This window comes from Desulfuromonas thiophila (genome assembly GCF_900101955.1).
Lineage (GTDB): Bacteria > Desulfobacterota > Desulfuromonadia > Desulfuromonadales > Desulfuromonadaceae > Pseudodesulfuromonas > Pseudodesulfuromonas thiophila.
The window spans coordinates 1-57671 of record NZ_FNAQ01000013.1 but is presented as its reverse complement, the minus strand read 5'-3'; the positions used below and the strand labels follow the sequence as shown (position 1 = coordinate 57671).

General features: G+C 60.9%; 49 protein-coding genes and 3 pseudogenes (1 of these 52 running past the window's edge). 14 read left to right on the top strand and 38 right to left on the bottom strand.

Going from position 1 to position 57671, the window contains the following annotated elements:
• The 7 genes from BLR80_RS10005 to BLR80_RS09975 all read right to left on the bottom strand — a co-directional run.
• On the bottom strand, positions 1-437 hold the 5' portion of the coding sequence (locus BLR80_RS10005; protein WP_092079476.1) for an NADH-quinone oxidoreductase subunit J family protein. The gene continues 88 nt to the left of window position 1, outside the view; 437 of the gene's 525 nt are visible here — the first part of the coding sequence; it begins with the start codon at positions 435-437; its stop codon lies beyond the left edge, outside the window.
• The gene (locus tag BLR80_RS10000) at positions 434-874 is read right to left on the bottom strand and encodes a NuoI/complex I 23 kDa subunit family protein (protein ID WP_092079473.1); all 441 of its coding nucleotides are present in this window, start codon (positions 872-874) and stop codon (positions 434-436) included. Before BLR80_RS10000 ends, BLR80_RS10005 begins: the two co-directional genes overlap by 4 nt.
• Positions 871-1851: an NADH-quinone oxidoreductase subunit NuoH gene (nuoH, locus tag BLR80_RS09995; RefSeq protein WP_092079470.1), complete on the bottom strand. Its 981-nt coding sequence runs from the start codon at positions 1849-1851 to the stop codon at positions 871-873. Before nuoH ends, BLR80_RS10000 begins: the two co-directional genes overlap by 4 nt.
• 5 nt (positions 1852-1856) lie before the next feature.
• Complete coding sequence (locus tag BLR80_RS09990; RefSeq protein ID WP_092079467.1) at positions 1857-2978, bottom strand: NADH-quinone oxidoreductase subunit D; 1122 nt, start codon at positions 2976-2978, stop codon at positions 1857-1859.
• 21 nt (positions 2979-2999) lie between these two features.
• Entirely contained in the window at positions 3000-3518 is a 519-nt protein-coding gene (locus BLR80_RS09985) for an NADH-quinone oxidoreductase subunit C (RefSeq protein WP_092079464.1), read from the bottom strand.
• Positions 3519-3523: 5 nt separating this feature from the next.
• On the bottom strand, positions 3524-4027 hold the full coding sequence (locus BLR80_RS09980; RefSeq protein ID WP_092079520.1) for an NADH-quinone oxidoreductase subunit NuoB: 504 nt from the start codon (positions 4025-4027) through the stop codon (positions 3524-3526).
• 62 nt (positions 4028-4089) lie between these two features.
• Positions 4090-4482, bottom strand: a complete 393-nt coding sequence (locus BLR80_RS09975; protein WP_092079461.1) for an NADH-quinone oxidoreductase subunit A — start codon at positions 4480-4482, stop codon at positions 4090-4092.
• A 665-nt stretch (positions 4483-5147) separates the two neighbouring features.
• Between BLR80_RS09975 and BLR80_RS09970 the strand changes: the two genes are divergently transcribed.
• Positions 5148-6452, top strand: coding sequence for a pyridoxal phosphate-dependent aminotransferase (locus BLR80_RS09970; protein ID WP_092079458.1), 1305 nt, complete (start codon positions 5148-5150; stop codon positions 6450-6452).
• A 166-nt stretch (positions 6453-6618) separates the two neighbouring features.
• Positions 6619-8616: a transketolase gene (gene tkt, locus BLR80_RS09965; protein WP_092079455.1), complete on the top strand. Its 1998-nt coding sequence runs from the start codon at positions 6619-6621 to the stop codon at positions 8614-8616.
• Positions 8617-8712: 96 nt separating this feature from the next.
• Here tkt and BLR80_RS09960 read toward each other — a convergent pair whose 3' ends face one another.
• From BLR80_RS09960 to BLR80_RS09945, 4 genes are all read right to left on the bottom strand, one after another.
• Entirely contained in the window at positions 8713-10143 is a 1431-nt protein-coding gene (locus tag BLR80_RS09960; RefSeq protein ID WP_092079452.1) for a hypothetical protein, read from the bottom strand.
• A gap of 124 nt (positions 10144-10267) precedes the next feature.
• Positions 10268-11131 (bottom strand): hypothetical protein, encoded by an 864-nt coding sequence (locus BLR80_RS09955; protein WP_092079449.1) that lies wholly within the window; start codon positions 11129-11131, stop codon positions 10268-10270.
• A 135-nt stretch (positions 11132-11266) separates the two neighbouring features.
• Entirely contained in the window at positions 11267-11665 is a 399-nt protein-coding gene (locus BLR80_RS09950) for a hypothetical protein (RefSeq protein ID WP_092079446.1), read from the bottom strand.
• A gap of 153 nt (positions 11666-11818) precedes the next feature.
• Positions 11819-12040 carry a hypothetical protein gene (locus BLR80_RS09945; RefSeq protein WP_092079443.1) on the bottom strand — a complete coding sequence of 74 codons (222 nt, stop codon included), beginning with the start codon at positions 12038-12040 and terminating at the stop codon, positions 11819-11821.
• On the opposite strand from BLR80_RS09945, the gene BLR80_RS09940 reads away from it, so the two are divergent.
• The 7 genes from BLR80_RS09940 to BLR80_RS09910 all read left to right on the top strand — a co-directional run bounded on the left by BLR80_RS09940 (position 12039) and on the right by BLR80_RS09910 (position 19802).
• Positions 12039-12938, top strand: a complete 900-nt coding sequence (locus tag BLR80_RS09940) for an Mrp/NBP35 family ATP-binding protein (RefSeq protein ID WP_092079440.1) — start codon at positions 12039-12041, stop codon at positions 12936-12938. The two genes, BLR80_RS09945 and BLR80_RS09940, sit on opposite strands and share 2 nt — an antisense overlap.
• A 246-nt stretch (positions 12939-13184) precedes the next feature.
• The gene (locus BLR80_RS09935) at positions 13185-14789 is read left to right on the top strand and encodes a phosphoenolpyruvate carboxykinase (protein ID WP_092079437.1); all 1605 of its coding nucleotides are present in this window, start codon (positions 13185-13187) and stop codon (positions 14787-14789) included.
• A gap of 272 nt (positions 14790-15061) precedes the next feature.
• Positions 15062-16084 carry a thiamine-phosphate kinase gene (gene thiL / locus BLR80_RS09930; protein WP_092079434.1) on the top strand — a complete coding sequence of 341 codons (1023 nt, stop codon included), beginning with the start codon at positions 15062-15064 and terminating at the stop codon, positions 16082-16084.
• A 70-nt stretch (positions 16085-16154) separates the two neighbouring features.
• Positions 16155-16940, top strand: a complete 786-nt coding sequence (locus tag BLR80_RS09925) for a LolA family protein (RefSeq protein ID WP_092079431.1) — start codon at positions 16155-16157, stop codon at positions 16938-16940.
• A gap of 79 nt (positions 16941-17019) precedes the next feature.
• Positions 17020-17505 (top strand): YajQ family cyclic di-GMP-binding protein, encoded by a 486-nt coding sequence (locus tag BLR80_RS09920; protein WP_092079428.1) that lies wholly within the window; start codon positions 17020-17022, stop codon positions 17503-17505.
• A gap of 181 nt (positions 17506-17686) precedes the next feature.
• The gene (gene rimO / locus BLR80_RS09915) at positions 17687-19042 is read left to right on the top strand and encodes a 30S ribosomal protein S12 methylthiotransferase RimO (protein WP_092079425.1); all 1356 of its coding nucleotides are present in this window, start codon (positions 17687-17689) and stop codon (positions 19040-19042) included.
• 193 nt (positions 19043-19235) lie between these two features.
• Positions 19236-19802 (top strand): elongation factor P, encoded by a 567-nt coding sequence (locus BLR80_RS09910; RefSeq protein ID WP_092079422.1) that lies wholly within the window; start codon positions 19236-19238, stop codon positions 19800-19802.
• Between the two features lie 297 nt (positions 19803-20099).
• On the opposite strand, the pseudogene BLR80_RS13255 reads toward BLR80_RS09910, so the two are convergent.
• The 3 genes and pseudogenes from BLR80_RS13255 to BLR80_RS09895 all read right to left on the bottom strand — a co-directional run bounded on the left by BLR80_RS13255 (position 20100) and on the right by BLR80_RS09895 (position 21414).
• A pseudogene (locus BLR80_RS13255) lies at positions 20100-20389 on the bottom strand (type II toxin-antitoxin system RelE/ParE family toxin).
• Complete coding sequence (locus BLR80_RS09900; protein WP_092079419.1) at positions 20389-20652, bottom strand: type II toxin-antitoxin system ParD family antitoxin; 264 nt, start codon at positions 20650-20652, stop codon at positions 20389-20391. Before BLR80_RS09900 ends, BLR80_RS13255 begins: the two are co-directional and overlap by 1 nt.
• A 105-nt stretch (positions 20653-20757) precedes the next feature.
• Entirely contained in the window at positions 20758-21414 is a 657-nt protein-coding gene (locus BLR80_RS09895; protein ID WP_092079416.1) for a transposase, read from the bottom strand.
• 40 nt (positions 21415-21454) lie between these two features.
• Here BLR80_RS09895 and BLR80_RS13460 point away from each other — a divergent pair, with 40 nt between their 5' ends.
• Positions 21455-21748 carry a M3 family metallopeptidase gene (locus BLR80_RS13460; RefSeq protein ID WP_092079413.1) on the top strand — a complete coding sequence of 98 codons (294 nt, stop codon included), beginning with the start codon at positions 21455-21457 and terminating at the stop codon, positions 21746-21748.
• Positions 21749-22036: 288 nt separating this feature from the next.
• Positions 22037-23473 (top strand): alpha/beta fold hydrolase, encoded by a 1437-nt coding sequence (locus tag BLR80_RS09880; protein ID WP_092079407.1) that lies wholly within the window; start codon positions 22037-22039, stop codon positions 23471-23473.
• A gap of 62 nt (positions 23474-23535) precedes the next feature.
• Here BLR80_RS09880 and BLR80_RS13400 read toward each other — a convergent pair.
• From BLR80_RS13400 to nhaD, 16 genes and pseudogenes are all read right to left on the bottom strand, one after another.
• Positions 23536-23670: pseudogene (locus tag BLR80_RS13400) on the bottom strand (transposase); the annotation flags it as partial.
• 292 nt (positions 23671-23962) lie between these two features.
• The gene (locus tag BLR80_RS09870) at positions 23963-25039 is read right to left on the bottom strand and encodes a serine/threonine-protein kinase (RefSeq protein ID WP_092079404.1); all 1077 of its coding nucleotides are present in this window, start codon (positions 25037-25039) and stop codon (positions 23963-23965) included.
• Positions 25036-26091, bottom strand: a complete 1056-nt coding sequence (locus tag BLR80_RS09865; protein WP_092079402.1) for a serine/threonine-protein kinase — start codon at positions 26089-26091, stop codon at positions 25036-25038. Before BLR80_RS09865 ends, BLR80_RS09870 begins: the two co-directional genes overlap by 4 nt.
• Complete coding sequence (locus tag BLR80_RS09860; RefSeq protein ID WP_092079399.1) at positions 26088-27143, bottom strand: PP2C family protein-serine/threonine phosphatase; 1056 nt, start codon at positions 27141-27143, stop codon at positions 26088-26090. Before BLR80_RS09860 ends, BLR80_RS09865 begins: the two co-directional genes overlap by 4 nt.
• An 87-nt stretch (positions 27144-27230) precedes the next feature.
• Entirely contained in the window at positions 27231-28640 is a 1410-nt protein-coding gene (locus BLR80_RS09855; RefSeq protein WP_092079396.1) for an esterase/lipase family protein, read from the bottom strand.
• A 354-nt stretch (positions 28641-28994) separates the two neighbouring features.
• The gene (clpB, locus tag BLR80_RS09850) at positions 28995-31646 is read right to left on the bottom strand and encodes an ATP-dependent chaperone ClpB (protein ID WP_092079393.1); all 2652 of its coding nucleotides are present in this window, start codon (positions 31644-31646) and stop codon (positions 28995-28997) included.
• Positions 31647-31870: 224 nt separating this feature from the next.
• Complete coding sequence (locus tag BLR80_RS09845) at positions 31871-34489, bottom strand: sensor domain-containing protein (protein WP_092079390.1); 2619 nt, start codon at positions 34487-34489, stop codon at positions 31871-31873.
• A gap of 23 nt (positions 34490-34512) precedes the next feature.
• Entirely contained in the window at positions 34513-34749 is a 237-nt protein-coding gene (locus BLR80_RS09840) for a sulfurtransferase TusA family protein (protein WP_092079387.1), read from the bottom strand.
• Positions 34736-35917 (bottom strand): YeeE/YedE thiosulfate transporter family protein, encoded by a 1182-nt coding sequence (locus tag BLR80_RS09835; protein WP_092079384.1) that lies wholly within the window; start codon positions 35915-35917, stop codon positions 34736-34738. The genes BLR80_RS09840 and BLR80_RS09835 overlap by 14 nt, the downstream gene beginning before the upstream one ends.
• Positions 35914-37836 (bottom strand): penicillin-binding protein activator, encoded by a 1923-nt coding sequence (locus tag BLR80_RS09830; RefSeq protein ID WP_092079381.1) that lies wholly within the window; start codon positions 37834-37836, stop codon positions 35914-35916. The genes BLR80_RS09835 and BLR80_RS09830 overlap by 4 nt, the downstream gene beginning before the upstream one ends.
• Before the next feature lie 171 nt (positions 37837-38007).
• A complete protein-coding gene (gene dnaJ / locus BLR80_RS09825; RefSeq protein ID WP_092079378.1) occupies positions 38008-39126 on the bottom strand; it encodes a molecular chaperone DnaJ in 1119 nt (372 codons plus the stop codon).
• 145 nt (positions 39127-39271) lie between these two features.
• A complete protein-coding gene (gene dnaK / locus BLR80_RS09820; protein WP_092079375.1) occupies positions 39272-41185 on the bottom strand; it encodes a molecular chaperone DnaK in 1914 nt (637 codons plus the stop codon).
• Positions 41186-41228: 43 nt separating this feature from the next.
• On the bottom strand, positions 41229-41843 hold the full coding sequence (gene grpE, locus BLR80_RS09815; RefSeq protein WP_245691466.1) for a nucleotide exchange factor GrpE: 615 nt from the start codon (positions 41841-41843) through the stop codon (positions 41229-41231).
• A gap of 136 nt (positions 41844-41979) precedes the next feature.
• Positions 41980-43029 carry a heat-inducible transcriptional repressor HrcA gene (hrcA, locus tag BLR80_RS09810; RefSeq protein WP_245691471.1) on the bottom strand — a complete coding sequence of 350 codons (1050 nt, stop codon included), beginning with the start codon at positions 43027-43029 and terminating at the stop codon, positions 41980-41982.
• A gap of 139 nt (positions 43030-43168) precedes the next feature.
• Complete coding sequence (hemW, locus tag BLR80_RS09805; protein ID WP_171906411.1) at positions 43169-44302, bottom strand: radical SAM family heme chaperone HemW; 1134 nt, start codon at positions 44300-44302, stop codon at positions 43169-43171.
• A 98-nt stretch (positions 44303-44400) separates the two neighbouring features.
• Positions 44401-45813 (bottom strand): sodium:proton antiporter NhaD, encoded by a 1413-nt coding sequence (nhaD, locus tag BLR80_RS09800; protein ID WP_092079364.1) that lies wholly within the window; start codon positions 45811-45813, stop codon positions 44401-44403.
• A gap of 420 nt (positions 45814-46233) precedes the next feature.
• On the opposite strand from nhaD, the gene BLR80_RS09795 reads away from it, so the two are divergent.
• Complete coding sequence (locus BLR80_RS09795; RefSeq protein WP_171906409.1) at positions 46234-47037, top strand: carbon-nitrogen family hydrolase; 804 nt, start codon at positions 46234-46236, stop codon at positions 47035-47037.
• On the opposite strand, the gene BLR80_RS09790 is transcribed toward BLR80_RS09795, so the two are convergent.
• Together BLR80_RS09790 and BLR80_RS09785 are read right to left on the bottom strand one after the other, a co-directional pair.
• On the bottom strand, positions 47029-47526 hold the full coding sequence (locus BLR80_RS09790; protein ID WP_092079362.1) for a hypothetical protein: 498 nt from the start codon (positions 47524-47526) through the stop codon (positions 47029-47031). The genes BLR80_RS09795 and BLR80_RS09790 overlap by 9 nt on opposite strands.
• Positions 47516-49057 (bottom strand): YifB family Mg chelatase-like AAA ATPase, encoded by a 1542-nt coding sequence (locus BLR80_RS09785; RefSeq protein WP_092079360.1) that lies wholly within the window; start codon positions 49055-49057, stop codon positions 47516-47518. The genes BLR80_RS09790 and BLR80_RS09785 overlap by 11 nt, the downstream gene beginning before the upstream one ends.
• Positions 49058-49354: 297 nt before the next feature.
• Between BLR80_RS09785 and BLR80_RS09780 the strand changes: the two genes are divergently transcribed.
• Complete coding sequence (locus BLR80_RS09780; RefSeq protein WP_171906408.1) at positions 49355-50152, top strand: sulfite exporter TauE/SafE family protein; 798 nt, start codon at positions 49355-49357, stop codon at positions 50150-50152.
• A 42-nt stretch (positions 50153-50194) separates the two neighbouring features.
• Here BLR80_RS09780 and BLR80_RS09775 read toward each other — a convergent pair whose 3' ends face one another.
• The 6 genes from BLR80_RS09775 to BLR80_RS09750 all read right to left on the bottom strand — a co-directional run bounded on the left by BLR80_RS09775 (position 50195) and on the right by BLR80_RS09750 (position 57349).
• Complete coding sequence (locus BLR80_RS09775; RefSeq protein ID WP_171906407.1) at positions 50195-51886, bottom strand: cation:proton antiporter domain-containing protein; 1692 nt, start codon at positions 51884-51886, stop codon at positions 50195-50197.
• 525 nt (positions 51887-52411) lie between these two features.
• A complete protein-coding gene (locus tag BLR80_RS09770; protein ID WP_092079358.1) occupies positions 52412-53161 on the bottom strand; it encodes a putative metalloprotease CJM1_0395 family protein in 750 nt (249 codons plus the stop codon).
• A gap of 115 nt (positions 53162-53276) precedes the next feature.
• On the bottom strand, positions 53277-53792 hold the full coding sequence (locus BLR80_RS09765) for a DUF2062 domain-containing protein (RefSeq protein WP_092079355.1): 516 nt from the start codon (positions 53790-53792) through the stop codon (positions 53277-53279).
• Complete coding sequence (locus BLR80_RS09760; RefSeq protein WP_092079352.1) at positions 53779-54822, bottom strand: prolipoprotein diacylglyceryl transferase family protein; 1044 nt, start codon at positions 54820-54822, stop codon at positions 53779-53781. The genes BLR80_RS09765 and BLR80_RS09760 overlap by 14 nt, the downstream gene beginning before the upstream one ends.
• Before the next feature lie 141 nt (positions 54823-54963).
• Positions 54964-55977 carry a phosphatidylserine decarboxylase gene (locus BLR80_RS09755; protein WP_092079349.1) on the bottom strand — a complete coding sequence of 338 codons (1014 nt, stop codon included), beginning with the start codon at positions 55975-55977 and terminating at the stop codon, positions 54964-54966.
• A complete protein-coding gene (locus BLR80_RS09750; RefSeq protein ID WP_092079346.1) occupies positions 55943-57349 on the bottom strand; it encodes a hypothetical protein in 1407 nt (468 codons plus the stop codon). Before BLR80_RS09750 ends, BLR80_RS09755 begins: the two co-directional genes overlap by 35 nt.
• A gap of 73 nt (positions 57350-57422) precedes the next feature.
• Between BLR80_RS09750 and BLR80_RS09745 the strand changes: the two are divergent.
• Positions 57423-57671 (top strand): annotated as a pseudogene (locus BLR80_RS09745) (hypothetical protein); the annotation flags it as partial.

Below are 57671 nucleotides of genomic sequence, written 5' to 3'. Positions count from 1 at the left end.
GCCAGGCAGTACTGGAACAGCAGGCTCTGGCCGACAAAGCGGATCGACATGTCTCCGATCTGCTCGGCCGCCGGCGCGAAACCGGTGACGCTAAGGGTGGCAAACAGGGTCAGGAAGGCGGCCGCGCAGGCGCCAACCGCCAAGACCATATTGCGACCCTTGAGATTCATCTTGGCCAGCTGATCCGGCGTATTGCCCAGCATCACGCCGAGGACGATGATGATGCAGACAGCACCGACATAGATCAGTATCTGCATCATGGTCAGAAACGGGCTGCCCAGGTGGAAGTACAACCCGGCAACACCCAGCAATGAAACCGCCAGACCCAGTACAGCGTGCATCAGATCACGGGAACGCACTGCCATAAAGCCGCCCATGAATGTCAGAATCATGAAGGCGTAAAACAGGGTTTCGGCAATGTACCGATAGACAATCATTCCCGTTCCTCCACGCGCTTGAGCAGATCATAATAGAAATCTTCGCGGGCCGAACCGGCGAGTTCGTATTCCTGCGAATAATCGAGGGCCTGGGTGGGGCAGACCTCAACGCAAGCACCACACAAACTGCATTTGGTGAAGTCAAGCGTGAACACCGTCAATGCCTTGCCCTTGACGCCCTCGCGTTTCTCGCCATCAACCACAATGCAGCCTGACGGACATTCCCGCATACAGGAACCGCAGGTAATGCAGCGATGGCTGCCGGTTTCAGCATCCTTGACCAGGTCGATATGGCCACGATAGTTGGGCGTGACCTCGTTCTTCACACGCGGATACTGGACCGTCACCACAGGCGAAATCAGCGCCTTGAAGGTTACCTTCAGTCCGACGATCAGGCTCCACGCCCCCGTAAACAGATCGGTAAAATAGGCTTTCATAGCTTTACAACCACCACAGTGATAAGGAGGTTAATCAGCGAGAAGGGAATCAGGTACTTCCAGCACAGATTCATCAGCTGATCGAAGCGGGTGCGCGGATAGGTCCAGCGAATCCACACCAGGAAAAACATCAGCAGGTACACCTTGGCAAAAAACCACAGCGCGCCGGTGTATTCGAAATAGGGCAACGGAATACCGGAGGTACCGCCCAGGAAAAAGACTGTGGCGATACTGCAGACGATAAACATGTTGGTGTATTCGGCGATCATAAACAGACTGAAGCCCATGCCGCTGTATTCGGTATGGAAGCCAGCTGTCAGTTCACTTTCGGCCTCCGGCAGGTCAAACGGAGCGCGGTTGGTCTCCGCCACCATGGCGACCAGATAGATCAGGAAGGCCACCGGTTGCAGAAAAACAAACCAGACATTCTGGGCTTCAACAATGCCGCGCAGGCTGAAGGTGTTGGTCATGAAGACAACAGCCAGCAATGCAATCAGCATCGGAATTTCATAGGCCACATTCTGCGCAACCGAACGGAAGGCACCAAACAGGGAGTACTTGTTGTTTGAACCCCAGCCGCCGACCAGAATGGCCAGCACGTTGATCGAGGCGATGGCGAGAATGAACAGAAGACCGACATCCAGGTCAAAGCCCTGCAGTTTGTCGGAGAAAGGAATCACCAGCAAAGGCAGAAATACCGGTGCGAACGAGAGCATGGGGGCCAGCATGAACAGCTTCTTGTCGGCCTGAGCCGGAACCACCAGCTGCTTCCCCATCAGCTTCACGCCATCGACGATGAGCTGGAGGATGCCATGAAAGCCGACCTCCATCGGGCCTGTCCGGCACTGAAAGTGCCCGGCCAGCTTGCGCTCAAGATAGCCCATGACCAGAGCGTTGCCAAAAACCACCACCACGATACCGATGATCGCCAGCAGGAGGCGCCAGAGTTCCGGTGTCAAACTATTCAGGGTTTCCATATGCACTACCTGTCAATCTCGGGGATAACGAGGTCGAGCGCTCCCATGGACGTCACCACGTCGGCAATCAACATGCCCTGGCACATCTCGGGAACGACACTGAGGTTGGAATACGAAGGGGTGCGCACCTTGAGTCGATAGGGCACGTCACTGCCATCGGACACCAGGTAATAGGACAGTTCGCCGCGCGGTGCCTCGACAGATGAGTTGTAGTCACCGGCCGGCAGTTTGAGCTTTTTGGGCACCTTGGCCGCCAGAAACTCACCTTCCGGCAGCTTATCGAGGGCCTGCTCGATAATGCGCAGGCTCTGCTCGATTTCGCGGTAGCGCACATTGTATGACGCCCAGGAATCTCCACGGGTTTCCGTCGGAATCTCGAAATCGAACTCGGGATAGATCGAATACGGCTCGGCCCGGCGCAGGTCATAGGCAACACCGGTACCCCGCAACAGAGGGCCGGTGACGCCGTAGCGGGCGCAGAGTTCCGGTGTGTAATCACCGACCTCTTTCAGACGCTTCTGCAGGATGATATTGCCATTGACGAGTTCTTCATAAATCGGGTAGCGGCTACGCAGCCGATCGATAAAGGCGCGGGTACGGCTGACAAACTTGTCATCAATATCTTTACACACCCCACCGACCCGCATGTAACAGTAGGTCAGACGCGAACCGGTAATATCCTCGAGAATATCGAGGATCTGCTCGCGATCATCGAAGCTGTACATGATCGGGGTAAAGGCACCAAGGTCGAGCAGATAGGCGCCCAACCACAGCAGGTGACTCTGTACCCGGTTGAGTTCGCTGACAATGACGCGAATGAACTCCGCCCGCCGCGGCACCTCAATACCGGCCGCGCGCTCAAGCAACTGCGCGTAGCCGTGGTTGTAGATCAGCGCGCCAAGGTAGTCCATCCGCGCTGTATTGGGCATGAACGATTTTGCCGGCTTGTACTCAGCAATCTTCTCATGGCAACGATGCCCATACCCCAGCACCGGCTCAAGTTCGGTGACATATTCACCTTCCATCTCCAGCAGCACACGCAACACCCCGTGAGTACTCGGATGCTGCGGCCCCATGTTCAGAATGAACCGGTGATGTCTTTCGTCTTGCAAAACGTCAGTATTCATGGCAATCAGCTCAGCTCCGGACTAGTTCGCGGCTTCAGGTTCAGCGGCTTTAGGGGCTGCCGCCGGGGCCTCGGGCGGTTGGCGCCGGATGGCGGCGACATCCTTGAGGATCTTCTCGTCCTTGAGCAGCGGCTTGAGGTCGACATCCTCCTCGGGCAGGATCAGCGGCTGCAGATTGGGATGACCACTGAACACAACGCCATGAAAGTCTCGTGTCTCACGTTCATGCCAGTTGGCCCCATGGAAAATATCGCAGATTGTCGGCAGGGCGCCATCGGCGGCGACAAAGGCGCGCGCCAGCACGCGACAGCGCTGCCCCCCGGTGTGGGCAAACTGGTAGACCACCTCAACGGCCGGCTTGACATGAACCGCCATCAGATCGACCAGATAGAAACCCTCGCGCAGCATCAGCTCAGCAAAGGCCCGCAGGTTCTCACCGCTCAGACCAACACTGAAATCATAACCGCTGACGGCATAGTCAACCGGCTCCACGGTGGCGCCGAGAGCCTGCCATTTCTGTTGCATCTGTTTGCTGTCCATGGCGATCAGGCTCCCTTCGGCATGCGGTTCTGCGGGAACGGATGACGCACACCGGTTATCTTCTCCTGCAACTGGAAGATGCCCTCGATCAGGGCTTCGGGGCGCGGCGGACAACCGGGCACATAGATATCGACGGGTATCAGCTGATCGACCCCAAGGACCACGTCATAATTGGCCTCAACGGCAAACGGGCCACCGGAAATGGCACAGTTGCCCAGCGCGATGACATAGCGCGGCGCCGGCATCTGCTCATAAAGCGTCACCACCGCCGGAGCCATCTTGCGATTGACCGTGCCGGCGACAATCATCAGGTCGGACTGACGCGGCGACGGCCGAAACACCTCGGCGCCGTAGCGGGAGATGTCAAAGCGCGCCATGCCGGAGCACATCATCTCAATGGCGCAACAGGCCAGACCGAAGGTCATCGGCCACAATGAGTTGGCCCGACACAGATTGAGAATCTTGTCTGCCAGCTCCAACTGGATCAAAGCCCCGGGATCAGCCACCAGCGTGCTGTCACCCGCCCCCTTGACGTAACGCTCCTGACACTCCTTGGTGTAGGAGTGAACCCTTAGCAGACTTTTCTTTTGTTCGGCCACGTGAAAACTCCCTTGACCCAGGCATAGACGATCGCCAGAGACAAAATACCCACAAAAATCACCAGTTCCGAAATACCCCGCACAGCCGACACCGTGTCGAAGGCCGTCGCCACCGGAAACAGGTAGAGAACATCGACATCGAAAGCGAGGAAGATCAACGCATAGAGATAATAGGAAATATCAAAGCGGATATTCCACGCCGACCCATAGGGATCCATACCGCACTCGTACGGATCAAGGGTCTTGCGATACAGGATGCGCGGCGCCAACAGCCGCGAGATCACCAGCGGCCCCAGGCCGCAGGCAATGCCGACGGCCAGAAAGACCGCCACATAGGTGTAGTTGACCAGATACTGTTCGGCCATGCCTCTCTTTGCCTCCCTCAGGGGAATTTCGCCGCCACGCCCGACAACTGTGCAATCGCACGCTCACGGCCCGTCGAATCTGTCATTTTTTCGCGTCCTTGTGAACAGTACGCAAAAAATCTTGTATTTTCTATCGGAATGCCCAAACCTTGTCAAGATTTTATTCGGAAACCCTCTCGACAATCCCCACCACTCTAGTCAACATGTCGAAATCGTTAGCCTTTATTCCAGTAAACACTTTTTTAAAATTTTCTCCGGACTGAATACTGTATACAATCGACATACGTTCCTTGCCGCCAGGCCGGTCTTGCTGACAGCGTCTCCGATTTGACGTTTGACATTTCCTGGCAGCCATGCTAACCACCATCGCTGACTGTCGCGTTCCAGACCAAGACCCGGCAGGCCCCACACCTTGGGAGACCCGGCTTTATGTACAGCTTTTCCGGTACGGCCACAGCATCTGGATATCCTGGCGCCGCAGCGCGAGCGCGGCGCGGCGGATCTGCTGTGCCCTGCGGTCTCTCCCGACCGGACTGAACTTCGACCTACTCAGTGCACAGCAGGGCCACGGCGGACACCGTGGCTCTTTTTGTTTTCCATCGTTGCCTGGCCGTTTCCATTCCGGCGGCACCGCTTTCCCCCTTCTGTCCCAAGGAATCGACACCATGAGAAACAACATCGTTCACATCGGCGCCGGCGAGCTGACCTACGAAATCCGCGCCATCGTTGAAATCGCCGAGAAGCTTAATCAACTCGGCATCAAGACCAACATGGAGAACATCGGCGACCCCATCGCCAAGGGGGAACGGATTCCCCAGTGGATGAAAAAAATCGTTGCCGATCTGGCCATGAAGGACTGCTCCTACGGTTACTGCGCCACCAAGGGCGTGCTGGAAACACGCCAGTTCTTGGCCGAGCGCACCAACCGCCGCGGCAAGGCCCAGATCACGCCGGAAGATATCATTTTCTTCAACGGCCTGGGCGACGCCATCCAGAAGGTCTACGGCTTTCTCAAGCGTGAAGCCCGCGTCATCGGCCCCTCGCCGACCTATTCTACCCATTCCTCCGGCGAAGCGGCGCACGCCGGTCAGGCGCCGGTATCCTATCGGCTCGACCCGGACAATCACTGGTACCCCGACCTGGACGATCTGCGCCTGTCGGTCAAGTACAATCCGGCCATCTGCGGCCTGCTAATCATCAACCCCGACAACCCGACCGGCGCGGTCTATCCCGAGCGCGTTCTGGTGGAGATGATCAAGATCGCCAAGGAGTACGACCTGTTCATCATCTGTGACGAGATCTATCACAACATTATCTATAATGGTGAATCGACCAAACCCATCTCCGACCTGATCGGCGACGTGCCGGCCATCGCCATGAAGGGCATCAGCAAGGATCTGCCCTGGCCCGGCTCGCGGTGTGGCTGGATCGAGGTGTATAACCGCGACAAAGACCCCATGTTCAAGCGTTACATCCAGTCGATTTTCGACGCCAAGATGGTCGAGGTCTGCTCCACCACCCTGCCGCAGAAGGCCATTCCGCTGATCCTCAGCCACGAGCAGTATCCGGTCTACCTGAAGGAACGCACGGCACGCTACGAGCGCTGCTCGAACATCGCTTACGACATCCTCAAGCAGGTCCCGGGCATCAAGGTCAACCGCACCAATGGCGCCTTTTACATGAGCGTGGCCTTCGACCGCAACCTGCTCAATGACAAGCAAAGCCTGCCTATCGCCAATCCCGAGGTGCGCGCCCTGGTGGAAAGCCTGGTGGCGGCTCCCGGCACCTTGCTGGACAAGCGCTTCGTCTACTACCTGCTGGGTGCCACCGGCATCTGCGTGGTACCACTGAGCTCCTTCTCCACGGCGGAGCGCGGTTTCCGTATCACCCTGCTGGAACGCGACGAGCAGGAATTTACCCAGATCTTCCACACCATCGCCGAAAGTATCCAGGCGTACCTGGCTTCCTGAGCCTGCCGGTTCCTCTGCCCGCGCGAGGCCGCGGCCCCCTGACGGGCCGTGGCCTCGCGCCCATCGGGGCGGCCGCCGCAGACGACAAACGGTTGCAAAAAACGGTCATTCCTGCTTGAATTGGCCGCGCTTTTACATCCGCCCGTCCCGCAAAGGAGCCCCATACATGTCCGTTACCAGCCCCATCGATCCCGTCCTCGCCCGCCAAGCCATCGATACCATCCGCCTGCTGTCCGCCGATGCCGTGGAGCAGGCCAACTCCGGCCATCCGGGCACCCCCATGGAAGGCGCGCCGCTGGCCTACCTGCTTTACAGCCGCCACCTGCGCCACAATCCGGCCAATCCCGACTGGCCGGGCCGTGACCGCTTCATCCTGTCCTGTGGCCATGCCTCCATGCTGCTCTACAGCACCCTGCATCTGTGCGGCTACGACCTGAGCCTGGAGGATCTGAAAAATTTCCGCCAGCTTGGCAGCAGAACCCCCGGGCATCCCGAATTCGGCCACACACCGGGTGTGGAAACCACCACCGGCCCCCTGGGGCAGGGCATTGCCGTCGGCACCGGCATGGCCATGGGTGCCCGCTATCTGGCCGACAGCCTCGACCAGGAATTGTTCGCTTACCGCATCTACGCCCTCTGCTCCGATGGCGACATCATGGAAGGCGTAGCCTCGGAGGCCGCCTCCCTGGCCGGCCACCTGCGGTTGGGCAATCTGATCTACCTCTATCTCGACAACAAGATCAGTATCGAAGGCGATACCAGCCTGGCCTTCAGCGAAGAGGTGGCCACGCGCTACCTGGCCTACGGCTGGCATGTCGAGCGGGTGATCGGCGAGGATCTGGCCGAGGTGGACGCCGCCATTGAACGCGCCAAGCGCGACCCGCGGCCTTCACTCATCATTACCCGCACCTATATCGGTCAGGGTTCGCCCAACAAACAGGGCAGCGAGGCCGCCCACGGCGCGCCGCTGGGTTCGGAGGAACTGGCCCTGACCAAGCAGGCCCTGGGTTTTGATCCGCAGCAGAGCTTTGTGGTACCGCAAGCCGTCTACCAGCACCTGGCCGCCATCAAGCAGCGCGGCGTTGAGCTGGAACAGCAATGGCAGGCCGACTGTGCCGCCAAAGCGGCCAGCAACAGCGCCCTGCAGGCCTGGTGTCAGGACCGGCTGCCCACCGCCGCCGAGATCGATGCCTTGCTGCCGACCTTCGCCGCCGGCGGCAGCAGCGCCACCCGCTCCGCCAGCGGTCAGGTGCTCAACGCCCTGGCCCAGGGCCTGCCGCTGCTGCTGGGAGGCAGTGCCGATCTGGCGCCATCCAACAACACCCACCTCAAGGGTCAAACCGAATTCAGCAGCGACGAGGCGGGCCGCAACATCCACTTCGGCATTCGTGAGCACGCCATGGGCTCGATCCTCAACGGCCTGTGTCACACGAGGGGACTGCTGCCGTTCGGCGCCACCTTCCTGATCTTTTCGGATTACATGCGCCCGCCCATGCGCATGGCGGCGCTGATGGGGATCGCACCGATCTACGTCTTCACCCACGACTCCATCGGTGTCGGCGAAGACGGCCCGACCCACCAGCCCATTGAGCAGATTGCCGGTCTGCGCAGCGTGCCCAACCTCACCGTCATTCGCCCGTGCGACGCCAACGAAACCGCCCAGGCCTGGAAAGCGGCCCTGCTCAACCGCCGCGGCCCCACCGCACTGGTGTTGACCCGCCAGAACCTGCCAACTCTTGATCGGCAGCACTACGCGCCCGCTGAAGGCCTGCAACGCGGTGGTTACGTCCTCGCCCGCGAGGACGGCACCCTGCAGCTGATCCTGCTGGCCAGCGGCTCCGAGGTGCAACATGCCCTGGCTGTCCGTGAGCAGCTGCAGCAAGAGGGCATTGGCGTCCGTGTCGTCTCCCTGCCGTCATGGGAGCTGTTCGAGCAGCAGGATGTGGCCTACCGGCAAGAGGTTCTGCCGCCGGCCTGCCGCAAGCGGCTGGCCATCGAAGCGGCGGCCACCTTCGGCTGGGAACGCTACGTCGGCCTTGATGGCGCGGTTGTCGGCATGACCGGCTTCGGCGCCAGCGCTCCCGGCAACCTGCTGATGCAGCAATTCGGCTTTACCGCCGACAATCTGCTGGAGCAGGCACGCCGGCTACTGGCCAACGGCTAAAATCCGCCGGGTTGAGCGACACCCGGCCACGAAAAAAGGGTCAGCAGCTGCTGACCCTTTTTTCGTGGCAGACATTTCAATCACTGGCAACGCGCGTCAACGCTGTCGCTGCAATGCCAGATAGGCGCTGCCCCGACCGCCTTCCTTTTCGTTCAGCAGCAACACCGCCTGCAAGCCGGAAGCCGTCGGCAATAATGCAAAATCCAGAATAAAGGCATCAACCGGGGCGAAAGGCTCATCGGCCTGCAGCTGCTCGCCCATGCTGCGAATGCGCACCAACCGATCCTGTCCGGCGGTGCTGCCGATCAGCGGCAGGCCACTGCTGCGCCCCCGAATCAGGCTATAGAGAGCCCCATCCATGGGCAGCAGCCGCCGCGGCAGCAGGTAACGCCGATCCAGCACCTGGTCATCCCGCGAAAAACCGCTCCGATATTCAGGAGTTTCCAGCGCGACAAATACCGCCGCACCCTGATGGAGACCAAAATCGAGCAGCAATGGGCGCGGCGCGCTCCCCTGCTGCCGTACCTCCAGGCGGCCGGTTGCGTTCCAGACAACCTGCTGCCCCTGCGCCGGCCCATCACAACGGGCGTACAGCCAGTCTGTCAGGGGGCGCTGGCCGACACTTCGAACCCCGTCGGCAGTCCGTTCCAGCACCTCCACCACGGGTTCGAACAATTGGTAATCGCTCCGCTGCTGACGCAACCAGGACGTGCCGTCAAAGGCCAGATAACCGGCCAGATCGTCGCTCAGCGCCACCAGCTCGCCCTTGCGGGGCTGCAGCAGCCAGGCGTGTACCTGCGAATTGGTTCCCTGATAAACCCCCCGCACGTCCTCCAGCCAGACAGCCGCCAGTTCGGGCACGCCATCGCCGTCGCTGTCACCAATGGCCAGCGACAGGGCGCGACTGACCTTCAACGGCGCCGGATAAAAAGCCACTTCGGACAATTGCCGGCCATCGCAGTACCACTGCCGCAGACCGGCATCTTCCAGCAAAAACAGGGCAACCCCCCCTTCAGCGGCCGGCCAGACAGCCAGGCCACGGGGCTGGCCGGCCAGCGGCAGCAGCACGCTGGTCGGATCGATCAGTGGTGTCGGCTGCAGCAGGTTGCGGGTTGGCAACACGCTGGCCGCAGCCGGCTCAGCGGCAACAGGCGGCAGAACGGATGCGGTGGTAACGGGCGTGGCGGCGGTCAGGGTCGGCGGCGACAGCGGCTGACGAGCCAGCAGCGCGCCATCGCGAGCCCGCCGCAGCAACAGCAATTCCTCCCCGGCCAGCGTCTGCTGTTCCAACACCAGGCCCCCTTCACTGGTCTGGCCCGGCGGCAGCAGGGCAAAGCCCCGCTCCAGCAACAGATCAACCAGAGAACTCAGCCGCGCATCGCCAAACAGATCCAGCTCACCGGCGATGGCCAGATCCATCTCGCCATCCCACAGATTCAGCCGCCGTTCCAGGCGCGACCAATCCGCGGCCAGGGCCAGTGACGCCACCAGCACAAAAAAGAACAAAAACATCAGGATCTTTCGCATACCGTTCTCTCCTCGGCAGCCCATCGACAAAGGCCCCGCCATGACCGTTGCCGGACCGTAGCGGGGCCTTTCAGCCATTAGCCAATTTTCTAAAGATCTAAAGGAACAGATCCCAAGCAGTTGATCAGTAGGTCCAGGCCAGGCTCACACAGTTGGTCAGAGCCGGATCGTCACCAAACTGATCCTCGATGCCACTACCCGGCTGGAAGATGCCAAAAATATAGCCAATGGTGAAATGCTCATCCAGTGCGTAGCTCAGCTGCAGATCAAAGGTGGTACCGGCATAATCATCGACCTTCTTGGCCGGATTCTTTTTGTTGTTGAGGTTGTCGGTTTCGTCGTACCAGATGAAGAACACCTGGGTTTTATAGCTGAGCTTGTCGACAAAATCCGACAGGTCACCACGGGCGCCGACCGCCACGATGCGCTGGCCGGGGTTGTTGCCGCGACCGCCATTGCTGATGCCGCCGTAGTTGTCCGTCGGCAAACCAGCCCGCAGCGGTGACCGCTCCGGCGCATAGGAATAAAGGGTGGCGCCATAGCTCTGGCCGATATCCTCGCTGAGGATGCCGCCATCCATGCCCATCAGCGGCGTGAAGCGGCCGATATCGGTAATGCCAACCCAGCCCTCGACATCGTTGTCGCTGGCATCGTCATCACCCTGGGTGTAACGCAGCGCCACATAGGGATTGAAAACCTTGCTCAGTTCCAGCTCCAGGCCGGCGAAGGCCGCCATGGAAGAAATGTCCTTGCCGCTGTCGAAATCACCGTCGGCCAGCACGATCTCAAACGACGGCTTGACGATGCCGACCTTGCCGTAGGCTTCCACGCCATAGTAATGCACGGTGGTCTCACGGTTGTCGTTATCACTGTAGGCATAGAACGGGCTCAGCTCGAAGGCACCGATCTTCTGGTTGAGCTTGAGGCTGTAGACGCGCCAGTCGTTGATCTCGTCACTGTCAAAGGGATCGCCGGTGATGCCACTCATGTTCTGGATCGGCAGGTAGAGCAGTTCGTAACGGGTGTTCTGTGCCAGTTGGCCACGGAAACCGATGAAGGGATGGTCGTCGCCATACAGCAGACCACCGGTCTTGATATCGAGCGCGCGGATATCCCAGCCGGTCTACAGTTCCGCCAGCGGACTGAAGGCATACAGCAATTCGACACGCTCAATACCGAATTCGCCGCCGGTGTTGGGGTTGACGCCCTTGTCGGAACCGGCATAGAACGAGCGATCGGCCGTGTCCTTCTGCATAATGACGTCGGCTTCGGTAATCATCTTCACCGACCACTTGTCACCCTTGGCCTGCCAGCCCAGGCGCAACTCGGCGCGCAGATGCTCGCCCTTGGCCAGACCGCCCTCGTTGACCACGAACATGTCGCTGGCATCGTCATTGAAATCGAAATTCTTGTAATAGGTCGGCAGTACCCGGGCGGTACCGAAGAAATCGATGGCCGCCAGGGCCGGGCTGCTCAGACCGACGACCAGCAGCAGTGTTATCAGTATTCTGCCTGCATTCATGCCTTGTTCCTCCTGTTGCGTTCTTCCCTGTTGATGGATTGAAACCGTGACGGGCCGACAGACCCAGCTGCGCGACCGGTGGCAGCAATCGCGCATTGAATGACGGAAACTAGCAACTGTGCCGGCTCTGGTCAAGAAAACAAAACAGGGTTATCAGATCAGCTGAGGCTGTTTTTTCGTCAGGTCAAACCCAGGGTAAACTCCTGAAAAACTGGCGCCGGCGATCGGCTGGCGCCAGCGCTGGTTTGACAAGTTGCCCCCAAGGGGATTAGTCTGCCGCGCGAAAATGATCATCAGCCTTCCGGCAGATTTTTGCCGCAAGCCGCGGCCCAGTGGCCAGGAACCGTTGTTATCCCTGCGAAGGAGAAAAACCATGAGCTCAAATCCCTGTAACGGCTGTGCCAAAAGCGGCAGCTGCTCGGATACGGAAAAGCAGCGCTGCGAAAAGGATCAGCAGCAACAGCAATTGCAACAGCGCCTTGCTGGCATCAGGCAGCGCATTCTGGTGATGTCGGGCAAGGGCGGCGTTGGCAAGAGCACCACGGCCGTCAACCTGGCGCTGGCGCTGGCCCGCCAGGGCAAACGCGTCGGCCTGCTCGATATCGACCTGCATGGCCCCAGCGTGCCAACCCTGCTGGGACTGGAAGGCCGGCGACCGGCGGTGGAAGACGGCTGCATGGTGCCCATCGACACCCAGGGCCTGAAAGTCATCTCCATCGGCTTTCTGACCCAGACGGCCGACGATGCCCTGATCTGGCGCGGTCCGATGAAAACGGGTGTCATTCAGCAATTCCTGCGCGACGTGCAGTGGGGCGAGCTCGACTATCTGGTGGTGGACTGTCCTCCCGGCACCGGCGACGAACCGCTGTCCATCGTCCAGCTGCTGGGCACGACCAGCAGCGGCGCCGTGCTGGTCACCACCCCGCAGAAGGTGGCACTGGTGGATGTACGCAAATCCGTCACCTTCTGCCGCCAGCTCAAGCTGCCGGTTTACGGCATCGTCGAAAACATGAGCGGCTTTGTCTGCCCCAAATGCAATGAGGTCATCGACATCTTCAAAAAAGGCGGCGGCCGTCAGATGGCCGCCGACATGCAGGTGCCATTCCTTGGTGCCGTGCCCGTCGATCCGCGCATGGTTGAAGCCGGCGATGCCGGTACGCCGCTGGTAACCGTGGAGGATTCACCGACGGCGGCCGCCCTGCGCGATATCGCCCAGGAACTGCAGCTGCGCTGCAGCAACCCCGCCGCCGGCACCGCCAGTCTGGAAGACTGATTCCTTTCGCCGCATTTTCACCAGCACTGTAAAAGCTTCCGATCGTCCCGGAGGCCTCCTGTTGTGTCTCGTTAAGCCCGTTGCCGGCAAAAGCTGCCGGCAACGGGCTTTTTTGCCTCTGCCCACCACCACCCGGTTTCGCTTGACTCCGCCGGCAGCAGCGGCTATGTAAGAAGCTTTCACTGGCATTAAAAATTTTCCGACGCCCTTCCCGATTCACCTCCATCCGGCAGGAGACCCGACACCATGAACGTACCCGGCAGCGGCTGCAGCGACCTGAATCTGTCCAGCTACGGCATCACCAACATTCCCTGTATCCGGCGCAATCTGTCGACCCCGGCGCTGTACGAAGAAATCATCCGCCGCAACGAAGGCCACCTGTCCCATCAGGGCCCTATTGTCGTCTACAATGTCGACTACACCGGCCGTTCGCCCAACGACCGCTTTATTGTCCAGCAGGGCGAAAGCGCCACCGACATCTGGTGGGGCAATGTCAACCGCCCCTTCGCGCCGGAAAAATTCGACCTGCTCTACAACCGCATGATGGCCTATCTGCAGAATCGCCCGCTTTATGTGCAGGACTGCTTCGCCGGTGCCGATCCGGCCTACCGCCTGCCGGTGCGCGTCATCACCTCACTGGCGTGGCAAAGCCTGTTCGCCCGCAACATGCTGATCCTGCCGACAGCCGAGGAACTGGCCAGCTTCGTGCCGGGCTTCACCGTCATTGCCGCGCCGGATTTCAAGGCGGTACCGGAAATCGACGGCACCCGCAGCGAGGCCGGCATCATCATCAATTTTGAGCGCCGCATCGTGCTGATCGCCGCCGCCGCCTACAGCGGCGAAATCAAGAAGAGCATCTTCTCGGTACTCAACTATCTGCTGCCGCACCAGGGTGTGCTGCCGATGCACTGCAGCGCCAACGTCGGCCCGCAAGGCGATACCGCCATTTTCTTCGGTCTGTCGGGCACCGGCAAGACCACCCTGTCGGCCGACCCGCGCCGCCGTCTGATTGGCGACGATGAGCACGGCTGGACTGACAATGGCGTGTTCAACTTTGAAGGCGGCTGCTACGCCAAGGTCATCAACCTCAGCCCTGAAGCCGAACCGGAGATCTTCAAGTGCACCCGCCGCTTCGGCACCATTCTGGAGAACGTCGGCCTGGACGAATCCAGCCGTCACATCGATCTGGATGACGCCAGCATCACCGAGAATACCCGCGCGGCCTACCCGATCACCCACATACCGAACATCGTGCCGGAATTGCGCGCCGGCCATCCACGCAACATTGTCATGCTCACCGCCGATGCCTTTGGCGTGATGCCGCCGATCTCGCGCCTGACACCGGAACAGGCCATGTACCATTTCATCTCCGGCTACACCGCCAAACTGGCCGGTACGGAAAAAGGCGTCACCGAACCCCAGACCACCTTCTCGGCCTGCTTCGGCGCACCCTTCATGCCCATGCACCCGTCGGTCTACGGCAACCTGCTGAAGGACAAGATCCGCCGCCACGAGGTCGCCTGCTGGCTGGTCAACACCGGCTGGAGCGGCGGCCCCTACGGCATCGGCTCCCGCATGAAGATCCAGCACACCCGCGCCATGCTCAACGCCGCCCTGGAAGGCCGTCTCGACGGTGTCAGCTTCGAGCAAGACCCCATCTTCGGTCTGCACATCCCGACCCAGTGTCCCGACGTGCCGCAGGAGGTGCTCAATCCGCGCAACACCTGGCAGGACAAGCAGGCCTATGACACCAAGGCCACCGAACTGGCGCGAGCCTTCCACGCCAATTTCGAAAAATTCGCCGATGGCGTCGACGAGCAGGTGCGCCAGGCCGGACCACTGGCCCGCTGATACCCGCCACAACCAAACAGCCGTAACCTGGGGCGGCCCTGACGGGCCGCCCTTTTTTTGTCATCCCGCCGCCGGCAGGCGGTAAAATCCACCAGCACACCACCTGTGCCGGCCCATCCAAAAACCTCGGACACTGATAGTTTTTGAACAATCAAGTAAAAACAATTGATTACCTGTCAAAAGAAAGAAGCTGCATCCCGCCGCCAGACTGGGCCGCTGGCGCACGGGCCGCTGGACTTTTGGCGCATCTTTGCCTACTCTAGCGGGCTATGATGACAACCACGACCCACAACCTCGCCAGTCTCGGTGAGTTCGGCTTCATCGCGCGGCTGCGCCAGAAACTGCGTGATCAGGCCGGTCGCACCGATGTGGTGCTGGGCATCGGCGACGACTGCAGTGCCTGCACCCTGCCGGCCGGCGAACTGCTGCTGACCAGCACCGATCTGCTGATCGAGAACATTCATTTTCGTCGCGACTGGACCAGCCTGTACGCCCTGGGACGCAAAAGTGCCGCTGTCAATCTCAGCGACATCGCCGCCATGGGTGGCACCCCTCGCTATCTGCATCTGGGGCTGGGGCTGCCACAGGATCTGGCCTTGGACGAACTGGACGCTTTTTGCGACGGCTTTCTCGACGAATGTCGCGCCGCCGGGGCGCTGCTGTGCGGTGGCGACACCTGCCGCAGCCAGACCGGAATGTTCATCAGCGTCAGCGTACAGGGCACGGTCCCTGCCGATCAGCTGGTGCGTCGCAGCGGCGGCCAGCCCGGCGACCGGCTCTACGTTTCCGGCACCCTGGGCGATAGTGCCCTGGCCCTGCATCTGCTGCGACAGGGCCAGGCACCGCCGCCAACCCTGGCGCGGCGCCATCACCAGCCAACTCCTCGGCTGGCCCTTGGCCGGGCAGTGGCCGTCGCCGGCCTGGCTCACGCCATGATCGATCTGTCCGATGGCTTGCTGGCCGATCTGGGACACATCCTGCAGCAATCACAGCTGGCGGCCTGCCTCGATCCGGCCGCGCTGCCGTTGTCGGCCGATGTTCGCCGCCACCTGAACCACCAGCCGGAGGATCTCGATGTGGTGCTGCGCGGCGGCGAGGATTACGAACTGCTGTTCAGCGCCCCGCCGGAGGCCGCGCCACGTCTGGAGCAGCTGGCCGTGCGGCTGGCCCTGCCACTGACCGCCATCGGCAGCCTGCAGCCCGGCGAAGGCTTGTGGCTGTGCCGTCCCGACGGCAGCCGCCAACCCGTCGAGGCGCGCGGCTTCAACCATTTCCAGTCCGGCCAGCCGGCCTGACCCGGCGGTTTCACACCGGCGCCCTGTTGCCCCTGTTACCTCGTTTTTTCGATCCCTTGCGGAGTCTCTCATGTCACCTGTCAAACGTTCCGCCCCGCCTTACCGTCTGTTCGCCGGCCCATTGCTGCTGCTGGGCCTGTTTCTGAGTCTGCTGCTGCCCCAACCGGCGGCTGCCGATGTCCGCCTGCAGCACCTGCTTGACCAGCTGCAACAACGCTTTGCCGCCGGCGCCAACCCGGCCCGCATCGCCAGCTTCAGCGCCGAATTCAGCCAGCAAGCCCACATTCAAAGCCTCAATCGCAGCCAGCAGGGCGCCGGTCGGGTCATGGCCCGCTTCAACCAGCCCCTCGGCGACAGCCTGATCACCCAGTTTCGCTGGGACTACCGTGCGCCGGAGCAACAGCAGATTCTGTGCGATGGCGAAACCCTGTGGGTCTATCTGCCGGAGGACCAGCGTGTGATGATCTCGCCGGTACAGCCCGACATGCAGCGCGACGATGACCCCTTGCTGTTCCTGCGCAGTCTCGACCGGCTGCAGCAGCATTTCACCATCGACTGGGCCGAGGAGCCGCTTGAGGGCAGTGACAGTCTGCTGCTGTGGCTTAAGCCCCTCAAGCCGTCGAGCTATATTGATCATCTGCTGCTGCGGGTACCGGCCTGGCTGGAAGACCAGCCCCAGACCGCTGCCCTGCCGCTGCTGCAGCTGGTCACCGTCGATCCCAACGGCAACCGCACCGAGATCAGCTTCCAGCAGGCCCAGCTCAACCCGCCCCTTGATGGCGAACAGTTCCGCTTCATCGTACCGCCCGGTGTCGATGTGGTGCATCCGCCGGCCAGCCCGGAAACCGCGCAATAACAGGCTGTTGAAAAACAGTCCGATCATCGCCCGTCGGACCGCTTCTCGCCAGCGGCCCCAGCCTTGAAGGAGAACCGCCATGCCCAGTTTTGATGTCGTTTCCAAGATCGACCTGCAGGAGGTCGACAATGCCGTGAATCAGACCAGCAAGGAAATTGCCCAGCGTTTCGACTTCAAGGGCACCCACAATGAAATCGAACTGACCAAGGACGCCATCAGCATCCTCGCCGCCGACGATTACAAGTTGCAGGCGGTGGTCGACATCCTCAAAGGCAAACTCACCCGCCGCGGCGTCTCGACCAAATGCCTTGATTTTCAGAAGGCCGAAGCCGCCTCGGGAGGTGCCGTGCGCCAGAAGGTGGCGCTGATTCAGGGAATTTCCAAGGAAAAAGGCAAGGACATCATCAAGGCCATCAAGGATTCCAAACTGAAGGTGCAGCCGCAGATTATGGAGGACGAGGTGCGGGTGACAGGCAAGAAGATCGACGATCTGCAGGAGGTCATTCAACTGCTCAAGGGCAAGGATTTCGGCCTCGAACTGCAATTCGTCAACATGCGTTCATAGCCTCAGCAGGCTGTTAAAAAACAGCCTGCTGGAGCCCACGGACGGGCGACCAAAATCAATCATTACTTCGTAATGGATTGATTTTGTAAGCAAGACGGAAATCGCATTTTCGGCTTGCATCGTTGAAAAAACCCCGGATGGGACTTTTTCAACATCCTATCAGAGCACGAAGGAACCCTGCGTGAACAAACAGAAGGTCTGTCTGGTCAGCCTCGGCTGTCCGAAAAATCTGGTCGATGCCGAGGTCATGCTCGGCCATCTGCCACCGGATCGCTTTACCATCACCAACGAGGAACTCGAAGCCGACATCCTCATCATCAACACCTGCGCCTTCATTCAGGATGCGCAGGAAGAATCCATTGATACCATCCTGGAGGCAACTCGCTTCAAGGAACACGGCCGCTGCCGCCTGCTGATCGTCACCGGCTGCCTGCCGCAGCGCTATCAGCAGCAACTGGCCGAGCAGCTGCCCGAGGTCGATCTGTTTCTCGGCACCGGCGACGCCGCCCGCATTGTCGAACAGATCGACGCCTGGCAGCAGGCCGGTCGCCAGCGTTGCTGCATCGGCGCGCCCGACAGCCTCTACGATCACGACACTCCGCGCCTGCAGGCCTCGCCGTTCTACAGCGCCTATGTCAAGATTGCCGAAGGCTGCAGCAACCATTGCTCCTACTGCATCATCCCGCAACTGCGCGGCGCCCTGCGCTCGCGCAGTTGCGCCTCCATCGTCACCGAGGTGCGCCAGCGCGTCGCCGCCGGCGTACGCGAGGTCAACCTGATCGCCCAGGACATCACCGCCTACGGCCGCGACCGCACTGACGGCGCCCGTCTGGAGGATCTGCTACGCGAACTGGTCCAGATTGACGAGCTGCGCTGGCTGCGGCTGCTCTATGCCTATCCCGACGGCATCAGCGACGAGCTGATCGAGCTGATGGCGACGCACGACAAAATCTGTCCCTACCTCGATCTGCCGCTGCAACATGTCGCTGACGACCTGCTGCGGGCCATGAACCGCCGCATCGACCGTGCCGGCATCGACCGGCTGGTCAAGCGCCTGCGCGACCGCGTCCCGCAGCTGACCCTGCGCACCTCCTTCATCGTCGGCTTTCCCGGCGAAACCGCCGAGCATTTCCAGCAACTGCTGGCGTTTGTCGAACAGGGCCAGTTCGACCGGGTCGGCGTGTTCCGCTACTCGCGCGAGGAAGGGACCGCCGCCGCCCTGCTGGACAATCAGATTCCCGAACGGGAAAAAAAGAAACGGCAGAACAAGCTGATGAAGGCACAAAGCCGGGTTTCATTCCGCAAGCATCAGGCCCTGCGCGGGCAGCAGATCGCTGTGCTGGTCGAAGGCTACAGCGAGGAAACCGACCTGCTGCTGCAGGGCCGCGCCATCAGCCAGGCACCCGATATCGACGGGCTGGTCTACATCACCGCCGGCCAGGCCAACGTCGGCGATATTGTCCCGCTGCAGATCAGCGACACCACCGAATACGACCTGATCGGAGAAATCGTTGAAGCCGAAGCCGACCAGCCATAACAGGCTGTTGAAAAACAGCCTGCTGGAGCCCATGGACGGGCGACCAAAATCAATCATTACTTCGTAATCGATTGATTTTGTGAGCAAGACGGAAATCGCATTTTCGGCTTGCGTCGTTGAAAAAGCCCCGGATGGGACTTTTTCAACATCCTGGCCAATCCAACAGACAACCCCTAGCCCAACGAGACCCGACATGATCCTCGCCTCCGACCTCAAACGTGGCCTGATCTTCCAGCTCGACGGCGCCCCCTGCCTCGTCCTCGACATCAGCCTGCAATCGCCCACCGCCCGCGGCGGCAACACCCTGGTCAAGACCAAATACCGCAATCTGCTCACCGGCCAGGTACTGAGCAAAGCCTTCAAATCCGGCGACAAGCTCGACGAAGCCGACTTCGCTCGCAACAAGGGCCAGTACCTCTACGCCGCCAGCGCCAGCGAAGGCGTGTTCATGAACCTGGAAACCTACGACCAGTTCGAGATCAGCGGCGATCTGTTCGACGACATCAAGGGTTATCTGACCGATGGCCTGGAGGTGACTCTCGGCATCTTCAACGAGCAGGTGGTTTCCATCGAACTGCCCCTGACCGTGGAGCTGACCGTGACCGAAACCGCCCCCTCCATCAAGAACGCCACCGCCACGGCCCAGACCAAGGAAGCCATCCTGGAAACCGGCCTGAGCCTGCAGGTGCCGGGCTACCTGGAAAGCGGCGAGCGCATCAAGGTCGATACCCGCGAAGGGCGCTTTATTTCCCGCTGCTGAAACCACCCTTGAAATGGCGCCGGCAAAACAGGCCGCGCGCCGGCGGGCTACGCTGCCAACCCCAAGCGTTCCCAATACTGCCCCAAACGAGCGAGGGCGCGCCCATTTTACGGCGCGCCCTCGCTCGTTCTGCAGGAAATACGGGTCAGACAAAATCACGTTTATTCTGCGCCGCTTCTCGCGGCAAAGCGGTCATGGCCGAGAACGAAATTTCCGTTGGTGGCCTTGCGTCTCTTCTCGATCGCAGCCGGTTTCAACGCGTGCTGAAACATCTTCCGATCGTCTGCGAAACGCTAATCAGCTGTCCAGATAGGCAGCGGCATCCATCGCCCCATGCAGGATACGAATAATTGTGACGGTGTCGCTACAGGCTGTAAAGTAGATCACATACCGCCCATGTGCGGCACTGCGGACTCCTGCTGCGATGTCAAATCGTAAGCGATAGGCCAGAGGGTTTGCCCTATTCGGTGACAGAGATTGCGCAGCTGCCGGATAAAGGTAACGGCGCGGTCAGGATTATCTGCGGCAATGTAGGCACCTATTCCTTCCAGGTCATGCACCGCCTGCGGCTGAAACTTCAGCCGCATCATTTTGTTTTATCAGCCATCGCAAGGTACTTTGTCTCCAGGCGAGCAAACACCTCATCAGCCGGAATACCTGGCCCGCTCGCCATCCCTACGGCTATGGCCTCGCGTAAGGCCTGCTGCTTGGCCGCTTGTTCGGCTTCAGCATCTTCAAGCATTCGCAATCCGGCACGAACCACCTCGCTGACATTATTGTAGCGACCGGTCTCGACCTGACGGCGAACAAACTCTTCAAAGTGGGAACTCAAGGCTACGCTTGTCGGCATGGCTTCCTCCTATCAGTTATTAACTGATAATAGGAGAGGTGCTGGATTGTGTCAACTAGAGGACCAAGGAATTCCGGAATTCCGGGGACACCACATCTAACCTGCCTAACTTTTCTTCCTGGGGCCAGGTTTCTGCGGCTGCAATACCCGCCCCAGTGCTTGTTCCAATTTCTCGACAAAGCCACTGTCGCCCATCGGTCGACCGGTACGCTCGTGGCGGTACAGCAGATCAAGCTCTTCGCTGGTGGACAATTTCAGAAACTGCCGCCAATCAGGCACCAACTCCAGAAGCGGCGCGACATTGACCAGCTCATCGTCTTTGCCGGCAAGATGGGCTCTGGCACTGCTCCAGCGGTAGTCTTCGGGCTGCGCCGCCAGACCGGCAGCAACCGGATTCATTTCGATATAGCGTGCTGTGGCGAGAAGGTACTGTTCATCCATGGGAAACGAGGCAAAGCGCCCCTGCCACAGGTGCCCGCGCCAGTTTTCCCGAAAATTGATATGCCGGGTATAACGGCGATGGGCTTCTCCAACGGCGCGGGGCAGCCCCTCCGCAGCCTGCGGAACGGCAATCAGATGAACATGGTTCGGCATCAGACACCAGGCCCAGACGGCAACGTTGTAGTGCCGGCACCACTGGGCCATCAAATCGAGATAGACAAGGTAATCTTCGTCACAGAAGAACGTCTGCTGCCGCCGGTTCCCCCGTTGGGTGACATGGTGTGGCAAGCCGGGTGCGATGATGCGAGCGATTCGAGCCATGGGCAAACTGTAGCAGGTGAAATTCGAACGTCAAAGATAGATATGGTGTCCCCGGAACAGGCCGCGGTTCGAGCATCTTGCCGGCGGGTACGAGGCGGGCTATTATTCCTACCTGTGGTCACTGGCCATTGTACACGATTTAATCACCCGCTTCGAGCAGAGTCGCGAAGGGCTGCTGGATGCAGAAACCGGTGCGGAGATTAAACACCACATCTGTGAGCCTGATTTGACCCGGTACGAAAACAAATCGATTGCAGATTTCCTCGGCCGGAAATGGTCGGTGGACGCCTATCTGGAGTTTCTTGGGCAGTACCCCATGGCCCCTGTGCCATGATATGGAGGGGCCCATCATTTTCATGGGCAAAGGGGATGTCACAGAGCACTCCAGACCTCCTCGTGGGCAAAATCTCCTGCAGAGGCGCGACATCTTGATCACTCAAAGGCAAAGCGGGCAGATTCATCTGCCGATGGACAGCAAAGTTACTGAGACAATCTCTCCATCAATACAGCCCGTGATCAATCCTCTGGTTGTCCTCTCTTCGCTTGCGATTTTCATCGCCGCTGGCCAAAGCTGATTCTTGGACTGACCTTTTTTATTTTCCAACTCCGAGGAGGTCAAAGAATGTCACGTCAATCTCACAATGTCCCGACAGCCCCCTTCGTGTTGCGATGCGTAACGCTTTTACTGGTTCTGCTATTCACCGGATGCAGCTCCGATCATCACAAAGACCCGCAAGAGACACAACGCTGGGGTGTCTACCGGACGATGGAAGACAACACTGTGGATACTAATGACACGGCATGGCAATTTTCCTCCTGCAATGCCGGGTACCGTTCCGTCGCGACTTCGGTCAGCTTAAGTCTGTGGGAGCTGCATATCCAGTCACGGCATGTTGAAGCAAGAGACACCGTGAAGAATGAAGTGGTCGCAAACGGCCAGTTGAAAGGAGATCAATTAAGCCTGACGACCACAGATGAGGGGATGACACTCCAGGGAACATTCCGCAGGGATCAGCGCTGTTTTGATCTCTCGAGCGCAACCGGCTATCACTGGCATGGAATCCGACTTCCGGACGACGATGCTCCGGAAACAATAGACTCCGCCACCACAGACTACGCGACATGGCGTGATGACTGGCTGAAGGAACTCTCCGCGCAGAGTCAGGTCATCGAAACCGCTGTCGGCCCCATCCAATACGCCTTAAGCGCTGGAAGTGGCCCTGTCCTCGCATTTAACCACGGGGGCCCCGGAAGCTTTTACAGCACACCGGCCTACTTCAGCGATCTGTACAATCAGGGGTTCCGTATTCTGTGCTGGTCGCGTCCCGGCAATTTGGGAACCCCGCTCCATACAGGGCTCAGTGTGGAAGATCAGGCCGATGCCCTGGCTGCCCTGCTGGACAGCCTGAGCATTGATCAAATCGCTGTCATCGGTGCGTCCGCGGGTGGGCCGCCCAGCTATCAGTTTGCAATCCGTCATCCACAGCGCACCTGGGCGCTGGTGGCGGTTGATGCTATCAGCCAGGCCTATGGCACCGACGAAGGGGCCTCTGAAAGTCTGGAAGTCTGGATGGCGCTGCTCAGCCTCAAGGGAGGAATGTGGCTTTACAATGCGCTCTACGAATACGCCCCGCTGGCAGCGGCCCATCATTTCATCGGCATGATCAGCACCATGGATGACGAAGCGAATCTGGAACTGGCCCGCAGCGTTATAGCCGATGACTCAAAGGGAGAAATGCTCGGGAGAATCTTTTTAAGCATGGCGCCCAGCGAAGATCTGGTGAACGGCACCTTTACCGACCTTGGCAATTACTCGGAGATGCCCCCCATGGCGCTGGATAAAATCAGTGCGCCGACATTGATCGTGCATGGCACTGCTGATGGAGATGTTCCCACTGAAGACGCCCTGCACGCCGCCGACGAAATCATCGACTCTGAGCTGTATTGGGTGGATGAAGGAACACACGTGTTCTCCTTGTCGCCCAATTCACAGTCAACCCTGAATCACATCCTTGAATTTCTTCGCGAGCATGCCCCGATGACCGAGGGAGGGGAGTAAACTCTTTCCATCGCTTCAGGATCCCCACCTGCGCGGGAGGAGGGTTAAAGGAATTTGTAGTGCCGGCACCACTGGGCCATCAAATCGAGATAGACAAGGTAATCTTCGTCACAGAAGAACGTCTGCTGCCGCCGGTTCCCCCGTTGGGTGACATGGTGTGGCAAGCCGGGTGCGATGATGCGAGCGATTCGAGCCATGGGCAAACTGTGGCAGATCAAATTCAAATGTCAGAGATAGATATGGTGTCCCCGGAACTCGGGGACTGCGCAAGCTTGGCTGTGCGCCATCATATACTGTTTCAAGGCTGGCGGGTTGGCCCAAACTCAATCTTCCGAGACGGGAGCATCGTTTCCCTGAGACGGCACATGGATGTCTGGTCGCCTGACAGGCGGACCACAAGAACAAGATCAAAAAGATCGAAACGAATTCGTGAGGCTGCAACAAACCAGGCTTTAAGATTTACGATGTACTAGCTTCTATCTCAGGCAATCAGCCCTTAAGAACCACAACGGGGTGTGCTCTAAAACGGGGCCTGCCGGGAAAACTAGAATAGCAAACGTGCCTATGTTGATCGGTATCGGGCTTAACAGTCCCATATACACTTTCCATGGAGAAAAAGACCGTTTCATCTTGTCCATCTATGAAGCCACTGTATCTGTTTTGTATCAAATTGCTCACAGTTCCTTCTTTCCTTTCAACCGACAAGTAGCACAGATCTTGACATTTTTCCGCAAGCTCTTGGGCTGTAGGCCGGTTTTCGGGATCATATTCCAAACAACTATCAACCAATGCCTGTAACTCTTGAGCCAGCGGAGTAAATTGAGTTTTCTGGGTCATAAAGCTCGGCCAAGATTTTCTATCTCTATTCTTAACATTTACCGCAGCTTCAAGGTATACACCGAATGGGTATTCCCCGGTCAGCAACTTGAACATCATTGCTCCAACAGACCAAATATCGACTGTCCTCCCTGGATCCTCCCCGGGTTGTCTAAACATCATTTCAGGAGCCATAAAAGGCAGAGCGCCTCTGATGGTTCCTGAGGTCGAACGAGTAATGTCCCCACCTTTAGCGGCATCATCAAAAACTTCCTGAGTCAGAGTCGCTATCCCAAAGTCGGTTATTTTCAAGTGCTGGAGATTGACCCCTCCGGTCACCATAACGTTACTGGGCTTCAAATCCCTGTGAACAACACCAACACGATGCGAGGCAGAAACTCCTTTTGCCAAGTGGTGCAATACTCGTGCGCCGAGATGGGGATCGAGGCAGCCGAATCGATCCAATTTGTCCTCTAAGGTTTCACCAGGGACAAATTCCTCGACCAAATACTCGACACCTGCGTCAGTAAAGTAATCTAGTGTTTTTGCGACATTGTGATGGTTAACCCTTGCTGCGATTCTTGCGCTGTTTTTGAAACGCTTTCCCGCTTGACCAGCTTGGGGAGTCTTTAAAGCAACATCCATTTCCAATAACTGGTCTCTGGCAAGAAAGACTTCCTGCATCCCGCCTCTACCAATATGATCAACCAATTGATATCGACCACTTACGATATCGCCAATTTGAATCACGGCATTACCTCCGGGTTCGAAACATCAAACGTAACAAATCGTCTGGGTCGATTAGGGGGACCAAATGTCAAGACACAGCAATTTGGCAGTTCATCGCCGACATTTATCCCTGAATTATTCACATAAACACTGCCGGAAAGCGCGGTTACGATAAATTGCAGACCATTGTAATTAACCTCTATAGATCCGACATCTTCACTTTTCACCCGGATGTTTGGTGAAGCTGCGCTTAACTCATGGGTCGCGTTTTGGAGAACCACAAGCGCACGATGCCTGTTAAAAAGAAGGTGCCGTCTCAGTACAGCCTCCACATGTTCCATTGTGGGCCGTTCTTGGGGATTTGTATTCACACAGCTCTCAAGAGCTGATACGACATCAGCTGGCAAATCAGGCAATAACGTGGAAAATGATCCTGGAGGCACTGCCCCAGGTGGCAAAGCTAGCAACTCAGCAGGGACATTATTATCAACTAGGGTGAGCGACATTACACCAAATGCAAACACATCAATTGCTTGATCAAAGCTAATATCTTTGCTTCTGAACAACTCCGGAGCCATATACCCCGGAGTGCCTATAATGCTAGATGTTTGAGCATCTGTACCGGTATTTCTTGATAGGCCGAAATCCAGGATTTTAATCACGTCATCGGTATCATACCTGATATTGTTGGGCTTGATATCTCTATGGATTACCCCTTGTCTATGAATATCTAATAGCCCACAAGCAATTTGCCAAAGGGTAAAAAGATGTGCTTTCCCACGCTCAACAGATCCGACCCCGAGGTCCCGTCCCTCGATATGCTCTAGGACTAGCGCAGTCTTTTCCTGGCCTCCGTCTTGAACGGTAATAACGTCGTATAACTGGACTACATGCTTGGAACGCAACTGGATAAGAACTTTTTGCTCATCTATTAAACGTCGACTTTCCTCGCCATCCTTTAACATTTTCAGTACAACAGGTCGCTCCAAGTGCACATCAGTACACTCAATGATATCTCCCATACCGCCACCACTAGAAACCCCGGTCGGGGCATACCGTTTTGGAAGAATCATTTTTCGCTGTCCTCCTCCTTCGGGTTGACTTTCGAATCAATCTCAAAAGTCAGTTGTGGCGCTTCCTCTTTAGGAGTTTCCTTCTTTTTCCCTCTTGGTTTTCTAGGCTTTTTCACCGGTTTTTCTTCAGGGGCCTTTTTTTCTTCCACTATTTCCAGCTTTTCAGCTTTTTCCCACCCGCCCTCAGCTGGAGGCAAAGCTGCCTGGTCCGGCTTTAACCACATTACGTGCAGGGCGCTAAAAGAATCCCATACTTCAACACCGGTATCCTGAGAGCCAGAAAGAGATTGTATAAGTTCTGGTAGTTGTGTTACTGCAAGCGAGGCATTATCCGGTGCTCCCCCCCACTTTGCTAAGGTAACCAAATTACTCGCGATCTCTGGAAGAGTTTTGGCATTGATCAGGACATCTGAAAGCGATTCTTGTCTAATGAAGTGAACACCGTCAGAGGTAACAAGAAGCCGTTTAGCATTATCCGGGACAGAGTCAATATGAGCTTTTAATCCCTTACCCATTCCGATGAATTGCAAAAGCTCCTTACCTTGCCCTCCCACCGCTTCCTCTAAAGAATCATCGACCGTCAGCCTACTCACCTTGATCTCGTTATTATCTGCAACGGTTGCATATATCCTGCTATCTCCAACATTCAGAGTCATCGCTGGATGGTCACATCCCACGAGAAGCGTTGACAGTGTAGCGCCTCCTGCGCCTTTGGAATATTCATAAACGGCTTCGTTTGCTTTATGTGCAGCCGCTTCAAGACGCTTAGCCGGAGCCAGTTGACGATAGCGAATGATAGAGTACAGAAAAGCGGACATGGCACGAACAGCACATTCCGATCCGTTTCTCATCCCCCCCATTCCATCCACAAGAGCTAAAACAACAAACGGCTTTGAAACAGCATGCACTCGCATCATTGCAACTCGGTCCTGATTTTCCTCTCGAACCAAGCCGACATCCGTGGTTAAAAATACGGGCATTTCAGCAACGAGATTCCCCCCGCTTTCGGCTGTAGGGCGGGAGAACCATCGTATCAAACGATCATTCAACATGTGTTGGCTCCATAGGGGACGATTAGGATGCTAATTTTGAGAAGAATTCCCTTAACCGCGCTAGAGTATCTCAGGCATTAGCGACCGTCAAGAATTGATCTCCCCCCCATCAGCCTTCACCCCTTTAAAACTCCCCCGCTTCTCATCCCCACGCGCAAAACGGAACACATTCTTATCCACGCACCGCTTGAGGGTGATATCCACATAGGTGGTCTGATTGGGCGCGACAATATCGGTCAGTGATACGCCATCGGAACGGAACTCGGCGCACTGGTAATAGGAAAAGCCCTGTTGCGGGCGGGCGATGACACGGATGCCGAACAGGCCATCCTTGATTTCGTGGAAGCGGTCGACATCGATGTAAAACACCAGGTTGCTGGTCTTGGCGTTCATCTGGCGATCCTGCAGGAAGCTTTTCGGCATCCCCTTGGGCTGATAGCTTTTGCCGCCGAGGAGCAGGATGTCGTAATCATCCTTGCTGAAGCTGTTGCCCTGATCGTCCTGCACCCGGAACACCAGCATGGCGTAGCGTTCGCAGGTTTTGTCCTGGCGGGCTTTGGCCTGGGCTTCTGCGGTCAGGGCTGCCAGTTCAGCGGCGCGTTGCTGGTAGGCGCTGTATGATTCGACCTGCAGGCATTTGAGAATGTCCGCGACCACCGGTTGTGCCGCGCCTTTTTCTTTGTTGATGCTGCGCATGATGCCCATGGTGGTGCCGGAATGGCTGTACTGGTTGTAGACCCTCAGCGCCACGCTGGGCGAAGTGCGCACCGGGTGCTTTTCGTCATACACCAGCCGGGTGGTATAGGGCTTTTTGCGCACCACTTCGTCGCTCTGGCACACGGAAAAGAAACGGTAATTCATATTGGCCCCGGATACACGGACGACGCCATCGCTGCCGGGTTCGGTCAGGTAGTTGTTGATGAAGTCGTAAAATTTGCGGTCAATGCCCTGGCCGCTGAGGACGAAGGGATAGACGTTGTACGCGGCATAGTCGTAATGCAGGCCGCTTTCGTTGAGGCGGCGCTGCCCTTCACTGCCGAGGCACAGCCAGTCAAGCACCCGCTGCCCCGGCTCGACGCCGTTGAACCAGGCCTGAATGCGGCCGACGCGCTGCTTGCCGAGGATGGCCAGGGACGAACCGTGGTTGGCCGGGGCCAGCATCACCAGATGGCGCAGCGGTGTGGCACTGAGATTTTCCGGGCCATAAAATCGATTAAGCCAGTAGCGCACCACCGGGCCGCCGGTGGAATGAGTGATACAGGAGAAGGGTTGAATCTGATCCGCATTGCCGGGCAGATCGTGCAGGGCTTTGTGCAGGCCGCGGGCAATATCGTCAAGAGTGACTTCGTCGTGAAAGCTGACGTATTTGCCGAGATGGATGTGGTGCAGATCAAGTTGCAGGTCGTAATCAGATGAGGCGGCTTGCAGCGCCTCGGGCAGTTGGCCGTAGGTGTCAGTATTGGTGACGCTCCAGCCGTGGACAAAAATCAGACGCATGATGATGACTCCCCCGAGCAGTGTGTGGCAATCCATTCATAATATTTTGCGCGAAATTCCGGGGACACCATACCTAACCTGCCTAACTTTTGGCTCCTCGCTATTCCGTGTGGGTAATAATATGAGGAGGTGCCTTTCCCCAACCGACCTTCCCGCAGGAGCGCTGTCACACACTGCGCCCTGCACTGAAAATCGAAGATAAACAACACCCTCTTTCCTTGCAAGGTTTCTAATGCTTCACATCGCCGGTTGATTTATGCCCTTGCCATCGCACAGACGGCGCTACCGGCGAAAAAAAAGGGCACACCCAAAGGATGTGCCCCGTCACTCTGTTCGGTCGGGCAGTGCCGCCGGTCATTGGTCGGCTGCGGCCTGTATTGGCGCGGGGTTTTCATCGTGCCACGCGATCTTCAGCGTCAGCTGCCCGTTTTCGGCAACCACCTGTACGCAGCTGCCATCGCGGATTTCTCCAGCGATGATTGCCCGTCCCAGGCGGGTTTCCAGCTCGTGCTGGAGGAAGCGTTTGACCGGCCGCGCGCCGAAATGCGGATCGTAGGCGCGGGCGCAGATCAGATCGCGGGCGCTGTCGTCCAGTTGAATGCGGATGCGCCGCTCGCTCAGGCGCTGCTGCACGTCGGCCACCTGCAGGTCGATGATCTGGCGCAACTCGCCACGGGTGAGGGGCGTGAACAGGATGGTATCGTCAATGCGGTTGAGAAATTCCGGCCGGAAGGCCTGTTGCAGGCGCTGTTCGACCGCCTGACGGGCCGCCGGGCTGATCTGCCCTTCCGTGCCGCTGTCCTGCAGCAGAAACTCAGCCCCCAGGTTTGAGGTCATGATGATGACGGTGTTCTTGAAATCGATGGTGCGACCCTGACTGTCGGTCACGCGGCCATCGTCGAGCACCTGCAACAGCACATTGAACACCTCGGGATGGGCTTTTTCGACCTCGTCGAACAGCACCACGGCATAGGGCCGCCGCCGCACCGCCTCGCTGAGCTGGCCGCCTTCTTCGTAGCCGACATAGCCCGGCGGCGCGCCGAGCAAGCGACTGACGCTGAATTTTTCCATGTATTCCGACATGTCGATGCGCACCATCTGCTCCTCGCTGTCGAACAGGGCCTCGGCCAGGGCGCGGGCCAGTTCGGTCTTGCCAACACCGGTGGGGCCGAGAAACAGGAAGGAACCCATGGGCCGACGCGGGTCTTTGATGCCGGCGCGAGCGCGAATGACGGCGTCGCTAACGCGCTGAACGGCTTCATCCTGGCCGATGACACGGGCATGCAGCTGCTGGTCGAGATGCAGCAGCTTGTCGCGCTCCGACTCCAGCAAGCGCGTGAGCGGAATGCCGGTCCAGCGGGCGACAATGCCGGCGATTTCATCGGGACCAACACATTCATGCAAGAGCCGCTGGCCGTCGGGCCGCTCGCGGTTTTCCTCTTCCAGCGCCTGCAGCTTCTTTTCCAGTTCCGGCAGACGGCCGTGGCGCAGTTCGGCGGCGCGGTTGAGATCATAATGGCGCTCGGCCTCGGCCAGTTCGCGCCCCAGCCGTTCGATGTCCTCGCGCAGCTGCTGAATCTGGCGCTGCGACTGCTTCTCGATCTCCCACTGGGCCTTGAAGGTATCGACAATGTGTTTCTGTTCGGCCAGTTCGGCCTGAATGGCAGCCAAGCGCTCCTTGCTGGCGGCGTCCTTTTCCTTGCGCAGGGCCGCCGCTTCGATCTCCAGCTGCATCACCCGCCGCGCCGCCGTGTCCATGGCCGCCGGCATGGAATCCATTTCGGTGCGGATCAGGGCGCAGGCTTCGTCAACCAGGTCGATGGCCTTGTCCGGCAGGAAGCGGTCGCTGATGTAGCGCTGGCTCAGGGTGGCCGCCGCCACCAGCGCCTGATCCTGAATCTGCACGCCGTGATGTACCTCGAAGCGTTCCTTCAGGCCGCGCAGGATGCTGATGCTGTCCTCGACGCTGGGGGCTTCGACCATCACCGGCTGGAAGCGGCGCTCCAGCGCGGCATCCTTTTCGATGTACTGGCGATACTCGTCCAGCGTGGTGGCGCCGATACAGTGCAGTTCACCACGGGCCAGCATGGGCTTGAGCATGTTGCCGGCGTCCATGGCACCCTCGGTCTTGCCGGCGCCGACAATGGTGTGCAACTCGTCGATGAACAGGATGATGCGGCCCTCGCTGTTGCGGATTTCGCTCAGCACCGCCTTGAGCCGCTCCTCGAATTCGCCACGGTATTTGGCGCCGGCCACCAGGGAACCCATATCAAGGGCAAAGAGGGTCTTGTCGCGCATGCCATCGGGCACATCACCGCGCACGATGCGCTGGGCCAGGCCCTCGACAATGGCGGTCTTGCCGACGCCGGGCTCGCCGATAAGCACCGGGTTGTTCTTGGTTTTGCGCGACAGAATGCGGATAACACGGCGGATCTCCTCGTCGCGACCGATCACCGGATCGAGCTTGCCGTCGCGTACCGCCGCCACCAGATCACGGCCATATTTCTCCAGCGCCTCGTAGGTGCCCTCGGGCTGATCGCTGGTGACGCGCTGGTGCCCCCGCACCTGCTGCAGGGCCTGCAACAGCGCCGCATGGTCGAGCCCCGCGCGCTGAATCAGCTGACCGAAGGCACTGTCCTTCGGCTCCGTCGCCGCCGCCAGCAGCAGATGCTCGACACTCAGATATTCATCCTTGAGCCGGCCCGCTTCCTGTTCGGCCCGCTCCAGCAGCCGCTGCAGTCGCACCGAGGCATACAGGTGGCTTTCCTCGACACCCCGGCCCTGCACCTGGGGGCGGTGAGCCAGGGCCTGTTCCAACGCGGCCAACAAGCCGGCCGGCTTGAGTCCGGCACGCTCAAGCAGGCGCGGCGCCAGACCCTGGGTATCCTGCACCAACGCCAGCAGCAGGTGCTCACAGTCAATTTCGGCATGCTGGCGCTGGCGGGCCAGCTGCTGGGCCTGTTGCAGGGCCTGCTGGGTGTTACGGGTCAGTTTTTCCATGTTCATCGCTTCGGTCTCCTTTTCTGCGGTCCATCCGACCACTGCCGTCAAACTGGGCATGGCCGGCAGCCTTGTCAACCCCCTGGCGTCAAAAAATTGTCGTCAGCGGGTGAGGCTCCTGCCAGCATGCCAGAAAAAGGGCGGCTGTAAATCGGGAGGGGAAGAACAACGAAGACAATGGAACGTCAAGACGAGAACGACGGAGAAGAATGGCAACTAGGAACTGCCGGTCAGACCGGAGTCGGCATCGGCCGCTGCTGCAGAAAACGCATCAATTCATCAGCCGGCATCGGCCGCCCCAGCAGGTAGCCCTGCACATCGTCACAGCCGTGACGGCGCATGAATTCGAGTTGGGCCGGGGTTTCAACCCCCTCGGCCACCACCTGCAGCCGCAGGCTGTGCGCCAGGGCGATGATGGCCTCAATGATCACGGCATCATCGCTGTCGCTGGTCAGATCCTTGACAAAAGAGCGATCGATCTTGAGGCGATTAAGGGGAAAATGCTTCAGATAGCTGAGGGAGGAATAGCCGGTGCCGAAGTCGTCAATGGCTGTCAGGGTGCCCAGTTCGCGCAGCTGTTCAAGCACCTCCCGCACCTGCTCGGGTTTTTCCATCAACAGGCTTTCGGTCAGCTCCAGTTCCAGCAATTCGGGCGGCAGGGCCGTCTGGCGCAACACCTGGGCCACGGTCTGCGGCAGGCTGCGGGTGAACTGGCGGGCCGACAGATTAACCGCTACCCGCAGCTGGCGGTAGCCGGCATTGTACCAGCGCCGCGCTGCCAGGCAGGCCTGTTCCAGCACCCAGTGACCAATGGTCAGAATCAGATCGGATTCCTCGGCCAGGGGAATGAACAGCACCGGCGAAATCTGGCCCTTGCTGGCATGATTCCAGCGCAGCAGGGCTTCCGCCCCCACCACGGCGCCATCACTCAGGCGCAGTTGCGGCTGGTAGTAAAGCTCGAATTCGCCCCGGTCGAGGGCACGATGCAGATCGCTGTTGAGAAACAGGCGCTCAAAGGCGCGCTGGTTCATCTCCGGCATGTAAAACTGATAGGTATTGCGCCCGTTTTCCTTGGCCTGGTACATGGCCGTATCGGCATTCTTCAGCAGACTGTCGCCATCGCTGCCATCCATCGGAAACAGGGCAATGCCCAGACTGGCAGTGCAGACAATTTCATGCTCGTCAACCTGGAAGGGCTCAGCCATCAGATCGAGCACCTTGACGGCCGCGCTGATGACATCCTGCTGGGTGACGCAGCCCGACAGCACAATGACAAATTCGTCACCACCCATGCGCGCCAGGCTGTCCCCCTGGCGCAGCCGTACGGTCATGCGCTCGGCCACCGCCACCAGCAGACGGTCGCCACTGCTGTTACCAAGGGAATCGTTGATCTTCTTGAACTGGTCGAGGTCGAAGGCCAACACGGCCACCAGGCCATTCTGGCGCCGCGCCTGGGCCAGCGCCTGGCTGAGCCGGTCGCGAATCAGCACCCGGTTGGGCAGGCCGGTCAATTCATCGTAGTAGGCCAGCCGCTCGATCTGACGCTGCGCCTGACGGGTGGCCGTGACATCGGTGAGCAGGGCGGCAAAGCGTTGCGGCAGTGGCCGCGTCAGCGACACGTGCAACTCGCGGCCACGCAGGCTGATTTCCTGGGTACGCGGCACACCATCGGCGACAACGGCTTCGAGCAAGCGCAGGTAGGGAATTTCTTTCTGCCAGTAGAGACTGCTGGCGCGCTGGCCGACCAGCCGCTCGGCATTGTACTGCAGAATCCGGCAGGCCGCCGGGTTGACATCATGGAGGACAAAGTCCACCGCCCGACCGGCAGCGTTGCGGATCAACTCGCCGACAATCAAGCCTTCGTTCATGGCGGCATACAGTGCCCGGTAACGTTCCTCGCTGGCACGCAGCGCATCTTCGGCCTTTTTGCGGGCGCGAATATCGATAAAGCTTTCCAGGATGTACTGCTTGCCGCCAAGTTCAAGCAACGTAGCGGTCTTGAGCACTGGAATATGCTCGCCATAGGCATCGATCAGAATGCGTTCGGCGTTGTCGAGCTTCTGATTCAGGTCGGTCAGCGGGCAGGCGCCCCGCTGCGCCGGGCAGATATAACGGTGGCAAACCGCGCCGATGATGCGTTCGCGCCGGTCACCAATCAGGCGAATCGCCATCGGATTGGCATCGACAATGCGATGGCTTTCGGGATCAATAATCAGGATGCCGGCCATCAGGGTATTGAAGATCGCCGACAGGCGGCTTTCGGCGGCCTGCAGCATCAACTCATTATGCCGCCGTTCGGTGATATCGTTGAAGGCCAGCACCCGCAGCTGGCACTGGCCGGCCCGGTCGCGCACGGGAGCCACCAGCAGCTGGAACACCTGGTCAGCGTGGCAATACTCGGGCTCCTCCAGCAGGCCTTCCTGCTGCCGCAGGCGCTCAGCCAGTGCGGCGCTGAAGGGAAAAGCCAGCGGCACATCGCCGGTTGCCAGAGCGAAGGTCTCCGCGGCGCGCCGGTTACAGCTGTGTACCCTGAGCTGGTCATCGAGCACCACGATAGCAGCGCCGGTGGCATCGAAGACCGCCTGCAGCTCCTCGTGCGCCAGACTCAGATGGTCATGAATATCGTGCAGATGCTCGATCATCTGGGCGACGCTCTCGGCAATGATGCCGATGGGATCGATTTCCAGCAGGCTGGCGTCGTCCAACTCCTCCGTGCGCAGCGGCGCCGTGCCCATGATGGCCAGCAGCTGATCGATCTTGGCGCGGACGTAGGCCACCAGCCGGCGCTCCAGGCTGGCTGGCGAATCGACCGCCAAGGCGGCGCTATCGGGGGGGCCGGAGGTCTGCATCCCTTCTCCTTGACTGGACGGCGTCAGCCGCGCCCGATGCGCAGGCAGTAGCCGCGCGGGCAGGGTTCAACACTGACTGCATAACCCATGTTGCCAACCGCCTCGGGAATGGTGTGGGTGGCCTCGCGCGCATCCAGATAAAGCACCAGCATCAGCCGGCCCTCGCGCAGGGCCTGACGATGACGATTGACCTCGCGCAGGGCGGTCAGCAGGGCCGACGGACAGACCTGGCCACAGATATCGAACTCACGGATTTCCACGGTCACCTGCCGCGAAATGGGTCAACAGTTGGCGCAACACCAGAGCGCCGGCAGCGGCGCCCGGCAACAGCCCCAAAACAAACAGCAGCGCATTGAGCCCGAGAATGGGCAAATCACCCAACAGATAGTGCACATTGCAGCCCGGCCCCATGCGGGCCGCCAACCCGGTCAGCAGACCGCCTGCCAGCACCAGAGCATACTGCCAGGCCGGCACCCGCCAGACCAGGCGCCATTCGCCCAGCCGCCAGGCGGAAAAGGCGCTGCCCAGCACAATACCAAGAACCAGCGGTGCCTGCAGCAGGGCTAGCGCATCCCAGCCCGGCCCCAGCCGGCCCGCCAATTTAAGGCTTTGGGGATTGAGCAGCGGTGCCACATACTCCAGCCGCAGCCGCTGACCATAGTCGAGCGCGGCCACATGGTCCGGCAGCAGCAGCTGTTCCACACTCAACCCCAGCTTGACATAGCTGGAGGTAATGCCCATGGGCATGCCGACCAAAAGACACAACAGCACCGTCAGGCCTGCCCAGGCCAGGGCCGTGCGCCAGGGCTGGATAAAGCCGCGTGCGGCGCAGCGGCGGTGAAATCCGCGCTGCCGGCCGTAACGCCACAGCGCCAGGGTCAGTAAAACCATCAGCGGCCAGACCAGGCTGGCGACAGGCCATTGCAACAACTCGGGCAGGGTTTTGTAAGGCAGATGCGGCCAGCCGGCCGTAAGCCCTTCCCACCAGGGAGCGAATTCTGCGTACAGGGTCGCACCGGCCACCATCGCCAGAAAGGCGACAAAATTGAGCAGGCTGCCGGTCGCCATCTTGTACAGGCAGCCGACCACGCAGCTGCCGCAGAGCACCGAGCCAAAACCGAACAGGGCACCACCGATCAGACTGGTCAGCAACAGCGGCTTGACGGTGATGAAGGCGGCGCCGGACCAGAGACCGCCGAGCCGCGCCAGTTCGAGCAACAGCATGGTGGCGCCGATCTGCAGCAGCAGAACCGGCAGCAGGCCGGCGCGGCGGAACAGGAACAGATCGCGCACCATGCCGGTCAGGCAGTAATCGCTGCGATGCATCAGAAAACCGGCGACCAGCGCCACCGCCAGGCTGACAAGCAAAACCAGCAGCAGAGGCGCAGACAAGGGGAGCAGCGGCGCGGTCACCGGGGCGGAGGTCATGGCAGTGGCACTCCGGCGGGCGGCAGCGGCTCGATGCCGCGGTTGCCGAAGCGCAGCAGGCAGAGCTGCACCTGGGCCTCGCCATCGGCGGCAAAACCGCTCAGGCCACTGACCATTTCCTGATAGCGCAGGGGATCGGGCCGCAGCAGTTCCTCGCGCAGCAGCGCCGGCGTCGGCGCCTCGCACTGCCGCACCAGTTGCAGCAACAGACGGGCACAGTCGTAACCCTGCGCCTCCAGCAAGGTCGGCGGTTCACCGTAACGGGCCTGGTAATCGCGGACAAAGCGCTGCGCCGCCGGTCGCGCCCCGTCAGCGCAAAAACCATCGCAGAACAGGGCGTCGGCCACATAAGGACCGGCCTGCTGCTGCAGCTGTTCGGAACGCCAGCCATGAATCCCCAGCAATTGAACGCCCTCGATGCCGTAATACACCAGCTGCGGGGCCAACAGGGCAATCTGCTCGGCGTAATCGGGCAGAAACAGCGCCTCGAAGCCCAACGTCGGCAAACCCTGCTGGCGCCGATTATGCTGCTCACGGTCGGCAACCGCCAGACTGCCGGCGTCAAGCCCGGCCGGCAGATCACGCAGGGCCAGCAACTGCGGCCGGAAATCCGTCGCCTGCTCAGCATAGCGCTGCCAGGAATGCACCTGGCCACCGCGCCGCCGCACCGCCTCGGCAAACAGCCGGGCAAAGCGTTCACCGCTGCTGTTGTCTGGCTGCAGAATGGCATAACGGGTCAGGCCAAGACGGCCGAAACTGTAATCCAGCAGGGTTTCGACCTGCTGACGACTGGTCAGGCTGTGGCGGAAGACATAGGCGCCCTGAGCGGGCAGATCGGGCCAGTGCGACAGGCTCAACAGCGGCACCTGCAGCTGGTCGGCCAGCGGAGCACAGGCTTGCGCCGCCTCACTGCTCAAGGGGCCGAGAACCGCCAGCACCCGCTCCTGCTCCACCAGCTGGCGCAGTTCGTCAACCGCGCGGGCAGGATCGGCGGCGCTGTCACGGAACAGCAGCTCCGCCGCATCGGCCCCCGCCTGAGCCGCTGCCAGTTCCATGCCCTGGCGCACCATCTGGCCAAAGGGCGCATAGCGCCCCGTCAGCGGCAACAGCACCCCGATGGCCCGGCGTTGCCAGGGCGTCCCGTTCAGCTGACCCAGCAGTGTCACCAGCTGCTGACGCAAGGCGGGAGCGGTGGCCGCAGCCAGCAATTGACTGAGTTGGTGCGTCAGAGTCCGGCGCTCGGGCGCGTCTGCCGCCAGCTGTCGAGCCTGCCGAACCTGTTCGCGCAAATCAGGCAACTGCAGCAGCGGCTCCAGGCCGGTGCCGGCAAACATGAACTCCGCCTCGGCCCGCTCCGCCGCCGGCAGCTGCCTGACCAGCGTCTCCAGTTCGTGCCACAGCTCTTCGTCGGCCGGCGCCGGCTGCTGCAACAGCTGACTGTAGAGCATCAGGGCCTGCAGTTGCTGGCCACGGGCCTGCGCCAGGCGCAGCTGCAACCGCAGCCGTTCAGGCGCTGACGCGGCATTGGTCGGCACTGGCCGACGGTCAAGCAACTGCTGGGCCGCATCGAGTTGGCCAAGGGAAATCTGTTCGGCGACGAGGGCCTGCCACAAATCCGGCGACAACGCCGCCGGCGGCAAGCGGCGGGCATAGGCCAACGCCTGTTCGGGCAACTGCTGTTGCCACAGCAGATCGGCCAGCAGCGTCATGGCCTCCTGCCGCACGACATCCTCTGTGCTTTCCAGCAGCAGTTGCCGCAACTGCGACTGGGCCGCGTCTATCTGGCCTGTCGCCACCAGCTGCCGCACCGCCGCCAAGGGTTCAGCCGCACCGTCCTGTGCCCGCGCCCCGCCCGGCCAGGCCGCCGGCAGCAGGACCAGCAACAAAGCGACCAGAGCGATTCCTCTTCCCAGCATCATGGCAACAAGCACTCCTCGACAAGCCACCGAGCACGCTCCTGCGGCAGGACAAAGAAAAAAGCCGCGTGGTTCTGTGATACAGCAAACCACGCGGCCTTGATCTTAGCACAGCCAAGCCCGCTTCAGCCACTGCTTCATTGGGCTAAAAAGTCTTGAAATAACTGAAATTACCTAATCAAAGATTTCTTTCACCTTGTCAAGAAAACTCTTGCCGAGCGGATGGACATCGTCTCCCGACTCACGGGCAAACTCCTCCAGCAATTCACGCTGACGCGCCGTAAGCTTCGTTGGTGTCTCAACCCGCAGCACCACCAGCTGGTCACCGCGCCGACTGCCTTGCAGATCGACAATGCCCTTGCCGGAAAGCTTGAGCACCTTGCCCGACTGGGTTCCCGCGGGCACCTTCATCCGCACACGACCTTCCAGGGTCGGCACCTCGATCTCACCACCAAGGGCCGCCTGGGCGAAAGAAATCGGCATTTCACAAATGACATTGCGCCCTTCGCGGTGAAAAATCGGGTGTTCCTCCACCGTCAGAACAACATACAGATCACCCGGCGGGCCACCGTGCAGGCCGCTCTCTCCCTCGCCGGCCAGTTTCAGGCGGGTGCCGGTTTCAACCCCGGCGGGAATCTTCAGCGAAACCTTGCGTTTTTCCTTGACCCGGCCGCTGCCATGGCAATCGGGACAGGGCTGTTCAATCCGGCTGCCGCTGCCGCCACAATCGGGGCAGGGGCGAGTCAGCTGAAAAAAGCCCTGCTGATAACGGACCTGACCGACACCGCCGCAGGTCGAACACACCTTTGGACTGGTGCCCGGCTTGGCGCCGCTGCCACCGCAGGTGGGACAGCTGTGATGGCGGGGGATCTGGATACTGGTTTCGGTGCCAAATGCCGCCTGCTCGAAACTGATGCTCAGATTATAGCGCAGATCGTCGCCACGCTGGCCGCGGCCGCCGCGCTGACCACGACCACCGCCGAAAATGTCGCCGAAAATGTCGCCAAAGATGTCTTCGAACGGACTGCCGCGAAAGCCGCCGCTGGAAAAACCTCCGTTACCGTCGACACCGGCATGGCCAAACTGATCATAGCTGGCCCGCTTCTGGGCATCGGACAGCACGGCGTAGGCCTCGCTGGGCTCCTTGAACCGTTCCTCGGCCTGACGATCGCCAGGATTCTTGTCGGGGTGGTACTTGATAGCCAGCTGGCGGTAGGCCTTTTTAATTTCAGCCTCGCTGGCATTACGGTTGACCCCAAGGATTTCATAATAATCACGTTTGCCGTTTGCCAAGGGTCGTTCCTTCCCGTGGATGGCTTACAAACAGCAGGGGCACAGCTGTTTGTGCCCCTGCAATGCGTGGCGCTGATCGGCTGAAGAAGCTGGCCGGATCAGGCGGGCCGCCTGCTGGCGGCCCGCACGTTCTCAGGTCTGGCGCCTACTTTTTCTTGTCGTCGTTGACTTCCTCGAATTCAGCGTCAACCACGTCATCGCCGCTGGCCGGCTCGGCCTTGGGGGCTTCGCCACCCTCGCCCGCCGGATTCTGCTGGGCCTGGGCATACATTACCTCGGCCAGCTTGTGCGACGCCTGGGCCAAAGCCTCGACGGCCTTGTTGATGGCATCGGTGTCCTCGCCCTTGATGGCTTCCTTGACATTCTCCAGCGCCTTTTCAATGCCGCTCTTGGTTTCGCCATCCACCTTGTCGCCGTGCTCGGCGAGGGATTTCTCCGTGCTGTAGACCAGGCTATCGGCCTGATTGCGGGCCTCGATCAGAGCACGCTTTTTCTTGTCCTCGGCCTCGTGTGATTCGGCATCCTTCACCATTTTCTCGATTTCCTCGTCGGACAGACCCGACGAGGCGGTGATGCGGATGGACTGTTCCTTGCCGGTGCCCATATCCTTGGCCGAGACATTGAGGATGCCGTTGGCGTCAATGTCGAAGGTTACCTCCACCTGCGGCACGCCCCGCGGCGCCGGCGGAATGCCGACCAGCTCGAAGCGCCCGATGGTCTTGTTGTCACCGGCCATTTCACGCTCGCCCTGCAGCACGTGAACCGACACGGCCGGCTGATTGTCCGCCGCGGTAGAAAAGATCTGGCTCTTCTTGCACGGAATGGTGGTGTTTTTCTCGATCAGCTTGGTCATCACGCCACCGAGGGTCTCGATGCCCAGCGACAGCGGCGTCACATCGAGCAGCAGCACGTCCTTGACCTCGCCCTTGAGCACGCCACCCTGAATGGCGGCGCCGATGGCCACCACCTCGTCGGGATTGACCCCCTTGTTGGGCGTTTTGCCGAAGATGGTCTTGACCTTCTCCTGCACTGCCGGCATGCGCGTCATGCCACCGACCAGAATCACCTCGTCGATCTCAGAGGCCGACAGCCCGGCATCCTTGAGCGCTGTGCGGCAGGGGCCTTCAAGCTTGCCGATCAGGTCGGCGCAGATGCTTTCCAGCTTGGCGCGGCTGAGTTTGAGGTTGAGATGCTTCGGCCCGCTCTGGTCAGCGGTAATAAAGGGCAGGTTGATATCCGTTTCGACCGAGGAGGACAGCTCGCACTTGGCCTTTTCCGCCGCTTCCTTCAGGCGCTGCAGGGCCATCTTGTCCTTGCGCAGATCGATACCCTGCTCCTTTTTGAACTCATCGGCGAGATAATCGATGACACGCTGGTCAAAATCCTCGCCCCCGAGAAAGGTGTCGCCATTGGTCGACTTGACCTCGAACACGCCGTCACCCAGTTCCAGGATCGACACGTCGAAGGTGCCGCCGCCCAGGTCGAAAACGGCGATCTTTTCATCCTTCTTCTTGTCAAGACCGTAGGCCAGCGCCGCCGCGGTCGGCTCGTTGATGATGCGCAATACCTCCAGACCGGCGATCTTGCCGGCGTCCTTGGTGGCCTGGCGCTGCGAATCGTTGAAGTAGGCCGGCACGGTGATCACCGCCTCGGTCACGCTTTCGCCCAGGAAGTCCTCCGCCGCCTGCTTCATCTTCTGCAACACCATGGCAGAAATTTCCGGCGCGCTGTATTTCTTGCCACGGGCCTCGACCCAGGCATCGCCATTGTCGGCCTTGACAATCTTGAACGGGCTGATTTCGATATCCTTGCGCACGGCGTCGGAATCGAACTTGCGCCCGATCAGACGCTTGATGGCAAACAGGGTATTTTCCGGGTTGGTCACGGCCTGGCGCTTGGCCTGCTGGCCCACCAGCCGCTCACCGCTTTCGGTGAAGGCCACCATTGACGGCGTGGTGCGAGCGCCTTCGGCATTGGCGATAACGATCGGCTCCCCTCCCTCCATCACGGCAACGCAGGAGTTGGTGGTGCCCAAATCGATTCCGATTACTTTTCCCATGGTCTGTAGTCTCCTTTGTTATAGCCTGCTGTCCGGGCTCGTATCAGGCATCCGCCGCAGCGGCGCCTGCCGGTGCCGCTGCCTTGGACACCAGAACCAGAGCCGGACGCAACAAACGGTCATTCAGCATATAGCCACGCTGCATCTCTTCCACCACCGTGTTCGGCGGGCAATCTTCCCGCTCCACCTGCCCCATGGCCTCGTGACAGGCCGAATCAAAGGGCTGTTGCAGGGCCGCCACCGGCCGCACCTGAAATTTGTCCAATACCCGCTGGAACTGCTCCAGCGTCATTTCCACTCCGGTGATCAGCCCCTCGACCGGGATATCCTGGGTTCGGGCGTGGGCCAGAGCGCGTTCAAGATTGTCCACCACCGGCAGAATCTCGCGCAGCAACTGTTCGTTGCCATAACGCTGCAGATCCTCTTTTTCGCGCTGCACGCGCCGGCGATAGTTTTCCAGATCGGCGCGCGCCCGCAGGTACTGATCCTTCTGGGTCGCCAGTTCCTCGCGGCAGGCCTGCAGCTGGGCTGCCGGCACCAACGACACCTCTTCCTCAAGGCCGGCGCAGGACGCCTCGGACTGGCCGTTGGTGGATGTTTCCGCTTCGGTTCCGGTCAGGGGAGCAGCCTGCTGCGGCTGCGATTTTTCTTCAGACACGTCCATTCCTCTCACTCAGGGTTGATGCCTTGACAAAAAGCATCCGGTTAGATGGCGAAACAAAAAACGCCAAAGGCAAACCGCACAACCGTTGCCGCAACGCCACCGCGGGTGCGTTCTTGCCACGCCAGCAGGGTTATTCCAGTTCGCGCTCCAGCATCCGACTCACCAGCCGGGCGGTGTAATCCACCACCGGCACCACCTGGGCGTAGGCCATCCGGCTCGGACCGATGACCCCCAGGGAGCCTAGGGTCTGCTTGCCATTGGTATAGGTGGCGGTAATCAGACTGCAGCCTTCAAAATCCTGATACGGCGACTGGCTGCCGATATAGATCTGCACGCCCTGGGCCTGCTGGGTACGATCAAGCAGTTCAATCAGATGCCGTTTCTGTTCAAAGGCCTTGAACAGCCGCTTCATGCTGGCGATATCGGTGAAATCGGGCTGATCGAGCATGTTGGCGGCGCCTTCGATAAACAGATCGCCCTCGATATCATCACCGAATACCTGGCTCGACAACGACAGCGCCCGGGCCAACAGGCGGTCATACAACGCCTTTTCTTCCCGCATCTGCGCCACCAGCCGGCCCCGCACCTGGGCAATGGTCAGACCGCCAAGCGACTGGTTGAGGTAGTTGGTCACCTGCTCCAGTTCGCGCACATCGGGCATATCGTCGCTGGTTTCGATAATCTTGTTCTGCACCACGCCGCTTTGCGATACGAAGATCACCAGCAGCCGATTCTGCGACAGGGGCACAAATTCAATGTGGCGGAAGGTGGTGGCGGAAAAGCGCGGTGCCAGCACCAAACCCGTATAATGCGACATCTTCGACAGCACATGACCGGCCCGTTTGAGCAACTGCTGCGGCTGCAGGCCGCTGGCGGCACAGTGGGCATCGATACAGAGGCGTTCGGCCTCCGTCAGGTCGCGCACCTGCAACATCGAATCGACATAGAAACGGTAGCCCTTGTCCGTCGGCACCCGGCCGGCCGAGGTATGGGGCGATACGATGTAGCCCATTTCCTCCAAGTCGGCCATGACATTGCGCACCGTCGCCGGCGACAGCATCTGCGGATGCTGGCGCGCAATGGTGCGCGAGCCCATGGGTTCCCCCGAGGCAATATAGCCTTCGATGATCGCTTCGAGAATGCTCAGACTGCGCTCGTTGAGTTCCATAGCCGCTTTCATCACCGGGGGCCAGCGCCTGGGCCGGCAGCTGCTGGCCCTCCACTGTTAGCACTCTCTGCCGCCGAGTGCTAACAGGGCAGAACATAACAACGGCCCTGATCTTTGTCAAGACAGCCGGCCAAAAACCACCGCCAGCAAGCTACGACAGAAAAGGGCTGACCAGGTGGTCAAACAGCAGCCAGTCCGGCGCCGCCATGCGCCAGACGCCCTGCTGCCGCTGCAACCGAGAACCGCAGAACTGCACCGCCGCGGCAAAGCAGGAGGCGAAGTCCGCGCCAAACAGCCGGCGAAATTCCACCTCGTCAACGCCGGCGGCGGTACGCAACCGCAGATAAACCCATTCGCTGCGCGCCTGGTCGGCGCTGAAGGTCTCGATCAGCTGGCGCGGCGCGGTCCCCGTTTCGACCGCCCGGCAGTAGCCGCGCCAGTCGTCGGCGGCCGCCCAGCGCTGACCCTGATCCTCGGCAAAGAAGCTGTGTGCCCCGGCCCCCAACCCCAGATAGGGGTGGCGCTGCCAATAAGCCAGATTGTGGCGGCAGGCGCGGCCCGGCCGGGCATAGTTGGCGATTTCATAGTGGTCGTAGCCCAGGGCGCTGAGTTGCTCGTGCCAGAACAGGTACTGGGTGCAGTAGGCCTCCTCCGACTCCGCCGTGAAGCGGCCAGCGGCCGCCTCGCGCGCCAACGGCGTGCCCGGCTCGATGGTCAGGCCGTAGAGCGACAGGTGTTCCGGTGCCAGCCGCTTGACCCATTCGAGTTGCCCGTGCGGCGGCAGCCCCGGCACTGCAAACATCAGATCAAGGCCGATATTGTCGAAGCCGGCCTGGCGGGCGGCCTGCACCAGTGCCACTGCGGCCGCGCCATCATGGCAGCGCCCCAGCCGCTGCAGCACGGTGTCATCGAAACACTGAACCCCGACAGACAGTCGATTCAGGCCAAGACGGCGGGCGCCGCGCAGCCAGACATCATCCACCGTCGCCGGGTTGACCTCCAGGCTGATTTCGATGTCGTCCGCCCAACCCAGCCGCGCCCGGCTTGCTGTCAGCAGCTGCTCCAGTTGCGCCAGCGTCAGCAGCGAGGGCGTCCCGCCGCCGAAGAACAGGCTTGTCAACGGCAGCGCCGTCAGCGAGGGTGGCAGCAGCGCCATCTGCAGATCGCGGCACAGCGCCGTCACATAGCGCTGCAGCGCCTGCGGTGCCGGCAGGGGGCGTGAATAGAAATCGCAATAGTGGCATTTGCTGCGGCAGAAGGGCAGATGCAGATAAAGACCAGCCACGGCGCACTCTCCCGACAGACGAAAAAGCGCCGGGGTCGGCTAAGACCCCGGCGCCACGGAACAAGGGACGCGGCACTGCCTCAAGCAGCGCAATGGCGTCAGTGGAAATACTTGCCGTTGATCAGCATGTGGACGGCGATGCTGGCAGCGTAACCCAGAGCAATCGCCGGCGTAAACACCAGATGGCGACCGAAGGTGTAGATGCCGCGGGCGGTACCCATCAGGGCAACACCGGCAGCCGAACCGATGGACAGCAGGCTGCCGCCCACACCGGCCGTCAGGGTCACCAGTAGCCAGTGACCGTGGGACATGTGCGGCTCCATGCTCAGCACGGCGAACATCACCGGAATGTTGTCAACGATGGCCGAGAGAATACCGACCAGCACGTTGGCATTGAAGGCGCCCAGATCATGATACATGGCCTGCGACGCCATGGCCAGATAGCCGAACTGGCCCAGACCACCGACGCAGAGGATAACGCCATAGAAGAACAGCAGCGTATCCCATTCGGCACGGGCGATCTCACGGAAGATGTCGTAGCCGTGCTCATCCTCCTCGCCGCTCAGATCCATGTGCAGCGGTGCCTCAGCCATCAGGGCCGCATGCTCGCGCTTCTTGATGTAGTAGGAGAAAAAGCCCAGATAGCCCAGACCCAGCATCATGCCGGCAGCCGGCGGCAGATGCAGGAAGTTGTGGAACGATACTGCCGTGACGATGGTGCACAGGAACAGAATGATGACCCGTCTGGCGCCGAACTTCATCTGCACCTTTTCGTCCAGGGCCTGGGGTTTTTCCTTGCTGATCAGGAAGTTCATGATCGTGGCCGGCACCAGCCAGTTGACCAGCGACGGCAGGAACAGGGCAAAGAATTCGCTGAATTCGACCATGCCCTTCTGCCACACCATCAGGGTGGTGATGTCGCCAAAGGGTGAGAACGCGCCACCGGCATTGGCACCGACCACCACGTTGATACAGGCCATGACGACAAAGCGCTGGTTCGAGCCGCCCACGGCCATCACCACCGCGCCCATCAGCAGGGCGGTGGTCAAATTGTCCGCCACCGGCGAGATGAAGAAGGCCAGCAGGCCGGTAAGCCAGAAGATGACCCGCAGCGAAAAGCCGCGCGACACCAGCCAGGAGCGCAGCGCCTGAAACACGTTGCGCTCCTCCATGGCATTGATGTAGGTCATGGCGGCAAGCAGGAACAAGAACAGCTCGGCGTATTCCACCAGATTGTGCAGAATCGCATGGTGGGCATGGTCAGGCTCGCCCAGGCTCTTGTAGGTGATCGCCACCAGGATCCAGATGATTCCGGCAGCCAGCAGCACCGGCTTGCTTTTACGCAGGTGCAGCTTCTCTTCCAGAATCACCAAGGCATAGGCGCCGACAAACAGCGCCAGCGCCAGCACGGCCAAACCACTACCGGTCAGGTCGCGCACGGCGCCGCCGCCTTCACTGGCCAGGGCCGGCAGGGCGGCCAGGCTGAACAAAACGGTCAACAGACTCTTCACATTTTCCCCCGTAGCATGAAATAAAAAAGGTATGAAACCACCCGACAGTGACCTGTCTCGCGGCCGGGCTGACACCGGAATAAACATAACAAAATCGGCACCCTGTTCGGTGTGCCGGTCATTGGTACGCTGAGGCTGGCAACACCCGCCGACAGGCGGGCTTCTGGCATAGATCAACGATTTTGCGTTGTTTTTCGACTTTCAGGGCTCATCTTCATAGCACCGGCTTCGCGCCACTGTCAACCCTTGAAGCACCATGTGGGACTTTTTGCCTTTTATGTTGCAGATCTTCCACATCAGGTAATCCCCCTCAAGGGACGCAATCCCGCGCCGCGGCTTGCGGCCGACAGCGGCCCTGGGCTATGATGGCGCCCTGCCACAGGGCAGCGAATTCTACCGCCAGCCAAAAGGAATCCCACCATGAAACAGGCCCTGAATCAGGACATTGTCGCCGGCATCGCCCAGTTCAACATCCAACTGGGTGACTGTGACGCCAACCTGCAGACCGCCCTGGCTGCCCTGGAACGCCTTGCCGGCCAGGGCGCGCAGCTGGTGGTCCTGCCGGAGATGTGGAGCACCGGTTACGCCTACCGTCAGCTCGATCAGCTGGCGCAGCGCACGCCGGCCATCCTGACGGCACTGGCCGAGGTCGCCCGCCGCCACCAACTGGTCATCGTCGGCAGCTTGGTGGAGCAGGATGGTGGCCGGCTCTATAACAGCGCCTACACCATCGACGCCGGCACCCTCGTCGGCCACTACCGCAAGCTGCACCTGTTCTCCACCATGGGCGAGGACCGCTTTCTGGCCGCCGGCGACCGCACCTGTGTGGTGCCGACCCGGCTCGGCCGTATCGGCGTCGCCATCTGCTACGACCTGCGCTTTCCCGAGCTGTTCCGCAAAATGGCCCTCGAAGGCGCCGCCATCATCTGCCTGCCGGCGGAATGGCCCAAGCCGCGCCAGGAACACTGGCGCACCCTGCTGCGCGCCCGCGCCATCGAAAACCAGCTGTTTGTCGCCGCCGCCAACTGTTGCGGCGTGCAGGGCAAGCTCGATTTCTTCGGCATGAGCCTGCTGCTGTCAGCGCGCGGCGAGGTCCTGGCCGAAGCCGGCGAGCACGACACGGACCTAATCGCCACCTTCAGCGCCGAGGAAATGCTCAGCTACCGCAGCCAAATCCCCTGCTTCCGCGACCGGCGGCCGGAAATCTACGGCACCCTACCTTGAGCCTGAGCCGGCAAGCGGCTGGGCCGTGGCACGCAGCGGCGCCGGAATCTGCTCCAGCTGGTCGGCAAACATCAGCTCCCCCGCCTCGTTGAGATACAGATAGCGCGGACCGCTGGCCGGTGCGGATTGCTGGTGCAGCTCGATCAGGGCATCGACGCTGGCTGGCGGCGCCGCGCCTGGACGGCGGGACACCTCCGGCTGCGACGGGCGCACAACGGGCAGCGGCGCGGCCGGGGGCGTGGCGCCGGGCACGGCGACCGGCTGTGACACACGCAGACGCGCATGAAAACGCTGCAGACTGTGCAACAGACTGCCGGCCGGCGGCCGGCTGTAGCGCAGCAGCTGATCAAGCAGCAGCAGCAGCACAACAAACGTCAGCAGGGCCAGCACAAAACGCAACCAGCGCGGCCGACTGGGGCGCGCGACCGGTTTTTTTCGCCTTGAGGTTGCCGGGCGGCGCTTGGCCGGCACCGTCCGTTTAGCGCTCATCCCGCCCTCCCGGCAACCGCTCCAGTCCCCGGTATTGCACCGCTTCGGCCAGATGGGCGACAGCAATGCGCTCGGCCCCGGCCAGATCGGCGATGGTGCGCGCCACCTTGAGAATCCGGCCATGGCTGCGGGCCGACAGCCCCAACCGATCCGTCACCTGCTGCAACAGACGATGGCCTTCCTCGTCAAGCGCACAAAAACGGCGCAGATGACGCGCCTGCATCTGACTGTTGGTGTGCAAACCGTAGGGCGCCAGCCGCTGCTGCTGGCACTGCCGGGCCGTTTCAACCCGGGCGCGGATGGTGGCCGAGGCTTCCGGCTCGGCACCGCCGGCCAGCTGCTGGTAGCTGACGCGGGGCACCTCCACCTGCAAATCGATTCGGTCAAGCAGCGGCCCGGACAGGCGGCTGCGATAGCGCTGCAGGGCCAGCGGCGTACAACGGCAGGGATGCTGCGGATCGCCCAGATAGGCACAGGGACAGGGGTTCATCGCCGCCACCAGCATGAACGAGGCCGGAAAGGTAAGACTCTGGGCCGCCCGGCTGATGCTGACCCGGCCATCCTCCAGCGGCTGGCGCAACATCTCCAGCAGGTTCTTCTTGAATTCCGGCAATTCGTCAAGAAACAGCACGCCATTATGGGCCAGCGACACCTCACCGGGCCGCGGCACCGCGCCGCCACCGATCAGGCCGGCATCGGAAATGCTGTGGTGCGGTGACCGAAAAGGGCGTTGCCGTACCAGGGCATCGGCCCGTGGCAACAGGCCACTGATAGAATGAATCCGCGTGGTTTCAAGGGCTTCAGTGAAATTCAGCGGCGGTAGAATGGTCGGCAGGCGCCGTGCCAGCATGGTCTTGCCGCTCCCTGGCGGACCGATCATCAGCAAGTTGTGGCTGCCGGCGGCCGCGACCTCCAGCGCCCGCTTAACCTGCTGCTGGCCGCGCACCTCGCTGAAATCCTCGGCCCCTTCCGGTAGCAACACCGCCGCGTTACCAACGGGCGGCGGCGTTGCCGTCAGGCAGGTCGGATCGTTGAGAAACTCCACCACCTGGGCCAGATCCTCCACCCCATAGACCGGCACTGCACCCACGACCGCGCCCTCGGCGGCATTTTCCGCCGGCAGAATCAACCCCTCGACCGGCCAGTCGGCCGCCGCCACCGCCACGGCCAGACAGCCCCGCACCGGCTTGATGCGGCCATCAAGGGACAGTTCGCCCATATAGAGAAAGCGCCGCGCCCGTTCCGGCACATGGCCGGTGGCCGCCAGAATCCCGACAGCGACCGGCAGGTCGAGAGAGGCGGCATCCTTGCGAATATCGGCCGGGGCCAGATTGACGGTGATGCGGCGCACGGGAAAATCGTAGCCACTGTTCTTGATGGCCGATTTGACCCGGTCCTTGCACTCCTTGACGGCGCCTTCCGGCAGACCGACGGTGGCAAACTGGGGCAGGCCTTGGGCAACATCAATTTCGACCTCGACGGGATAGGCGTCGATGCCGATCAGGGCTCCGGAATAAAGGGTGGCAAGCATGGGGGCTCCTGCTGAACCGGGAAACATGACAACGGGCTAACCGGGCAAGTATAGCAGAAACCGACCGGCCGACAGCAGCCCTGGCACAAAACATCCCCCACAAGGGATTTTTTACTCTTTGACAGCCGCCACTGTGCCTGTCTATCGTTTGTCGCTGCCACATTCAGCATTGCTGGCCGCCCAGTCCCCCGACGGGCAAGCCGCCAATGAAGCCCTTGGCCGGAGAACCGGTCGCGAAAATTCTTTATTGTGCCACGACCCAAACCGTTTGCCGTGGCACCCAAGCTGGAGGCTGTCATGCTGTTTTTTCTGTTTTATCTGGCCACCGGCGCCATCGCCGGGGTCATGGCCGGACTGCTCGGTGTCGGCGGCGGTGTCATCATCGTGCCGCTGCTGGCCTTTGCCTTCAGTTCGCAACAGATGCCGGAGAGCTACATCCTGCATCTGGCGCTGGGCACCTCGCTGGCCAGCATCCTGTTCACCTCGCTGTCGAGCCTGCGCGCCCACCATGCCCGCGGTGCGGTTCACTGGGCAGCGGTGCGGGCCATCGCGCCAGGCATTCTGACCGGCACCTTTGCCGGCAGCTATCTGGCGGCCCAGCTGTCGAGTCGCTTTCTCAGTATCTTCTTCGTCAGCTTCCTGTTCTACGTCGCTGTACAGATGCTGCGCAACAAGCGGCCCCATCCCGGCCGCGAATTGCCGGGCTTTGCCGGCATGTTCGGCGCCGGCAGCCTCATCGGTGGCGTGTCTAGCCTGGTTGGCATCGGCGGCGGCAGCCTATCGGTACCCTTTCTCGTCTGGTGCAACCTGCCACTGCATCGCGCTGTCGGCAGTTCCGCCGCCATCGGCTTTCCCATCGCCCTGGCCGGCGCCTCCGGCTACCTGCTCAACGGCCTGGCGGTAACCAACCTGCCCGGCGGCAGCCTCGGCTTCATCTACCTGCCGGCCCTGGCCGGCATCGCCCTGGCCAGTGTGTTGACCGCGCCGCTGGGAGCCCGGCTGGCCCACAGCCTGCCGGTAACGCGGCTTAAGAAGGTGTTCGCCCTGTTCCTGGTACTGATGGGAACGCGCATGCTGATCGGCCTGTTCTGCTGACCCGGCACGAAAATCGGCGGCGAAACCGGGGTGGCCACTGGCTCAATGGGCCTGGCCACTGCGCACCAGCGCGAGAAATTCGGTATAGCTGCTCACCTGCAGACAGCTTTCGCGCATCGGCCGGCTCTTGAAGGTGCCGGCAATGTCGGCAAGAATCTCCAGCTGGATACCGCTGTCGTCCTGCGGCGTGAGGATGAAGAAAATCAGCATGGCTGGCAGATCATCGGGCGCGTCGAAATCGATCCCCAGGGGCGCCAGCCCCACCAGCACCAGCGGCTCGGCCAGGCCCTCCAGCCGGGCGTGCGGCACGGCCAGGCCCTTGCCGATGCCGGTGGCCATCACCTGTTCGCGCTGCCGCACCAGAGCGGCAATCTCCGTCACCGCGCACCCCGCCAGGGGCGCCGCCAGCTGAGCAAACTCCTCGATCAACTGCCAGCGATCCGCCGCCTTGAGCCGCAACACAAAACCGCTCGGCGCCAGGTAATCGACAAAGCGGCGGGCCTTTTTCAGCCGCAGCACGGCCTGCATGGCCGGGCCACTCAGCAGCGAGGTCACCAGCGCCATGATCACCAGCGACACAAAAACCGTCTGACTGATCAGACCATACTGCAACGCCAGCACACCCAGAATAATGCCCATGGTGCCCTGGGCACTCATGCCGAAACCGATCCCCAGGGCATCGCGCCACGGCAGGCCGGCACCCCGGCCGCCGAGCGTGCTGCCAAGAATCTTACCGCAAAGGGCCAGCACCAGCACCGTCAGGGTCAGCAATGGATTGAAGTGGTCGAGAAAATTGACCTTCAGACCAATGCTGGCAAAAAACAGCGGCGCGAAGATGAAGGATACAAACTGCTCGATGGTGGTGCGGGTGCGTTCGCGCAGATGGCTCGAATGGCCCAAGGCCACGCCGGCGAGAAAAGAGCCGAAGATGGCATGGATGCCGATCCATTCGGTGAAGGCCGCGGCCAACAGACACAGGGATAGGGCAAAACCCAGCACCCCGCCGGGCCAGCTGGTATGGGCCTGTATCCAGGGCAATGCACGATGAATGGCCCAGGGGAACAGCGTCAGCATCATCAGGGTAAAGAGCAGGGTCAGGCCGATGGTATAGCCGACCGGCAGCCCACCACCGGCGCCGAGCAACCCGAGAATGACGGCAAACACCAACCAGCCGAGCAGATCGTTGAGCACCGCCGCCGCCACCACCGTCACGCCCAGATCGCTCCGATAGATGTTCAGATCCATCAGGATCTTGGCGATGATCGGCAGGGCCGATATCGACAGCGCCGTGGCCATGAACAGGGCAAAGGCGAGCCGGGGCGCGCCGGCCTGGTGACCCATCAGTTGCGGCAGCCACCAGGCGGCGGCAAACCCCAGGGCAAAGGGCAACGCCATGCCGGCCAGGCCGACCCACAACGCGGTCTTGCCCTGGCGCCAGACCGCCGACAGATTGACCTCCATGCCAGCCACCAGCAAAAACAGCACGATGGCCAACGTTGTCAGACCATCAAAGGCCAGCGCGCAACCGCCGACACAAGGGAACAGAAAGGCATGAATCGCGGGCGCAACAGCACCGAGTACCGTCGGTCCGGCCAGAATGCCGGCGAGGATTTCACCCAGCACCGCCGGCAGGTTGACAGAACGTGCCAGCTCCCCCAGCAACCGCGCCGCTGCCAGCAGCAACCCGAGAGACAACAGCAATACGGTAACATTGTGGTGATCAAGAACGTCCATGCGGCCTCGTCAGGGCGCAGCACCAAAGCGGGCACAAAGCCCATGGCTGCCGGGATCAGGGAGAAAGGATTTCCGCCGCCCGGCAATTGCACACCCCGGAGCCCTTTACAACCGGCATCAGGGAGGACAAGCCAGGCAAAAACGCACAGGCAGGCAGGCCAGGATCAGGCCATGAAACAAGGTCCGCAAGCGTCGAGGCCACGAAACGATGGCAGAGCAACAGCAGTCCAGGGCTGTGTAGCTCTGCCATCACCAGCAGGAGCACAAACCAGATTGTTCCTGTTTATAACAACTGCGGAAGAAACAGCATCGCGCCTAGCAGGATGTTGAAAAAGTCCCATCCGGGGCTTTTTCAACGACGCAAGCCGAAAATGCGATTTCCGTCTTGCTCACAAAATCAATCCATTACCAAGTAATGATTGATTTTGGTCGCCCGTCCATGGGCTCCAGCAGGCTGTTTTTCAACAGCCTGCTAGGCCCGGGCGCGCCAAACGTCTATCGACAGCCGGCTGGCGGCGGCATCGCCTATGCCCGCAAGCCCGGCCCGTCAAGCCGGGCGGAAATGGCGGCTGCGGCCGCATGACCGGGCTCTGTCGCCGTGTCGGCCGCCCGGCCGGCCATGCGGCTGTAGGCCGCCGCGACCTGGGCCATCTGCGGTGCGGCCCGTTGCTGTTCGGCCAGTTCCTGCCGCGCGCTGGCCGCCTGGCGACGTGCCCGCGCCGCCACCCGATAATCCTGAGCGGACGGTTGAGCCGGCGCCAGGGCAGCCCGCTCAATGACGGCCATCTTTTCGATGGTGGCCGCAGGATCACCCGCCACGGCCGCCAGATCGACATTGACGGCCCCTTCAACCGCGTAGCGGCGGCCATCGGGACCGGTTTCGTAGCGCAGGGTCGGCGCACCGGCATAGGGGCCGCCGGCGGCGGCATGGGCCGCTTCGTGAACCCGCACCTCCTGATCACGCTGCTGCAGCTGCCGCACCTGTTCCAGTTCGGCCGTGGTCAGCTGGGTCTGGGGCGCTGCGGCTGCGGCCACTGACGTCTTCTCCTCCGCCTCGCCAGCAACCGGTGCCGTGGCGGTTTTCGCCTCATCGGCCTGTTGGCGCGCCGCACCACTGAGGCTGACACGATCACGACTGTCACCCTGCCGCTCTCCAGCCAAAGCGCGCCCGTTGCCGGCGAGCGGTCGCAACACCGTCAAGCCCTGCGGCCAGGGGGCCTGCCGGGCATAAGCCTCCAGCGGTGTCAGAGAAGAAGAGAGCCGAAGCGCGGACATAATGCGACTCACCGGAAAAGGGCAACCCTCAGTCCAGCAGCGGCAGCACCTGCGCTACCCGCCAGAATTCTGGTGAAGTATAGCAAAAAGACCGCGGCACCGCAGCAGCGCGGCGTTACTTTTCCAGTTCAGCGAAATCGTCAGCACTGCGCTGGTGGGCCAGCCGTTGCAACGCGTACAACGACAGCCCATAGAGCACAGGCCACAGCAGCAGCGCTGCCAGCAACCAGAGCAGCAACGCGCCAGCGGCGGCAAAGGCCAACGGTGCCAGCGTACCGGCCATTCGCGACAGATCAAGCAGGGCAGACAGCGAAAGAATGGCACCAGGGGCAGGAACACCGGCCAGAGAGGCACCGGCGTGAAAGAAGGGCAGCAGCAGAACCAGCTGCAGGGGGTAAAGCGCGAAATTGACCGCCTGCATCAGCGCCAGATTCAGTCGCAGACTCAGGGCCAGGGCGGCGCACAACAGACTGGTGCCCCAGGGCAACGGCATCAATCCCAGCAAAATCGCCAGGCTCAGTGCCAGCGCCAGACGCCGCGGGCTGGAACCCGCCCACAGCAGACGGCCGAGAAGCCGCCGGATTTGACGGGCCGCATGCAAGCCGCCAAAACGCCGATCAGATCCGCTCACGCCGGACGTGAAACTGCAGGATGGCGCCGGTCACGCGGCTACAGCCGGTATAGAGAAACAGTAGCCACCAGAGCACGGCCGCCAGCAACAGGATGGCCGGGTGCCACAGGCCACGCAGCCCCGTCAGCAAATCGACTGGCAGCTGCGGCCCCGGCGGCAGCCAGCTCGCCACCAGCGGCAGATAAAACAGGCTCAGCAGGGCCATCCACTGATAGGCGCTAAAGCGCCGCTCGCCACGATAGTCGGCGCGCAGCAGTTCCGACAGCAGCCGCCAGCCCTGGGTGACCAGGGTTGCCAGCAGCAGAGCCGCCAGCATCGCTCCACGGCTGTAGAGCCACAGTCCCATCAGGCCGGCGCCGACATAGAGCAGGGCGGTCAGGGCCTGAACCGGCACGACCGCCGTGTTCTGTAAACCGCTGGCATAGGCGATCTTGCGGGTTGTGCCTTCAAATACCAGCGGAAAACGCCCGAACAGCCGACGGACCAAAGGGCCACTCTGGGCCAGTGGCCGACCATAACAGCAGCCGAAGCTGATACAGGCCAGCCGGCCGAAGCCCTCGCCAAAGGCGTAGGCCAGCGCCAGCGCCGCCAGGGTCGCCAGCGGTGGCAACAGTTGCCGCCCCACTACGGCGTTGATGGCCAGAACCAGCCAGGGCGCCGCCAGAATACCGACAAAAACCGCGCCACCAACGGTGAAGGTGTGCGCCTTGCCCTCAACCCATTGCGCCACCAGTCGCGAAGCCGGCACACACAGCCCCAGCAACGCCAGTCCAAGCAGCGCCACGGTGGCGCTGGCCACCCCGACAGCCTGCAGCGCCAACAACAGCAGCAGCAAGGCCGCGACATAGGCATTGGCGGTCAACAGGCCGTAATAGGTCAGGTTACAGCCCTGCCACTGTTCCGGACCAACGCGCCGCAGCGGCACCGCAGCGATAAACTGCCAGCCTTCGCGCGGCAGCACCCGACAGCCCCACAGCAGGTAAAAGCCGCTCAGCAAGGCTAACACCAGCAAAATCAGCAGATTGGTCATCACAACAGGCTCCTTCCGAGCTGCTTTGGTAAACAGCATCAGGTTGGCTGGCGAAACACAAAGCACCGCAGGCAAGGCCGGGGCCGTTGCCGCAACGCCGCCATCGCTACGTTGTTGCGCCCCCAGCTTCCCAGGCGTAGTTCAACCTCCTGTCACCGCCCGGCCGATGGTGCTGCGCAGCCGCACCTCGGTTTCCACCAGCGGCAGACCAAAGCCGCGGCTGAAGCGGCTGACGACATCGCCACGCCGCTGGTTGGCCAGCAGATCGTCGCTGAAGCGCAGCCGGCCGGGTTCGAACAGCAGCACCACCGTGCTGCTGCCGGGACGGAACAGGCTTTTGGGCTGACCCCGGCGCACGAACAGTCCGGGGTACTGCAGCGTCACGGGTTCATACCCGCAATGATCGCAGTAACAGCTGTGCAGATCACCGATCATCAGCGCCACCACCTCGACCATGGCCACCAGCCCCACCTGAGAGCCGTCGGCCACATCGGTATCAATCAGCGTCACCAGGCGGCGGTTCTTGTCATAGGGCGTCACCGCGGCCACCACCGCGCCGGGATTGCAGGCATGATAGCGGCCCTGCACCTCGTACTGATCGACAATCCGGCCACTGACCGGCAGGTGGTTGTAATGGTATTTCTCCGGCGTCAGCCGGAAAATGGCGACATCGGCGGCGGCAAAGCGACCCAGCCAGTCGGTCTTAGTCGCGGCCAGCAGCTCCGCCAGCACGAAAAACTTGTCCTTGAGCCACAGAGCACTGTCTTCGGCCAGGGAGGCCAGCAACAGGCGCGCATCCGCCGGCGCCACCACCGCCCGCTCATCCGCCGCCATGGGCCGGCAATGCCAGTAGCGGATACGCCGCTCGAACAGCCGACGGGCACTGGTGAGCCGCTCCGGCTCCAGGCATTCCGCCAGATCGATGCCGTACTGACGCAGGAAGGCCGGCTGGCGCAAACGGGGATTAAAGGTATCGAGATCGTACTGGGCCAGCGCCAACAGGCGCGAACTGTAGCCACTGGTCAGCAGCCGGAACAACGCCGGTGCCTGTTCACGCAGCGGATGATAAAGAAAACGCACCAGCCGGTCGCCGAACAGCTGCTCGGTCCGTACCTGGCCGCTATAGCGCTCGATATACTGGTGTGGTAGCGTCATGGTCCCCCTCCCCCTCGCCTGTCAAACCCGCCCGGCGCCGGTCCTGCTGCAGGCACAGCAGCACCAGATTGATCAGCGCCAGCAGATCGGCACCGCGCAGCCGCTGCTGCCGCAACCGCTGGACCAGATCGTCGAAGGCCGTGGTCAGGTCCTCGCGCCCGCCGAGCTGCTGGCGCAACCAGACCCGTTCGGCCGCAGACCCCTCAGCTGCCAGACTGGCCACCGTCGGCCGCAGATCGGCCAGACCTTCCCACAGCTGCTCCAGCCGCAGCTGATCACGATAATAACGTTCCGCCAGCCGGTTGAACTCGGCCGCCGGCAATTGCAGAGGCTGGCGCACACCGGCGTCGGCCAGAATGGCACGGCTCAGCCGACCGACGGCGCTGGCTTCGGCCGGACGCAGCAACCGCTGGCGCAGATCGGTCAGCAGCTCGCCGCAGCCCAGCTGCTCGATCAGGGCGGCGCCATCCTGCTCCAGCACCTCCAGCGCGGCCAGGGCGTACTGCTGCTGTGGCACGCGCCAGTAACCGGGATAGCGCCGACTGACCCGCACGCCGGCCGTGCGCCGCAGAATGCGCAGCAAGAAGCGGTTACGACTGTCGCGCCGCACATAGAAGGTCGGCAGACCAAGGGCGCGGCCGAAAAAAATCTGCCGTCGTTCACTTTCACACTGGGGAGTATCGGGAATGGTGCGATGCTGGCCAAGACCGCTGGCCATGTACTGAAACGCCAGAGCGCTGATGAGCTGCTGCAGGCTTACCGCCGCCGCCATATCGGCGCCAAAGGAAGGAAACAGACTGTAATAACGGCCTTCGAAGCCACAGAAACCCTGTTGCTGGTAACTGCGCAACTTCATCAGCTGATACAGCGACATGCGCGCGTCGAACACGCCCATGGCATCGAGATCGGCCAGCAGGCGCTGCTGGTTGCCCAGATGACCATCGAGAGCCGGGCTTTCGGCGCTGCTGAGAAAACTCACCGGATAATCGATCAAACGGAAATCCGGCACAAAATCGCCCTGCAAGCCCGGCAAGCGGCTCAGGGCGCCATCGAGCCAGTCAGGCCCGAAGGGCGTCAGCCGCTGTCCCAGCAGCTTGAGCTGCGCCTTCTTGCGCCAGCGGCGCCACAGCATGCGCAGATGGGTGAAATCGAGTTCGTGGGCCAGAAAACCCAGCGCCCGCTCCGGATGAAAATCCTCAAAGCCGAGCCGATAGGGCGCGGCACTGTAGGTGCCGACAAACAGGGGCAGAAAATGTTCCTGAATCTTGATCGCCAGATCACCGCACAGCTTTTCCAGTGCCGCCGGATAGCTGCCGCCACCGCCCAGGGCCCGTTCGGCAGTCAGACGCCGGCTGCCGAGACTGACATGCACCCCATTATGGAGCGGCGCCGGTTTTCTTGGACACTGATTTGGGGTAATGTCCCCGTGTCCAAGGAGATTGACAATGACCAAACAGAACCAGAACGAAACCGTCACAGGACCGTTGGCCGAGGGGCAGCGCTGGAGTGCCGCCCGCAAGCGTGAAGTGGTCCTACGTCTGCTGCGGGGCGAATCCGTTGATGCGCTATCCCGCGAACTGAGCATTGAGATCTACCGCCTGGAGCAGTGGCGAGAGAAAGCGCTGGCCGGGATCGACGAGTCGCTGAAAAAACGCCAGAATGATCCCGTCCAGACTGAACTCAACCAGGCCATG

Excerpts from the sequence above, each read along its gene's own strand:
- BLR80_RS09970 (WP_092079458.1), top strand. The coding sequence starts at position 5,148 with ATGAGAAACAACATCGTTCACATCGGCGCCGGCGAGCTGACCTACGAA.
- BLR80_RS09880 (WP_092079407.1), top strand. The coding sequence starts at position 22,037 with ATGTCACGTCAATCTCACAATGTCCCGACAGCCCCCTTCGTGTTGCGA.
- BLR80_RS10000 (WP_092079473.1), bottom strand. The coding sequence starts at position 874 with ATGAAAGCCTATTTTACCGATCTGTTTACGGGGGCGTGGAGCCTGATC.
- BLR80_RS09950 (WP_092079446.1), bottom strand. The coding sequence starts at position 11,665 with ATGAATGCAGGCAGAATACTGATAACACTGCTGCTGGTCGTCGGTCTG.
- tkt (WP_092079455.1), top strand. The coding sequence starts at position 6,619 with ATGTCCGTTACCAGCCCCATCGATCCCGTCCTCGCCCGCCAAGCCATC.
- BLR80_RS09920 (WP_092079428.1), top strand. The coding sequence starts at position 17,020 with ATGCCCAGTTTTGATGTCGTTTCCAAGATCGACCTGCAGGAGGTCGAC.
- BLR80_RS09775 (WP_171906407.1), bottom strand. The coding sequence starts at position 51,886 with ATGGACGTTCTTGATCACCACAATGTTACCGTATTGCTGTTGTCTCTC.
- clpB (WP_092079393.1), bottom strand. The coding sequence starts at position 31,646 with ATGAACATGGAAAAACTGACCCGTAACACCCAGCAGGCCCTGCAACAG.
- BLR80_RS09945 (WP_092079443.1), bottom strand. The coding sequence starts at position 12,040 with ATGGTTTTTCTCCTTCGCAGGGATAACAACGGTTCCTGGCCACTGGGC.
- BLR80_RS09900 (WP_092079419.1), bottom strand. The coding sequence starts at position 20,652 with ATGCCGACAAGCGTAGCCTTGAGTTCCCACTTTGAAGAGTTTGTTCGC.
- BLR80_RS09865 (WP_092079402.1), bottom strand. The coding sequence starts at position 26,091 with ATGATTCTTCCAAAACGGTATGCCCCGACCGGGGTTTCTAGTGGTGGC.
- BLR80_RS09895 (WP_092079416.1), bottom strand. The coding sequence starts at position 21,414 with ATGGCTCGAATCGCTCGCATCATCGCACCCGGCTTGCCACACCATGTC.
- BLR80_RS09770 (WP_092079358.1), bottom strand. The coding sequence starts at position 53,161 with ATGTCCGCGCTTCGGCTCTCTTCTTCTCTGACACCGCTGGAGGCTTAT.
- BLR80_RS09830 (WP_092079381.1), bottom strand. The coding sequence starts at position 37,836 with ATGATGCTGGGAAGAGGAATCGCTCTGGTCGCTTTGTTGCTGGTCCTG.
- BLR80_RS09860 (WP_092079399.1), bottom strand. The coding sequence starts at position 27,143 with ATGTTGAATGATCGTTTGATACGATGGTTCTCCCGCCCTACAGCCGAA.
- BLR80_RS09925 (WP_092079431.1), top strand. The coding sequence starts at position 16,155 with ATGTCACCTGTCAAACGTTCCGCCCCGCCTTACCGTCTGTTCGCCGGC.
- nuoH (WP_092079470.1), bottom strand. The coding sequence starts at position 1,851 with ATGGAAACCCTGAATAGTTTGACACCGGAACTCTGGCGCCTCCTGCTG.
- BLR80_RS09940 (WP_092079440.1), top strand. The coding sequence starts at position 12,039 with ATGAGCTCAAATCCCTGTAACGGCTGTGCCAAAAGCGGCAGCTGCTCG.
- BLR80_RS09955 (WP_092079449.1), bottom strand. The coding sequence starts at position 11,131 with ATGAGTGGCATCACCGGCGATCCCTTTGACAGTGACGAGATCAACGAC.
- BLR80_RS09960 (WP_092079452.1), bottom strand. The coding sequence starts at position 10,143 with ATGCGAAAGATCCTGATGTTTTTGTTCTTTTTTGTGCTGGTGGCGTCA.
- hrcA (WP_245691471.1), bottom strand. The coding sequence starts at position 43,029 with ATGAAAGCGGCTATGGAACTCAACGAGCGCAGTCTGAGCATTCTCGAA.
- BLR80_RS09780 (WP_171906408.1), top strand. The coding sequence starts at position 49,355 with ATGCTGTTTTTTCTGTTTTATCTGGCCACCGGCGCCATCGCCGGGGTC.
- BLR80_RS09790 (WP_092079362.1), bottom strand. The coding sequence starts at position 47,526 with ATGAGCGCTAAACGGACGGTGCCGGCCAAGCGCCGCCCGGCAACCTCA.
- BLR80_RS09985 (WP_092079464.1), bottom strand. The coding sequence starts at position 3,518 with ATGGACAGCAAACAGATGCAACAGAAATGGCAGGCTCTCGGCGCCACC.
- BLR80_RS09755 (WP_092079349.1), bottom strand. The coding sequence starts at position 55,977 with ATGACGCTACCACACCAGTATATCGAGCGCTATAGCGGCCAGGTACGG.
- BLR80_RS09795 (WP_171906409.1), top strand. The coding sequence starts at position 46,234 with ATGAAACAGGCCCTGAATCAGGACATTGTCGCCGGCATCGCCCAGTTC.
- BLR80_RS09975 (WP_092079461.1), bottom strand. The coding sequence starts at position 4,482 with ATGGCCGAACAGTATCTGGTCAACTACACCTATGTGGCGGTCTTTCTG.
- thiL (WP_092079434.1), top strand. The coding sequence starts at position 15,062 with ATGACAACCACGACCCACAACCTCGCCAGTCTCGGTGAGTTCGGCTTC.
- BLR80_RS09910 (WP_092079422.1), top strand. The coding sequence starts at position 19,236 with ATGATCCTCGCCTCCGACCTCAAACGTGGCCTGATCTTCCAGCTCGAC.
- BLR80_RS09855 (WP_092079396.1), bottom strand. The coding sequence starts at position 28,640 with ATGCGTCTGATTTTTGTCCACGGCTGGAGCGTCACCAATACTGACACC.
- BLR80_RS09990 (WP_092079467.1), bottom strand. The coding sequence starts at position 2,978 with ATGAATACTGACGTTTTGCAAGACGAAAGACATCACCGGTTCATTCTG.
- BLR80_RS09760 (WP_092079352.1), bottom strand. The coding sequence starts at position 54,822 with ATGACCAATCTGCTGATTTTGCTGGTGTTAGCCTTGCTGAGCGGCTTT.
- BLR80_RS09935 (WP_092079437.1), top strand. The coding sequence starts at position 13,185 with ATGAACGTACCCGGCAGCGGCTGCAGCGACCTGAATCTGTCCAGCTAC.
- BLR80_RS09785 (WP_092079360.1), bottom strand. The coding sequence starts at position 49,057 with ATGCTTGCCACCCTTTATTCCGGAGCCCTGATCGGCATCGACGCCTAT.
- dnaK (WP_092079375.1), bottom strand. The coding sequence starts at position 41,185 with ATGGGAAAAGTAATCGGAATCGATTTGGGCACCACCAACTCCTGCGTT.
- BLR80_RS09845 (WP_092079390.1), bottom strand. The coding sequence starts at position 34,489 with ATGCAGACCTCCGGCCCCCCCGATAGCGCCGCCTTGGCGGTCGATTCG.
- BLR80_RS09835 (WP_092079384.1), bottom strand. The coding sequence starts at position 35,917 with ATGACCTCCGCCCCGGTGACCGCGCCGCTGCTCCCCTTGTCTGCGCCT.